The organism is Niallia circulans NBRC 13626 (assembly GCF_001591585.1).
Lineage (GTDB): Bacteria > Bacillota > Bacilli > Bacillales > Cytobacillaceae > Niallia > Niallia circulans.
Genome location: NZ_BCVE01000018.1, coordinates 1 through 57671, shown reverse-complemented (window position 1 = coordinate 57671; position 57671 = coordinate 1). Strand labels below are relative to the sequence as shown.

Here is a 57671-nt window from a genome sequence, read left to right as displayed (position 1 = left end):
TTGCTCATTCTATTATTTGCTTGTTAATCACAATTGGTATAAGCAAGTTTGTTAAAAGTCATCTTCTACGAATGATTATTAATACTCTTGTATTTACCTTTAATATGTTTATTATTGCCTATCAATTGCATCTTGCACTTGGGTTCCCTTTCTTAATCACTTGGGGAACAACAGCTATTGGTGAATTTGTTGTCATGGCAATCGGTATACCTATTATGCATTTCTTAAATAAACGTATTTCCTTTGGGAAGTTAATGGATTAAAAAATGGTATTAAAAAAAGGCTGAATTCTTTCAGCCTTTTTTTAATACCTACTGTCAACCGTATCTAACACTTGTTTTAAATTACCTTCTCTTTCCGTAATCTCTTGTTCTGCTTGATTACGTTTCTGTTTTCCTTCTTCTTGGATATGTAGTGTCTCTTCTAATGAGCTCATCAGTTTATGCTGTGTTTCTTTTAGCGAATCGATTTCGACCATTGCGGGACGGTTTTCCTGGGCAATTTGTGCCATCTCTTTTACGTTGGCATCCATTCTGCTTGTATTCAGTTTTGCTTGTGTTTCAATCGCATGACGCTGCCTTAAAAGCGTTAAAGCAATGGAAACTTGGTTTCTCCATAATGGGATTGATGTCATGATCGACGACTGGATTTTATCAATAACTGTACGGTTCGTATGTTGAATCAAACGGATTTGTGGAGCTGTTTGTATGGTAATTTCTCTACTGACTTTTAAATCATAAATACGTTTTTCTAGTAATTCCGCAAAATGAATTAAATCATTTACCTCTTGCAGTTTCATTCGATCACCGGACTCTTCTGCAAGTTTTTTTTGCTCCGGAATAAGCTTTTTCGTCATTTCTTCGTATTTCATTTCTGCTGCAGCAATATATACATTTAAATCTTCAAAATAAGTTTTATTATGTTCATAAAGCTGTTCTAATAAATGAATATCTGCAGTCAATACGTTTTTACTGCGTTCGAGACGCACACTCATCCGATCTATTTGGGCACTTGCCTTTTGATAATTTGATAGAACTTCATGGACACTTTTGGAAGGCTTGCTAAATAATCGGCGGAAAAAGCCCTTCTTTTCTACTCGTAATTCATCAGGATTGATTTCATTTAATTTTTCCATTAAATCACTAACGATATCCCCGACTTCCCCAACATCTTTGCGCTGCACATGCTCAATCATTGTATGGGAAAAAGAAAGTAATTTTTTCTGCGCTGCTGCCCCGTAAGCAATCATCGTACGGTGATTGGTTGGATCTAGTTTATTGGCTAGTTCATATGCTCGTTTTTGATTTTCTGGAGATAAAACATCAATAAGGCGAACAGTTTCAGCTGTTTCGCCTTTTTGCATGAACAAATTATTGCTTTCTCCTAAAGGATCGGAGAAATAATCATCTGTAATGTTTTTCATTTGTCGTTCATCTGTCATTTAGTCCGCCTGCTTTCATCTAACAAATCAGTGTCCTTCTCCTTATTAGAAATATGCTTTACTACATCTAATTCAAAATGCAGATCATCAATATCATCTGATAGGATGCCATGAAGATCGTCTTCCAGCGTTCTAGAAAGCTGCTCTAATGTTCTTCTTGTATCATTTAAAGTTGCCTGCAGTGCTCTGTTTTTCTTCGGCTGGGCAGATAAAAGGGCATACTTTTCTGCGATTTCCACTAATGAATCTAAATGCGAATAATAGAATTTCTCTGCTTTATAGAAACGGCGCGGCTCTTCCTTTGTTAATCGGTAGATTTTCTTTGTTACTCTCATTAAATCGATTCTTTGCTTAAAAGAAGGAAAGTGACGGATAGCAAAAACATGTCGATTTAATCGACTAATTTTCTCATTCGCTTCCTTTAGCTGTGTTTGAATAAATTTATATTCTTTTCTTGATAAACCTTGCCTTACCATTAATTGATGTTTAATTACTCCATCTGTGATGAAATAAGAAACTCCCGTTGCCGCAGCTCCATATAGAACAGATAGGATAAAATATTGGTCAAATGCCACATAACTGATTAGCCATGTTAAAGCACCTACAGGAAAAGAAATGCCTGTTCGTACTAAAAACATTAAAAATGAGTTCACTATAATCGACTCCTGCCTTCGTATTCCTTTATTTTTTATACGTTTCATTTCAGCTTTTGTTTCAAAAATCGATGATTTATTTACTTCTATTTTAACGTAACCAAGTTCTTTCTTGCTATAGACCTTAAATGGAATCTTTTCTACGACTAAAGACGTATTTTGTTATGTGTCCTTACATTATGTGTATGTGGAAAAGCATAAAAAAATGATTTGATGCTTTTATTCTATCAAATCTAGGCTTATGTTTCATGTATTCTCTTTTATTGGATAGATGTGGAAACAACTATTTTACAGCAAAAAACCCGTAAATGGAATTTACCATTTACGGGGTCCTTTTCTTGCTATCTTATCCAAGGCGATTTGCAAGTCTAGGCTGCGGCTGTTTTGGTTCTTTTGGCTGCAGCTTCATATGTGGCGGCTTTATGATTAAAGTAATGATAAAGGAAACGACACATAAAACAGATATGACTGTAAAGGTCGCATGGAATCCTCCGAGTACTGCTGCAATCATAGATCCAGCCAAAGCTCCAAATCCAAAGCCTTGATAGATTACACCATAGTTTTTACTTTGATTTTTCAGTCCAAAGAAATCAGCGATAATAGCCGGATATACGGTGATAACGCCTCCGAAACAAAATGCAATTGCGGCTACACAAGTAAAGAATAATGGATAGCTTAATGGAACTACATTTAATACAGTGACCGCTGCCGCTGTTACGACTAATGTTCCAGATACTACTTTTATACGACCTACTTTGTCAGACAATGCTCCAAGAATAATACGACCGATTGTATTGAATATCGCTACTAAAGCAACGGCATTGGCAGCTGTCGCCACATCTAGATTCGCTAGACTGACACCAATATCTTTTACAATACCGATTAAGTATAATCCACTCATACATGCGGTAAAGAAAATAACAAAGAGTAAATATGCTTGCTTTGTTTTTAGCATTTCTTTCACTGTATAATTCTTTTGCTCTGGTGCTAAAGAAGTTGTAGTTGTTTCTACTTCCTGTGCTTCTTTTAAAAGGAATGATCCGCCGACAACCATTGCTAAAGCAATAATTCCCCAAATTAAGAAGGCTGTTGAAACACCATAAGCTGCGATTAAGCTTGTATTAATATATTTAAAAACTAAGCTGCCGGTTCCATATGCTCCTACAGAGATACCAGAAATTAATCCTTTTTTCTCAGGGAACCATTTAATTAAATTAGATAAAGACGTGATGTACGCAGTTCCGTCTGCAAAACCTACAAAAACACCTGCTACAAGATAAAGCATCCATAAAGAAGATACTTGTGAAGTAACCATTAATCCTCCACCTAGCATGATTCCAGCACAGGCAATTAAGCGGCGGAGTCCCCATTTATCTTGAATTTTCCCGGCAAAAAGGGTTGCGAAGGCAAGCGCAAAACTAGTAATGGAAAAAGTGATAGCCGTTGCGCTCAAATCCCATCCAAATTTATCAACAAGAGGTTGATTGAACAAGCTCCATGTGTATATTGTTCCTAATCCCATTTGCACAATAATGGTACCAATAACTATCAGCAAGCGATTGCCATTTCGTTCTTTCATTCCGATCTCCTCTTTCTACTCGGTTTATAAACAGTATTTTTTACTATAAAAGGTTGTTTATGCTTTCTTTTGATAGTTAAATTATACCGCCTGAAACATTTTTGAAACCGGTATCAGAATGAAATGCCCTTTATTCGGAATGAATGGTATTTATAGATGCATAATTTGTCGAAATGCTTTGGCTTTGCTTCTGCTAACAGGAATTTCCGCCTTAATATCCTTTAATCTCACCAGATACGTATGGTTAAACCATGGGACAATTTCATGGATTTTTGAAAGATTCACGGTGTAGGAGCGATGACAGCGGAAAAAGGTATCCTGCGGCAATTTATCATGAAAATCAGAGATACTCATTGGCATCATATATTCATCTGTCTTCGTATAAACTAATGTTACTTTTTCGCTCGCTTCTGCATAATAAATATCATTGACATCTGTCACAATGATATTTTCATTTTTACGCAAGTTTATCCGACGATTTATTTCTGTCGTAATTTCTTCTTCTCCACCGCTTGCTTTTTGGAAAGCTGCTTCTAATTTTGCCAGCATTGCGGCAATCCGCTTTTCTTCATACGGCTTAAGAATATAATCAAATGCCTCTAATTCAAATGCTTGTGCTGCATGCTCTTTATAAGCAGTTGTAAAAATGATATAAGGCTTTTTCGCAAATTTACTAATATTGCTTGCCAAAAGCATCCCATCTAAAGAAGGTATATTAATATCCAGGAAAATGGCATCCACTTCTTCTGCTTGCAAAAATTTAAGCACATCTAAGCCATCTTCAAAAGTGGCGACAATATCAATTTTGCTATGGGTTTGAATTAAATATTCTAACTCTTCTTTTGCTGGAATTTCATCCTCTACTATTATTGCCTTCATGCTATCTCCTTCGTTATGTCAAAATAAACTTCCGTACCTGGCTCTAATCTACGAATGTTTAAACCGGTTCCATACATTAATTTTACTCGTTGATGGACATTTGTTAAACCGATTTGTTTGGAGGATACCTCTTCTTTCGCTAAACGATCAATTACCTCCTGAGCAATCCCTTCTCCAGTATCTCGCACACTAACCCTTACTGTCTCTCCTAAATCTTTGACTGATATCGTTACAACTCCAGGACCTTTTCGCTTTAAAATTCCATGTACAACCGCATTTTCGACCAATGGCTGGATGAGAAGACTCGGAAGTTTAATATGTATATCATCTATCTCATAGTTCACTTGCAGGCGGTTCCCGAAACGAGCCTTTTCAATTTGAATATAGTCTCTTACTTGCTTAAGTGCGAGCTGGATATCAATAAGTTCTTCTCCAACCTCTAAGTTATAGCGCATATACCCCGATAAATTAATAATTAATTCTCGTGCTTTTTCAGGATCGCGACGGGTTGTGGATGCAATTGCGTTTAGCGCATTAAATAAGAAATGGGGATTAATTTTTGTTTGTAGTGCTTTCAGTTCGGCCTTATTTGCTTCCTCTTTCATTTGCTCCACTCGCGATACTTCCATAAGGGTTGAGATAATTTGCGCCAATCCAATTGCCATTGTTTGCAATGTATTGGTAATTGTATAAGCTTTTCGGTAGTAAATTTTTAGAGTACCGGTTACAATCCCTCTTTCCTCTAACGGAATAATTAATAAACAATGAATTTGCGGAGTATGATGATCGGCAATATTATTCCGAATCGTAATCTTGCCACTTCGAATGGTCTCTTTCGTTAAATCACTGATAATCTCTTGGCCGATCTTATATTTTTCCTCCCCAAACCCTACATATGCAAGAACATCTTTAGTATCCGTAATAGCTACTGCGTCTGCTTGAATATCTTCTTTTATAATGGTACAAATAGTTCGCAAAGAATTCCCATTAATAGAACGAAAATAAGGCAAGGTCTTATTCGCAATATTAAGGGCCAGCTGTGCCTGCTGTGCCGCGATTCTTTCCTTTTCTCCTTCTACGCTGGCAATCATCAAGACAATTAGCCCAATGCTCCCTTGTCCTAAAATCATCGGTAAAGCAATAATCGAAACAATATCTATTCCTAAGTCGAAAGGATCTGCCATAAATAATATCAAAATCATTGTTAGCATTTCACATAGCATTCCAGCAACTATTCCATAAATCCAGCGACTACTCTTTTTCACACGAAGGTGAATATAACCAGATACAATCCCTGCTAAAATACTTGTAATTAAACAAGGAATAGAGGTTACGCCACCAATGTCAATTAAATAACGATGTACGCCGGAAACAATTCCGGTCACAATTCCAACCCATGGGCCAAACAAGATACCACCTGACATAATGGCAATTGTGCGGATGTTGACAATCGAACCTTCTACTTGAATTCCCGAATAGGTTCCAAATAGAGCGAAGGCACAAAATATTAGTGTAATTAACGTCAGCTCTGTTGGCGAGTGATGATCCTTTTGCAAGGTCTCTTTAAACTTCGGTACTCTTGTCATAAAAAATAAAGTAATGAGTAAAAGGGCAGCTCGTTCAAATAATTGAATGAGCATTTGCAATTCTAGGGAAGAGTTCATTTTTCTTCCTCCTTGTGTTCAGCAGTCTTTGGTGTATTTTAATACTAGTAATGTACCATTAATTTAAGAAAAAGAATCCTCGAGATTACTGATTTCTCCACTTTCGACATCGACGCAGTAGTTACAGTCCAACTTCCCGCATAGCACCCATTTCTTATCAGCGGGATCAAACACATAATAAGGGGTTAAGGTGAAATATGGCTTCAGCTTTTTGTAAGCTTCGTCTTTAGTAATTTTTATCTCCTTCTCTTTCTTAATTACTTCCTTTTCCTTTGCATCGAGAATTTCATCCCAAAGTTCTTTTTTATCCATATAATTCACTATCTTTCCCTCTTGATCATGAAAAGTAAGGATTCTTCCTGCAAATATACTTTTAGGGACATTTTCCTCAATCCGTGCAAGCAAATTAAAATTTTCTCTATATAAATATTTAAGCATCCATTTACCTGAATCATTCGGATACTTCATGCGCAAAAAATTGGTTACTTCTTGGATACATTTTTCTGTGTCTTCATCCGTGATTGGCAGCGAATCTGGATGTGGAATCTTTAAATATGCATCTTCCACACTTACTTCATTCGCCCAATCTAAGGGCTTCCTATCAAAATCATCCTCTTTTCCTTCCTGCCATTTTATCTCTTTGTTAATGTTTTTTCGAAAACCAAACTTCTCCTCCATAAATGGAAGGCTTCCTTTCCGATCATTTCTTATATACGTTTCTTCCACTCCATATACGATTAACTTGCCGTCCTCATTAGGAAATTCAGCTAAAACTACTTGATCTCTCGCTATATCCTCGATATCTGCTAGCGATAAAGTATATTTTTCTTCTAACTCTTTCTTATTCGTTAACACACTTATATGTTTCGAATAAAATGTTAGCTCTCCGTCTTCGTTAAACTCTACAGTTATTGAAGAGGATGGAGATAATCGAATACCATTCCACTGTTCCTCAAAGTAATACTCTCTTTTGTCTCTTTGCTTGCAAATAAAATCCTTCTCTATATTTAAGCCTGTGAATTCGGCAAGCCATTTTTTTACCTCTTTTACATCTTTATGTGGAAATACTACCCCATTTTTCGCATAGGTTACTCCTTGGACAAAAATAACAGATTCGAATTCCTCCGTATGTATATTTATATCAATCGAAGCAGTCCCTTCCGGATTCTCCTCCTCATCTGTCCAATCGGCGTATTTATTCGGAAACCATTCCATATTTAAGAAATACACTGTCTCGCCATCCAATGTAAGCTGTCTAAATAAATGATGTCTACCTAAATAATAATCTTCTAACCCCCATTGTCTCCTTGTTAAATTAATTAATTTTTCCATTCTTGTATCCATTCTTAACTCCTCCTTTATATCACTTTCTAATCTATCACATCCCATATATCATCTTCCAGCAATATCCATCCAGCCCTTTTTGGCTATTGCAGTATCACCTGCCAATCCATGAATATAGCCCCTTAGGTGAACATCTTCTTCCTTTAACCCTTGGGCATCCTATGTTCGCTAAATCACATCTTTTCATTTCTTCGCTATTCAGTAAATATTCCACTTCTCTTCACACTCTCTAAAAATTTCTTCTATGATACCAACAGCTTGATATTTTTTGTTACATACTCCTTCTATTCTTTTGACTTTTTCCTGCTCGAAAAAAAGTATCCTCATTTGAAGGATACTTTTCGGAACACTTTATTGTCTTTTTTTCGTCTTTTTATTATTTAATTTCTCCGCTGCTGTTAATGGTTCATTGGCAAATTCATGATCATATTGACGAGCTGTATCATTTTGTACTGCTTGCTTCGCATTTTTATTTTTATTTTTTGTCATGATTATCACCTCCACCCATTATTCTCTCTTGCTCCTTTTTGAAATATGTAAGAACTTAGGTGTATTTTATAATAAAACAGAGACCCCCATTTGGCATTGGAAGTCTCTTAAAATTTATTTCCCATGTGTAACTATTTTAACTTTTTGTTTCATGGTTGGACTAAATATATTCCCTTTTTTATAAGCAATCCCTGTAGCTACAATCAGCAGAATACCTGTTACAATAAACACAGACTGAGCAGGGAGAACTCCTCCAAGGAAACCACCAATCATCGGTCCAAACATTCCTCCTAGTTGATTGGCTGTTTGATTTAAACTAAAGGCTCTGCCACGGAAATCCTCTGCTGTTGATTTCACAACTAACCCATTTAATGCTGGGAATACTGCACAGAAGAAGAGTCCAAAAATGAAACGAGTAATTGAAAAGCCCCAAATATTACTGAAAATGATTTGGGCAAAAGTACCAAGCCCGCCGCCCAGTAATCCGATAAATAAGACGCGGTTAAATCCAACCTTATCCGCCCACTTACCCCAATATGGTGCCATTATGACACTAGCAATACCAGGGAGTGAGAAGATTATACCTGCTAATAAGGAGGCTTTGTCCATGGAACCTCCGACCTCTAATATATAGAGAGGCAATATTGGCTCAATCGTCATGATCGAGCATGAGGTAACAATTGTTAACAAGAGTACAAGCATCAACGGTTTATTGGAAAAAGCAATCCGCAAGTCATTTCTGACAGATCCTTTTTCTTTACTTGGCGAAAAATTATCCTCTTTTACCCAGAAAATAATTAAAAACGTTGCAATAAAAACAAGGAGCCCAGCACTCGCAAAGGAAAGTCGGTTTCCAACTAATTGGGAGATTACGCCTCCAATCAACGGACCCATAATCCCACCCGATGCGGATGCCGTAGAAATCATTGATAATGCATAACCAGTTTTATCTGAAGGAGTATTCGTCCCAATTAAAGCTATCGCCCCAGGAATAAATCCAGACAACAATCCTTGCAGAATACGAAGTACTAATAGCTGATAGGGATTGGTAACAAATGCAGCTAACGTATAAACAACAAATAGCACAAACCCCGCGCGAATAATCATCGGTTTTCTTCCATATTTATCGGCAAGCCTTCCCCAAAACGGTGAAGCAAACGCACCGGCAAAAAACGCTGCACTAAATAGTACTCCAGCCCAAATCTCTGTGTTTTCATGAACATTTAATTCAATAAGAAAAATTGGTAAAAAGGGAATTACCATGTTAAAGGATGCAGAGGTAAAGAAAACCCCTATCCATAAAACAAGCAAATTCCGCTTCCAAATTTCCATTTAGTATCGCTCTCCTAAAACATCAGCAATCAACAACTAAGCCAATGAGATTTATTTCCTCCATCATAGCATACAACCATTTATTTTTATACCCGAAATTTCCATTTCCCGAATAATTTAGGCTGCGGGCGATTACCACAAACCTTCTTTCTTAAAATAAATAAAAAACCCAAACAATTATACGAATTTTTTTAGTGTGTACGTATAATTGTTCGGGATTAAATTTAATTGGAATACTTATGTCCCAACCTTTTTAATGCTTAATTGATTTTAAATTCTTTTACTAATCCATTTAACTCTACTGCTAAGTTAGATAATTCATGTGAGCTATCTGAGAGCTCTTGCATAGAGCTGCTTGTTTGTTGAACGGAAGCGGATGTTTGTTCAATCCCTGCAGCTGCTTCTTCGGAAATTGCAGCGATATCTTCAATCGAACGATTCATCTCTTTACTTGTTTCTAAGATAGATGCTAGATTTTCGGAAACAACTTCAATGCTATTTACCATATCATTAACAGCATCTTTAATACCTTCGAATGTTTCCCCAGTCATCTTAATCTGTTCCGCCCCCTTCATTACTTCTTCATAACCACCTTGCAAGGATTCTGTTACCACGCTTGATTCTTTTTGAATGCTTCCGACAATATCGGTAATATCTGTGACGGAGAATGCAACTTGTTCAGCCAGCTTCCTTACTTCATCTGCAACTACCGCAAATCCTTTTCCATGCTCTCCAGCACGTGCTGCTTCAATAGCTGCATTTAAAGCAAGTAAGTTTGTTTGATCTGCAATCCCCTTAATAACAGAAACTAACTTAGAAATTTCGTGCGATTGGGTATCCAAGCCACGCACTTTATCCACAGCTTCCTTCATAATTTGATTAATTACATTCATTTGTTCAATAGAAGATCCCATTAAGCGACTGCCATCATTTGTCATGCCTAATACCTTATTTGATGATTGATAAATTAGTTCCCCTTGATTATAGGCATCACCGATTGTGCCAGAAAAAGATTCCATTGATGATGCTAAATCAGTAGCTGTATTTGCTTGACTTTCTGCTCCTGACGATAGCTCTTGCATGGTCGTTGCAACTTGCTGACTTCCAGCAGTTACTTCATTAGTAGATTGGGATAGGTTCTCACTCTGCTTGTTTACTGTAATCGATACTTCTGATATTTTTTGAATGACCATTCGTAAATTATTGCTCATTTTATTCATGGACTGAGCTAATTGGCCAATTTCATCTTTACCTTTGTAGTTAACCTCTTCTACCGTTAAATCTCCTTGTGCAATCGTATCACTAACCTCTACTACTTTCTTTAAGTTACGTGTAATTCTGCTGCTGATAATAATAATTAGCACCGTACCAATTAGCAATGCTGTAATCATAGAGATAATTAAAGTCTTGGTTGCAACACTTCCACTAGCGATTGCGTCTACCGCTGCCTCTGTCCGACTAACTTGTACCTGTTCTTGCATTTTATTTAAAGCAGTAATTGTTCTATTGCGAATAGTTGTATTGGTTAAACTTAAGGAATTAACCGCCGATCGATCGTTTGCTTCAATCGCAGGAATAATCTGCTCTAAGAATAAGTCATTCATTTGTTTATTGCGATCTACCACTTCATCGAATAACGCTTTTTCATCTTTATTTCGAAGATCTTTTTTTATTTGTTCTTCATATTCATTAAATTTAGTATTAATCACCTGAAATTCATCCACATATGTAGGGTTTTGATAGTCCAGATAATTTAAAATACTAAGACTTTTCTCTCGGGTAAGTGATCCCATTTCCGTAATAATAAGTGCTTTTTCATCTGTTTTATTTAATTGCTCAATACTATTATTAATATGGATTAAACGCGTCGTTACTAATACTGTAGTAATGGTTAAAAGAGCAAAAACAAATAATAATGTTATTCCATATTTCCAGCCAATTGTAATATTATTAAATTTAGTGAACCGGCTATTAACTCCTCTTAAAGTTCTATTCCCTGATATCTTTCTGATATTTAGTTTGCTAAAAATAGATTTCTGCGATTTTTTTTCTTTCTTTAAACTGGTTATTTTTTGTTTTTTAAATTTCATTTTCGCCATCACAAGTTCTCCCCTTTGATGATTTCAAACCTCCACTACTAAAGAGATTTTTCTCTTCTATTCCAAAATAGCAATTTTTGTTTTTTTGTTTATTCCTCCTTCTCATTAAATATCGATCTTTCTGCTTATCTGCCTCTATTTTTATTGTGGCTATGTATGATTGTAATTAGTAAAATAGAATCAGACCCTTTATAAAGCAAGGTACTTTATTACTTTGTATGTATAATACTAATGTAATTTACAGAATAATTCAATTTTATTTACAAATAATTTATCGGACTTTTTACCCTTTTGTTTATATTTAAATAATTTTTTATTATATTATTTCCCTTTATTTTCAACTCTTTAATTAGTGATTCTGTCCAAAATAAAAACAGTGATAGCTTTATCTCATAAAGCTATCACTGTTTTACATTTTTTATAAATAGAGAACCATTAACTCTTCGTCATAATATTTTCCGTTTATTTTTATCGCCTTTCGATCGATTCCATACGTTTCAAATCCAAATGCTCGATATACTTTTTTTGCAGCTGTATTTTCTGCAACAACTGCTAAGTATACTTGTTCTATTCCCTGTAAATCACGTGATTTTTCTATTGTGGCTTTGAGCAATTGCTTCGCCACACCTTTCCCTCTACGTTTAGGGGTCACATAGACAGCGTAAATATTCGCACGATGGCTCATTTTTATCTTGGTTTCTCTCATTAATGTTACAACGCCTACTAAATCCTTTTCCACAAATGCCCCATATACATAAGACGATGGATCACTTAGCCTGCTTTGTGTTCGACTTAGCGGATAATCCTTTTCTTCCTCATAGCTAGAACCAAATGCTTCGGGATTAATTTGCAATGCTTCTAATCTGAGGGCGAAATAAGCCTCTGCATCATCGGGGCGTAATTGCCTGATTTCCATTTGGATCTCTCCCTATCTGATTTGATTAAAGCTGGATTTTGAAATCGGATAAGTTTCTAATTTGCTAGCATTCGCTTTTTTCTCACCTCGAAGTTTTGGAAGTTTATATGTTACTCCCACTTTAACCTGCTGCATTTCTTTTACTCCTTGAATAATTAGTTGCATCGCAAAAATCGATAACATAAAAGCAACTAAAATATAGAAATACCAAAAGCGTCCTGAGGATATTGTACTTCTTCCTACTTGTCCAATTAATCCAGACCACTCATAGGTACTAGACATTGGCGGATCAGGAAACAATGGATCAAAAGATACTTTAGTACCGCCAAAGAAGTAATTAAAAAGACCTAGATGCATAAATATTAGCAACACTTGAATAAACTGCTGCCCAAATAGAATCGTCAAACGAGCGCTTATATGTGGTAAAACATGTCTTGTAAAAAGCTTAAGCTTATTTCCGCCTAATACTTTTGCACTGATTATAAATTCATTTTCCAAGACATGGTTCATTTCTTTTCCGATAAGAACTGTAGTTAGCGGGAGCACCAGTATTGTTAATATCAGTGTTTCTAATAAAATACGCTCTGTAAAAGTGTTTGTGTATCCTTCTATAGTTGGTACAAGTATAGGCCTTAATAGTATATAAGCAACAAGACTCAACGGCATAAAGTGTATAGAATCAGATAATTTTGCGAAAATACTTTGCAAGCCCTTAGTAAAATAGAAGGAATAAAATATAGCCAATATTAATCCTCCTATCACGCGTAAAAAAGCAATCAAGAGAGCAAAAAACAATGTATACTTTGCACCCACCACAAGTTGATCAAATAAGCTGTATCCTAATTTATCCGATCCAAAAAAGAAAGGTTCAGTTGGTGCATGCGGCATAGCAGAAATTAGCGTAGATCCATCATCCGCATAATACAATCTGATTTGGTCAATATGATTATCTGTTATAAGAGAATACGCTACACTATAGCCGATTACACCAATAAAAAATAAACTACCTAAAGCAAACTTCCAATTTTTCATGTATGAACCAAATACTTGAAGAAACTTTATAAAGGGCCTACCCACGGAAAATGTATGCCATTTTATAAGGCTTATTGAATCCCTAATATTTTTAAAATAAATTTTCACTGATGCAACCAGATTATTTATTCTCCAATGATACTTCCAAGCGTTTTTCTTCACATCTTTCACTGTTTCTTTTTCTTCCCTTACAACCTCCTCCATTAATTGAAAGAATACAAAGAAAGGAGTAAAGATTAATAAGAGCGAAACAGCGATGGTGATAGGAGTAAAATTCTCTACAAGAAAATAGGTAATTCCATGAACATTAAACAAACGTTCCATTATAAATTGACTAGAAAGCATCCCCCAGATAATAATCTTTAAATGGTGATAGGAAATCGGAATAATATTACGCAGTATATGCTTAAGTAAAATGGCAATATTGGCAATCCCTTTGCTTCTGGCAAAAGTAACGTAGACCTTTAAATATTCTTCTTCCATCATTAAAAGCAATATTTTAAATAGCGAAACAGCAGGTATAATAGCTAACGTAATAATTGGGGCTAAGTAGGCTTCATTGGAGTAGCTTGCCACCGCAAATATCTCTACACCCGTTTTCATATAGATAACAACTACTATTGTTTGCAAAAGTGTAGCAATAATAATATCTGGAATTGATTCTATTAAATCCAGAAATCTTTTTAATGGCTGTAACAGAAACTTCGGCAGAAAAAAGAATGATAAGGATAAAATAAAAGCAACGAAGCATCCGAGGAGAATAGCGCAAAGCAAAATTTCCATCGAATAAATAAAAGCTGGCCAGAGTACATCTAATATTGGTTTTTGATCTACACCATTTAATGTGTATACCCAGCCTTCTTTTTGAAAAAATTCCTTCGACAAAAAGGAGAATAGAGTGGAGAAATATCCCTCTCCCTCAGGAAAATCTCTCATTTGAAAGTATTTTGGAAAAACACTTAATGCTAGTATCGCAATAGTTCCTAGTAAATAATAGATAATAATTTTCGCGAATTTTCTCATTGATCCCCTTTTCTCCTATCTAAATATTTATACTATTCAAATTATATGGATATATTAATCAATTATCAACCTATTTTTTCCAAACCATAGGATAAAAAAATGGGGCTTCTAATTTAATTAATAGAAGTGAAGTCTATATATTTATTTGGATAACCGAGGGAATTTCAATCCTATCTTTGCTCTTTTCAGCCAAACAGATCTTCTACTTCTTCTCATCAACCAGCCTTTTCTGCAAGAAATATTGTTTAACACCTTCCGAAAAGTTATCTAATGTCCCAAATACTTCATAGCCATGCTTCTCATAAAAGGCCGGAGCTTGAAAGCTGAACGTATCAAGGTAAATAAATGTACATCCTTTTTCTAATGCAGCTTGTTCCATTTTTGCCAGCAGTTCGCTTCCATATCCTTTTTTTCTGACACTCGTGTCCACCCATAAGAAATCAATATGCATATGCTGCCAAAACATATGACCAGTAATACCTGCCTTGATTATGCCCTCATCATCTTTTACAACAAAACTAATATTTTCATAGGGGCTTTTTAATTTTTCTGGTAGTTGCTCCATATTATAAGCAACCAGTTTTCTTCGAATATAATCACTATCTTCCTGAACCCATTGCTGGATAATTTCCATTATGTCATCCTCTTCTCTTCTTTATTTTTTCAGCAAATAAACTAAACATTTCCCTGACAGCCTCTTTCGGAACTTCTTGATAAGCATCCCCTAAGCTGATTTCAAAGGATGAGTTTTTCTCGTCAATCTCCTTCACATAGCCGCTTATTCCAATTCCTGCTATCTCATGAACAACAGTTAAAATTTGTTCTACTTCTTCTTTTCCCAACTCAAAATGAACGTGGAACATATTAGACACTGGTACAACCGGAAGAGTGCGAACTCCTTCACACCCATTAAATAGTGCGGCCAGCTCTTTAGCAGATTCATAGTATTCAGCCATTTTCGAAGCGCGTTTTTCATAATAATAGTCAGCAGACAAAATATACGGATACAAACTGATTAAATCACCGCCATATCTTCGCTTCCAAACCTTGGATTGACTAGTAAAATCAGCATTCCCCGCAAGTATGGCCCCAGCAATTCCCCCAATTCCTTTATAAAAAGACAGATAGACACTATCAAACAATGCACATACTTCTGCAGCAGTTTTTTGATAGTAAGGGAGCACCTCTAATAATCTTGCACTATCAAGATGGAGTTTAATGCCTTGTTCTTTACAATAGAATGAAATTTGTTCTAATGTTTCAAAGCTTGGTAGTTGTCCCCCAATTTCTCGCTGCGGCAATTCTAACAGCACACAGGCAACTCCGCGCTCCATCTCTTTAATATCATCTAACCCTATGACTCTAGTCTCATCGGCCAAAAGAATCGTTTCTATTTTATGAAGCTTCTTTAATCCATCTTGTTCATGTATTTCTAAATGACTTAATGGGTGATAAGCGACTTTTCCTAAATCTTTTTCATCACACCATATACGGAGTGCGATTTGCTGTGCCATTGTCCCACTGGGAAAAAATACAGCCGTTTCTTTTCCTAATAGATCAGCCATTTTTTGCTGAAAGTCTTCTATTATTTTTCCTTGTCCGTAAATATCACTTTCTGCATTTTCATCTATTTCTTGTAACGCTTCTTTTAATACTTGGACATTTCTTTTGCCATGATTGCCTAGTTTATAGGTTGTTTTGTTATAGGATTCCCTTAATATATTTGTCATTCTTTCCCCTACTCCCACTCAGAATATTTCGACTATAGAATAACTATAGCACTTTTATATTCTGCGATGTATTTTTTATCCGTTTATTCTTTTGTTTCCCTACAAAAAGCGACCGAGCCCACTACTATTTCATAAATGAGTATTTCGACATTTCTCTGTTCCCTTTTCTCCTCCTCCAACCACAAAAAGAACAGTAATCTCTCTCATAAGAAATTACTGTTCCTTGCCTTTAATTATAGCAACTGTGCATTTGTATGATTGACGGTTGCTTCTCCTATATCTGTTTCCCGCTTGAATAAGCGCGTGTATACTCCATTATTATTCTGTAACAGTTCTGTATGGGTGCCTTCTTCGACAATTACTCCATTATCTAATACGATAATACGATCTGCGGCTAATACTGTTGATAAACGGTGAGAAATAATGAATATCGTTTGTTTCTTCGTTGTTTTCAAAACCGCTTCATTAATTTTCGCCTCTGTAATTGGATCTAGTGCCGAACTTGCTTCATCCAAAACAAGAATCGGCGCATCCTTTAGAATGGCCCTTGCTAAGGACAGACGCTGTTTTTGACCGCCAGAGAGAAGGCTTCCTCTTTCGCCAACTTTTGTATTTAGTCCATCTGGAAGGGAGTCTACTAATTCACCTAAACCGCTCGCACGGAGAACCTCATCCAATTCTTCCTCTGTTGCCTCTTTTTTGCCGATTCGTAAATTATCTGCTAATGTCCCACTTCGCATTAATACATCTTGGGTGACAATGGCCATTTGGGAGCGAAGCCAATCTGTATCCCATTCTTTGATTTCTCGACCATCTACTTCAATCGAACCTTCTGTCGTATCATATAATCGAAACAGCAAGTCAATAATCGTTGATTTCCCTGAACCACTTGGTCCAACTAACGCTATCTTTTCTCCCGCCTTAATGGTAAATGAAACACCCTTTAAGACATTCTCCTCTTTATCAGGGTAAACAAAGGAAACATCTTTCAAACGAACGTCACCCTTTGCTCTTGTTCCCTTCAACCCTTGCTTCGTTTCTGCTTCCGATACCGGTTGTGACAGCAAAATATCCGAGCGATCCAACGCTGGTCCTGTTCTTCTGACCGAAAGCCAATTCCGAAGAAGTCGCTGCATTTCATTTGCTGCAATAGTTACTAAGCCACCTGCCGTAAGCATTTGACCACTTGTTAAATCGTTATTCCAAATAAGTAATGTACTAATAAAATATACTAGACCTAATGCAAAACCATTATAACTTGCAATCACTACAACCGATTGCATTCTTGCTTTTAATTCTTTTAGAGAATGTTTCACAAAAGAATCCCTAATGGAAATAACACTTTCCACTTCACTATCGGAAACACCCATTACTCGGGAAAGATGAATACCTGTTACAGATTCTCTTAATCTCTCTAAATATCTAGAGGCTTCTGCCCGAGCGTCCGCTGATGCTGCTCTCGTTCTTGCGCCAACATAGTTCGATGCCCAATAAAAAAGGATTCCAAGCACAACACTTGTAATCATTAAATACGGGTGAATGAAAAGTAGAACGATACTATAAATCACTACCCCTTGTGCACTCGCCATAAAAGTTGACCCTTCCCATGCTAAAAAATTATGAAGGGTATCTGGATCATCCGAAGTTCGTGCTAGCAATTCTCCAGATGAATTGTTTTGATAAAACGAAAAAGGCAGTACTTGCAGATGTCCAAATAATCGTAGTTTTTGCCTATTTGTAACAGACTTTGCTGTAATATGGCAAAAATACTCATCAATTATCATCATTCCTAAATCTAATACAGCAGATAATACCAATAACCACATTAATCCCCATAACCATGTATGATTCTCACTTGGCAGGATGGTATCAATGAGCCAGCTCAATGCTAAAGTTGGTATTAATGCAGAAAAAACTTGGCTAATCGCAATAACGATAGAATCGCCAATTACCCATTTCTTATAAGGCATTAAAAATCGAATAACACGTTTGCCGTCGCCCATTTGCTTTTGGTTGGAGATTTTCTGCTTACTCATCCAATCATCTCCTTTTCTAGCTCGCTATATTGTGCTCGATATAATTGGTAATACTGCCCTTTTAACGCTAGCAGCTCTTCATGAGTTCCTTGTTCGGCAACCATTCCTTGATCAAGCAAGAGGATAGCATCTGCCTTTCTAACGGTTATCAAGCGATGGGCAATCGTAATGGTTGTTCTCCCTGGAATTAACTGTTCCAGCGATTCTTGAACCTTCTCTTCTGTTTCCCCATCTAGGGATGACGTCGCTTCGTCAAAAATCAATACTGGCGGCTGGCGCAATATCGCTCGTGCAAGGGCAACCCTCTGTCTTTGACCTCCAGATAGTTTTAAACCGCGTTCTCCGACAATCGTTTCATATTTATCCTCTAAAGAATCAATCAGCTCTTTTAACCCTGCCGCTTCCACAGCCTGTTCCAGCTCTTCCATCATTGCATCTGGTTTACCATATAAAAGATTGTTGCGAAGCGTACTATTTAATAGGAAGGTTTCTTGTGAGACCACACCTACCTGTCTGCGAAAACTATTGCGATTATAAGCAAAGAGATCTTTTCCATCGATGGTGACAGAACCTTTCTCCGGTTCATATAATCCCAGCAGTATTTGAATAAGTGTACTCTTTCCGCCCCCACTCGTTCCAACAATACCGATATGCTTTCCTTTCTCTACCGATACCGACACACCTTTTAATACTTGCTTCTCACTTCCTGGATAGGAGAACCAAATATTATGTAAATCAATTTCCCCTTGGACTGAACCAAAATTCGGAAGATTTTGTTCATGCTCTTCTGGCAGATCAAAATATTCGTAGATTCGTTGTAAAGCAGGAATCGCCTGCTGAATCGTTAAAGCATTTTCCGCTAAGGAACGAACTGGCTGAAACATAATCGGAATAAAATTCAAGCAGGAAATAAGGGTTCCAACCGTAATATTCCCTTGCCAAATTGCCAATCCGCCAATAAGCATCACCACACCAGGTGTAGCGATATTAAATAAATTTCCAAGACGCCAATTGACTTTTCCGATTAAAGCTGCCCGGATAGAATAATTTTTCCAATTTGTTAGTTTCTGCTCTTGAGTTGCTATTTCGTCTTTTTGTGTTTGATAGGTTCTTACTAGTCGAACACTCTCAATGCTTTCCTGGAGATGCTGATACATATCTGCACTCATGTCTCTTTGTACGGCACTCATCTTCCGCATGGTCTTCCCTAATTTAAAGGATGGAAAAATATAAATAGCAAATACTGCGAACATCACAATCGCTGCTGGCCAATATATTGCAAACACGGTGATAAAAGCCGCTACCGCACTAATCACTTGCTGAAGAATCCGAGGTACCACGGTATTGTTCAAATTCTGAATAGATTCTACATCATGGGTCAGGCGATATAACATGTCTCCACGAGGTGTATTCGAGAAAAAGGACATCGGTGTTCGATGAAGCCTTTTAAAGGCACGAATCTGCATATCTGTAATAACATCAAAGCCAATCTTCACCTGTACAAATTCTTGTAAGGATTCAAATAGCGCTTTTCCTAAAAATGCTGCTAATATTCCGAAAACAATCCATAATATAAAGGCTATCGCTTTATCACCGATTACTTCGTCTACCAATTTCCCGACAAGGATTGGAGGTAGAATCGTAAACGCACCGCCAACTAATGAGAAAAATAAGGCAATCAGTAACTTGCGCCAATATGGTTTAAAATGCTGTAAAGTAGTTCTTAATAAGTTCATTCTTTCTCCTCCCCACAAAGAGTTATTGTATTACAAATAATGAAAATATTCACCATGATTTCTAAAAATTTTTCGGATTATGAAATTTCTTTCTTTTTAAAATAAAAAAGCTACCTTAATAGTAGCTTTTTTCAGCTTATGGTTTTGGATTGATTGTCCAGGCTAAGCCAAACATCATAATGAAGAAAACGAAAATAAAAACACTAAGAGAAATACCTATAACCGCAAACGCCCTTGACCTATTTCTTGTAAATAAACCAATTATCCCTAAAAGCAAACTAATGAATGGGATTTTTGTAAAGACTAATTCAGGAAAAATATCCACCTCAAAAATAAGCCCTAAGTTTATTCCTGTTAATGCAACTAAGCTTAATAAAAATGAAACAAGTCCAGTCCATGTATTTTTTGTTGATCTTATTCTTTGTTTTTTCAATACCAATTCCATAACCTCACTTCCCCTAGCTTCATTCCTTTAACCATATCGTTGTCCTGCAGCTTAACAAGCGATTCTTTTGGACCTGTTACAACAGCTCCATAAATGTGAATACCATTTTTCTGCAGATAGGCGATTCTCTCAGGCAAAGCCAGGGGTCTTTCCGCAATCGTTTCTGCCGTTTCTTGATTTTTGCTTAGAAACGTAAGTATTTCCATGAATTGCTTACTGTTTATTTCATCGCTATTAAAAGGAGACCAATTATCAGGATCTTCTTGTGCCGGATATCCAATAGGGGAAATATAATCGCCATCTGCACTTAAATTTTTCTCTTCTAAACCTGTATCAACTGCGAACCAAATTAAATCTATATCCTTTGGAAATTCACTAAAAAGCTCTTTTTCTGTATATAATTGGTCAAATGAAACAAAAGCCTCTGCAACAGTTCCATCCGGCAATCCTTTTAATACCGTTTCGTCTTGTTTAACTGTATAAGGAATGGCTCTATGGGGGTGAAATAATACTTCCTTATCCTCATCGCGGTATTCAGTAAATGGTTTTTCTGTAATAAAACTTGTATCTGGAAAAGAAGGCGTACTAAAGGTGAAGTGAGCCTTTGAATCTCCAATTCGAACATCCTTTTTTCCTACCCTTTTATATAGATCATAGGATAAATCCATATTGAAGAAGCCTATCTTGCTGTCAATCTCCATTTCTTCTAAGCTTACATTCGGTTTGGTAATATAAATCGTTTTGTCCATGATATCAATTAAATCATTCGCCTTATTTCCTATTCCGTAGTAAAGATAGCTCCCTAGCGTTGCAGCCGGGATGATAAGGAGGAGAATGGTAAGACTATATAAAATGTTGGTAAGTCTTGCCTCCACTTTCCCTCTTCTTACAATCAATTGCTGATCCTTATCTGTAAATGGGGTCTCTGCTTCAAATTCATCTATTGCCTCTTGGATTTTATTTAGATAATCTTTCTCTTCTTCTTCTTTAAATCCATCTTTTTTCATAAGTTACCTGCCTTTCTTTCCCATGCTATTTTCCTCTGCCTTTTGAACCATCCTGTTCAATTTTTTTCTTCCGCGGAAGACATGGCTCTTCACCGTATTTTCTTTTAGATTTAGCACTGCAGCTGCTTCTTTATAAGGAAACTGATGGAAATCACACAAAATAATCGCATTTGCTTCTTTCTCTGAAAGCTGGGATATATAGTATAAGAGCTGGTTAAAGCTTTCTTTATGCACGATTTTACTTTCTGGTGTGGAATTGTTTATTTCCTCCTGAAAGGATTCCTTTAGAACAATTCGTTTTCTTTTTCGGGTGTAATCGATAAATGCATGATAAGCTACTTTGAATAACCATGGCTTGATTTCCAGAATGTCATAAGTATCTAATTGTTTATATGCTCGGTAGAAGGCATCTTGTACCAAGTCCTCTGCAGTATGATGGTCCTTTGAAAGGGAATATAGATAACGATATAATTCATTTACATACATGCGATATGCATCATCTAGCTCCAAACTTTTTCCCCCTTTCACCTAGACCACGTTTCATTCATACATAAAGTTGCACTTTTTGTAAAAAAATTCATTTTACGTTTATCCCAGTGTACCGAACCGTCAAATATAGGCGCAACCTTATGAGAAGAAGGCAAAAAAATCCCCTCCGCAAGCAGAGGGGATTTCGAGGTAGTTATCGAGCACTAGCACTCACCTAAACTATTCTTTTTAATAGCTTGCCTTACTTCCAATCAAAAACAAAATCATCATCTGATATAGGTTCTACTTTTGTCGCTTTGACATAACCATTTCCTTTTACAGAAAAGAAGTCATGGTTCTTTGTATCTGTCTTCATGCCATTTTCAACAATCGGGTTGATTGGTTCGGAAGGATAGACAGGTTCATAGCCAAGATTCATACAAGCTTTATTGGCATTGTAACGGATAAATTTATTTACTTCCTCGACTAATCCGATATGCTGATATAAATCCTGTGTATATTCCAATTCATTCTCATATAGAGAGTCTAGTAATGCTAATCTTTCGCGAGTAGCTTGTTCTTGTTCCTCTGGTGTCAATTGTGCATATAATTCTTGAGCGAGAAGCCCAACATAGACCCCATGAATGCTCTCATCCCGAATGATTAAGTTAATGATCTCACCTGAAGCAGTTAGCTTTCCTTGTCCAGCTAAAAATAGAGGATAAAAGAAACCGGAATAGAAAAGGAATGATTCCAAATAAACGGAAGCAACCATTGCCATATATAGATCATATTTGTTTATTTTCGGGCTAAACAGCTTCTGGTAATATTCAGAGATACGTTTTCCCTTTGCTTGTAGCTGTGGGTGATTATGCACCCAATTAAATACTTCGTCAATTTCTTCCTCAGACGCTAATGTAGTAAAAATAGTGGAATACGATTTAGCATGGATTTGCTCCATCATCCCCATAAAAGAAAGAACGCCCTTACGCTGCAATCCTTCAATGTGCATGCCAATTAGCGGCATTCCCTCGCCACCTTGCTCTGTATCCAGCAGCGTAAGACCACCAAGTACTTTTTTGTAAGTATCTTGCTCCTCTTTCGACAATTCCACCCAAGTATTTTTATCAGAAGAAAGGCTGATTTCTTCTGGCAGCCAAAACTGTCTAGTATTCTGTGTATAGAACATTTGTGTGAAATCATCTTCATGCTGATTCCAGTTAACAGCATACTTTGTCATTTTATTACCCCCAGTAATTCCAGAAAACAGGAGGAGTTTCCTCCTCCTACTTCTTCATTCTTCTCTTAAACGGCACATGCAATGCACTCATCAATAGCTAGATTGCGAGTTCTTGTATAGTAAAGTGATTTTAATCCAATTTCATTTGCATAAATATAATAACGAGCTAATTCTTTCGTAGAAACATCTGAGTTTACGTAAAGAATTGTTGATATCCCTTGGTCAACATGCTCTTGAGCTGCAGCGATTAAGTCCATTACCTTGAATTGGTTCATATCAAACGCTGATTTATAATACCAGAAGTTCGTTTCATCCATATATGGCATCGGATAATAAGTCGTAGAGTTAGCATAAGTGCGAGACTCAATTTGGTTAACAACCGGCATTACCGATGCTGTCGCATTTTGGATATACCCTATTGACTGGGTTGGTGCAACAGCCAAGCGATACGCATTATACATCCCATGTTTTTGCACTTGTGCAGCTAATTCTGCCCAGTCTTCACAAGTTGGAATATAAATACCTGCAAATAATTCTTTTACTTTGTCTGTTTTCGGAGCAAAGCTTACTTGTTTATATTTTTCAAAATAAGTTCCTTTAGCATACTCCGATTTTTCGAACTCTTTAAATGTTTCTTCTCTTTCTTTAGCTATTAACATGCTCTTCTCAATAGAATAGAAGTTCATCATCATAAAGAAAGTAGCAGTAAAATCTTTTGCTTCTTCTGACTCATAGCTAATCTTGTTTTTCGCTAAATAGCCATGAAGGTTCATCGCCCCTAAACCGACTGCATGAAGTTCTTCATTAGCTTTTTTAACAGATGGAGCATTTTGAATGTCTGAAATATTTGATACAGTAGTTAATGCTTCAATACCAACATGAACAGAATCTCTGAATACTTCGCCTGGCTTCATCACATTTGGAATGTTTAAAGAGCCTAAGTTACAGTTAATATCACGGCGAATAATATCTTCTTGTCCATAATCCGTAATTTCTGATGTCTCTTGAAGCTGGAAAATCTCTGTACATAAATTACTCATTTTAATTTGTCCAATATCTTTAAGAGCATGTCCTTTATTGGCATTTGATTTATTCATAAAATATGGATAACCAGACTCCAATTGGATTTGTGCGATTTTTGTCAGCATTTCACGTGCAGACATAATGACACGTTTTTTCACGTTCGGATTAGCTACAAGCTCCTCATACATTTCATCCATTCTCATGTCATCCATATGAATGCCATATTCCTTGTACACACTGAATGGTGCGAATACGTATAGGTCTTTGTTTTCTTTCGCTAATTGGAAGAATTTATTTTCCACAATTAGGCCGATTGAAAGTGTTTGGATCCGCGACTTCTCGTCGGCATTGATTTTCTTTGTATCTAAGTATTCCACAATGTCCCAATGGAAAATATTTAAGTAGACAGCACCTGCGCCTTTTCGCTGCCCCAATTGGTTTGCATAAGAAAAAGTATCTTCTAGAAGCTTCATGACAGGCACTACACCTGATGCAGCATTATCAATTCCTTTTATTTGCTCATTGCGGGCACGAAGCTTCGAAAGGTTAAGGGCTACGCCTCCTCCTATTTTCGATAGCTGTCCAGATGTATTAATATTATGGAAAATCGAATTTAAAGAGTCGTCCATTTCTAATAAGAAGCAAGAAACCATCTCACCACGGCGACTTCTACCTGCATTCAAGAAAGTAGGTGTAGCAGGCTGGTAACGCTGTTCAATCATTGCGATTGCATTTTTCTTTGCTTTTTCGAAATCACCTTGTCCCAAGAATAAAGCAACAATAATAATTCGGTCCTCATATGTTTCAAGGTATTGCTTCTTGTCATTTGTTTTTAAGGCATAATCTTTATAAAATTTGGATATGGCCATATAGGATTGAAACTCAAATTCATATGCATATACAAGCTTTGTAATTTCCTCAATTTCCGAAATCTTGTATTGTTCTAAAACCTGTGGATAATAGAAGTCCTCTTCCACCATATATTTAAATCTTTGTTCAATAGAGTCAAAACGAATCAATTTTGGATTGATTTCAGATTCTAGAAATTCAGCAACAGCTTCTTTATCTTTTTCGAGGCGGAAAAACCCCTTTTCATTAAGCTGTGTCACTTCGTTGTTTAGTTCTATATGTCTCATAGCTAATACTTTGCACCCTTTCTCTAACTATCTCTACATCTTCAGGCATACCACTCATTTCAAATTTATGTAAGATTGGTACTCCGTACATGGTTGATATTTTATTAGCACTTAAAGCAAAATTCTGGCCCCAGTTTTTATTTCCACTGGCAACTACAGCATGAAGGTTTGGATGATTTATTTTAAGGAAGTCTAAAGTTGTTTGAGGAACTTGTCCCATCCCGGTTGTGTAAGTTAATAGTATATATGGTTCATGAACTTTTAACCCAGCGCTTATCTCGATTCCTTTATTTGCTGGAAGTCCTAATTTATTAAAAAATCTTCGTACATTTCCCGTCTTACTGTCATAAACAATAAGCACTAATTCTCCCTCCTTGCAAAGACTTGAATAAAAAAAAGAAAAAAAGCTATATTTTAAGCAATACGCTCCATTTCTTACAAAGTCTACTAAATATAGATAGATGTCGATATTCCGTTTCAATATATTGTGTCTAAGACTATATAATCCTTTTTTGAGGTAAGAGTCAATAACGTACTTTTATATTTTTTTGTCAACAATTATCGCTTAAATTTGATAGATTTTTATATTTCCTTGTCGAATAATTTTGAATGAATTTAACTAACATTTGATACAGACTGTTTTCATTCGACTTTTCATTTAAAAAGAAGGCTCTTACTTTTTTATCACCCTAAAAAATATTTGTCTTTAGATAAACGCTAAAAAATTTTTATTACTTTTTTGCATAAGTTCATCTTATAAAAAAATTTTATTTTTCCATTTAAATTCAAAAGTTTATTATAAGGTTGCAGCCAATTTTTTTCCATACATTTTTTGCTTTTTTCTTTCCCTTCTCTTAAAAAGATTACACCTTTTTCTCTAAAAAATATTTGTTTGTACTTTTATTCATAAAGAAAGAAGGCAGCAATGTGCTGCCTCCCTTTATCTCACTCGATATTTCATTCTTATTAGTCCTACCACTTTTTATCAGGACAGCTTTTTTTGTCTAAGCTAGCACGGAAGCGAACAAAACATCCGCATTTTCCACATGTATGCTGATTTAGGTGTTCGCATTTGGCACATATGCTCAATCGCAGCTCTCTTATTTCCTCTCGCGCTAAATCTACTTCGAAAGAAAGCTGTTCTTGAACAAGTGTATCAACATCTAATTGACTAACTTGTTCCTTTAGCTCGCAGCCTACACAAGCCATCTTAGTTTTCCTTTGTTATGATGCTTGCAACACTCATAGGCGGTAAAGTAACCTTTAATGTTCCTTTCTCTACTATATAGCTAGTAAACTCTTTTTTTGCTACAGCCTCTGGTTCTTCAAATGTATTATGGGCATTCATTGTATCTGCCGTAATATATTCTGCTTCCACTATTTCAAACTCCCCTTTTTCTCTGGAAAGGGTAATTTCTCTCGTTTCCGTTAAATCATAGTTACATAGAGAAACGGTTAATTTTCCATCCTTCTTAGAAGCTGTATATGTTACATGATTACTTTCATCCCCATAAGAATCAACTAACTCTGCATCCTGATGATGTTTATACAAATCAAAAACATGATAAGTAGGGGTTTTGATCATTTTCTCCCCTTCTGTTAATAGCATTGCCTGCAAAACGTTCACCATCTGCGCAATATTCGCCATATGAACTCGGTCTGCATGCTTATGGAAAATATTTAATGTAATTGCAGCAAGCATAGCATCACGAATAGTATTTTGCTGATATAAGAAGCCAGGGTTTGTTCCAGGTTCTACGTTATACCAAGCTCCCCACTCGTCTACAATTAAACCAACACGTTTTTCGGGATCATATTTATCCATTATTGTACTGTGTTTTGTAATCAATTCGTCCATGTACTGAGCATGCTCTAATACAGAATACCACTGTTCTTCTGGAAAATTTACAGCATCGCCTTTATCCTGCCATACTCTGGTTGGAATGGAGTAATGGTGCAGGCTGATTCCATCCATAAATCTTGCTGCATTTTTCATTAATACTTCTGTCCAATTATAGTCATCTACATTTGCCCCACAGGCAATTTTGTAGATATTATGCTCTCCATATTTCCGAACATAGGTCTGATATCTCCGGTAAAGGTCCGCATAATATTCTGGACGCATATTTCCGCCACAGCCCCAAGATTCATTACCTACACCAAAAAATGCTACTTTCCAAGCTTCCTCCTGGCCATTTTGCCGGCGGAGGTTTGCCATTGGAGATTCGCCATTCATGGTCATATACTCCACCCATTCTTGCATTTCTTGGACTGTACCGCTTCCTACATTCCCATTAATATACGCTTCACAATCTAATTGGCGGATCAATTCAAAAAATTCATGTGTACCAAAGTGATTATTTTCGGTTACTCCGCCCCAATGTGTATTCACTATTGTACTTCTATTCTCTATTGGTCCAATCCCGTCTTTCCAATGATATTCATCAGCAAAACAACCACCTGGCCAACGAACTACAGGAATTTGAATCTCTTTTAATGCATTTACCACATCTTTACGAATTCCATTTTCATTTGGAATATCAGAGTCGGTACCAACCCAAACACCTTCATAAATGCACCGTCCTAGATGTTCTGCAAATTGTCCATAAATATATTTACTTATTGTTGGTCCTTGCTTATCAACTAATAAATTCACTTGCATGTTGTGATTCCTCCATTTTCAATTTTTGGAAAAACAATAACAGGATACTAAGTTGTTCACAATACTATGTACGATATCCTCCTTTCTACTATTGCTAGTTACATAGTTAAAAAGATAAACTCATGACTAAAATATAATACAATAAGAAAGCGTTGTCAATAACTAGTTAGTATACTATTATGATAAAAATATTAATATTGATTAACCTATTGGTTATATAAAATATTTGATTTTGCTATTCATTTATTCTTGTAGTAATATAATAGTAATAAAGGGGGTACCAAAGATGCAATTAGATATATCGGAAAATTCTATCCCTGTGTACGAGGTTCTATCCAGCCCTACACGAATAAACATTATTAAATTATTATCCAAGAAAAAAATGAATATTGGCGAACTCGCAAAGGAATTGAATATAAGCAGTGCAATAGTCAGTAGACATATTACAAAAATGAGTGATGCAGGTTTAGTAAAAACTGAAACGATCCCTGGCAAATCTGGTCTGCAAAAAATTGCTATCCTAAAAGTAGATCGAATCGAAATACAATTTCCTCAAAAGATTTACTCTGCTTTTGAAACCTATAAACAAGAAATTCCTGTAGGTCACTATTTTAATTTTAAAGTTTACCCTACCTGCGGCCTGGCGACTATCGCTAAAGCTATCGGCGAATACGATGATCCTAAATACTTTATGGATCCAGAAAAAAACCAAGCAGCTATCCTGTGGTTCACAAAAGGATTTATTGAATATCGTATTCCTTCCATTCTGAAAGAAAAAGATAAACTAGAGATGATTGATATTGTCTTGGAAGCTTCTTCTGAATTTCCTTATTCGAATAATGTCTGGCCTTCTGATATTACGTTTTCTTTAAACGGTAAAGAACTGTGTACATGGACCAGTCCAGGAGACTTCTCTGATACAAGAGGCCGTTTTACCCCCGGCTGGTGGCCAAATGATACCAACCAATACGGTATCTTACTTACTATCCGCATCACTAAGCATGGCGTTTATGCTGATGGCAAAAAATTATCCGATACTACCATTGATCAGTTTCGCGAAGAACAAAGTGGGATGTGGGATTTAAAAGTAGAAGTAAAAGAAGATGCAGAAAATCTTGGCGGCGTTACTTTATTTGGAAAAGGGTTTGGAAATTACGATCAAGATATAAATTTCATTACTTATTATAGTAATCCCGTGTAGTCAATCTGATAAAAGTCGTACAAATTAATAGAATAAAACTTTACGTCTAAAGAAAAGGTGTTTGAAGAAAAGCACCTTTTCTTTTTGTTTTAAATCTTCTTTTAATGAACACCATTTTTTTGTTTAGTCCTGAGATTGTTGGTGTTCATTTGCTTGATGAACACCTCTTTTCCCTCGGTCTTCCTGGATTGTGGTGTTCATTTGCTTGATGAACGCCTCTTTTCCCTCGGTCTTCCTGGATTGTGGCTTTCATCTGCTTGATGAACACCATTTTTTCCTCGGCCTTCTTGGATTGTGGTGTTCATTTGCTTGGTGAACACCATTTTTTTCTCGGTCTTCCTGAATTGTGGCTTTCATCCCCTTGATGAACACCATTTTTTCCTCGGTCTTCCTGCATTGTGGTGTTCATTTGCTTGATGAACACCACTTTTTCATCTTCCTTGAGAGCGTCTATAATTTTGTGTAAATGGTTATACTTACCAATTAAGGAGATGATCATTTATGCAAGATCTACGGAATATGACAATTAGAGAGTTGGCCAGTCAATGTGAAACAGTTGATGATATCCACATGATGTTAAAAGAACTTTTTAAGGAAACTCTTCAACAAGTATTTGAAGCTGAAATCGAGGAACACTTAGGTTACTCTAAACACAATGTTAGTGGTATTAACTCGGGAAATAGTCGCAATGGCTATAGTAAAAAAACCATTAAATCTAAGTTAGGTGAAACTAAATTAAATATCCCTAGGGATCGTAAAGGAGAATATGAGCCTCAGATTATTAAAAAGTATGAGACCTCCATCAATGGCTTAGAGGATCAAATTATCGCCCTTTATTCCAAGGGAATGTCTACTAGAGATATAGAAAGTCATATGAGAGACATATATGGGATTAGTGTTTCTCCGACTTTAGTTAGTAAGGTAACTGATAAGGTTTTACCACTTGTTTATGAGTGGCAATCCCGTCTACTAGAATCTGTATATCCAATCGTGTTTTTAGATGCTATTCATTTTAAGGTAAAGCATGAAAATAGGATTGTGAGTAAAGCTGCTTATACCGTTCTCGGTATTAATACAGATGGGATAAAAGACATTTTAGGTATTTGGATTGGCGAAGAAGAAAGTGCTAGTTTTTGGTTAAATGTATGTCAAGATTTAAAAAGTCGCGGGGTCGAAGACATCCTAATAGCCTGTAAAGATGGGCTTTCTGGTTTTACTGAAGCTATTAACGCTACTTTTCCTAAGGCTGATGTTCAATCTTGTATTATTCATCAACTACGGAATAATTCCAAGACTGTTCCCAATAAAAATCGTAAAGAATTTATGAACGATTTAAAGAATGTCTATAAGGCCTTTACCATTGAACAAGCGGAAATGGCCTTTGAAGAATTTAAAACAAAATGGGAAAAGAAGCATCCATCTGTTATTAAGTCATGGGAAAATAATTGGTTAGAGCTTACCACTTATTTCTCTTATCCAGTGGAAATTAGAAAATTAATTTATACAACGAATACTATTGAAGCCTTTCACCGACAACTAAGAAAAGTCACCAAAACGAAAACGGCTTATCCTACGGATAACGCTTTAAGAAAAATTGTTTATCTAGCGACTATCGGTGTAACGGATAAATGGACTATTCCTGTGCCTGGATGGTTAGAATGTAGACAACAGTTTGAAATAATGTTTGAGGGTCGATTTGGGAAATAATCATTTTTTATTATTTTCTTACGCTTTAGGGCTATGCCCTAAGGGTTTATCGCTTTGGTTCTCCCAAAAGAAAAAGAGAGGATAACGCCTCTCCACTTTTGTACAGAACCCTACTAGGTGCTCGGGGTGCTCCCCAGCATTGCCCTATCCCCCTAGTAGGTAAGAATCTTATAGTTATAGTATTAACCATATATAGTAATTCAATCATTTACACAAAATAATTTACATTCCCTCTTCCTTCCTGGATTGTGGCTTTCATCTGCTTGATGAACACCATTTTTTCCTCGGTCTCCCTGCATTGTGGTGTTCATTTGCTTGATGAACACCACTTTTTCCTCTTCCTTCCTGGATTGTGGTTTTCATCCCCTTGATGAACACCATTTTTTCCTCGGCCTTCTTGGATTGTGGTGTTCATTTGCTTGATGAACACCACTTTTTCCTCTTCCTTCCTGGATTGTGGTTTTCATCCGCTTGATGAACACCATTTTTTCCTCGGTCTCCAGTATTCGGTTTTCATCCTCTCCATGAACGCCACTTTCCCCTCAGTCTCCCAGGATTGTGGTTTTCATCCCCTCCATGAACACCACTTTTCCTTCTCTCTCACAAATTGTGACTTTCCCCCCCTCCAGCAGCGTCATCTCGCCCGCCCCTTCATCTATCAGCAAATACCATCCACCTTCCTCCCAAATAAAAAAGCTACATCGACTTATTCGATGTAGCCAAACTCCACGTAATTTTTATTTCAATATAAGTACATCAAATTGCTTTAATTCCACAGCTTCCTTCACCACTTCTCCAGTTAGTAGATTAACTTTGCCAACCAGATCTTTCGGTAATAGCTGCTTGTTTACCTGTTGGTTAATGACAAAATAAAACGAAGCTTCGTCTGTATCTCTTTTGGTAATTTCCAAGCCCTCTCCGTGCGAACAAATCGGCTTTGCCTCTGTTCCTTCTATCACTTGGTTCAATAAATGAGTAAGGCCGTCCTCTTCTACCTGTGTACCAACATACCATACAGTCCCTTTTCCATAAGTGTTTTTTGTAATAGCTGGTGTATTTCCGTAAAAATCTTCTTTATAAAAAGCAACGGTCTCTGCTCCTTCTAGATGAATAATGTCACATAGCAGCTGACAGACATAGACATTACCATCCACAAATTCAACCCCGTTCTTTTGTTCTGGGGCTAATGCGTCAATTTCCTCGACCCAGATTCCTGCTATTTCTCTTAATGGCCCTGGGTAACCGCCAAGATAGACATTATCTGATTCGTTAACTATTCCACTCATAAAAGTAGTAACCAAATGTCCGCCATTTTCCACAAATGCGGTGATTCGCTCTGCCAGCCCAGCTTTCATCATATAAAGAACTGGGACAACGACCACGTCATACTTAGAAAGGTCACTATCAACCGATATCATATCAACTGAAATATTCTTTGTATAAAAGTATTGATAGTATTGATGAATTTGATCAACATATTTTAAATCTTTATTTGGTCCACTCGTATACTCAAGTGCCCAATAGTTTTCCCAGTCAAAAATGATACCAACCTTACTATGAATGGTAGAGCCTAAAAATTCATCCCCTAATTTCTGTAATTCATTCCCAAGTTCCCTTACCTCGCGAAACACTCTTGTATTTTCATGGCCGACATGCTCAATAACAGCACCATGAAATTTCTCGCATGCTCCGACTGAACGACGCAGCTGGAAAAATTGAATCGTATCTGCTCCATGTGCTAACGTCTGGTAACTTTGTGCCCGCATTTTTCCAGGTCGCTTTAAGGAATTATAAGGCTGCCAGTTTTGCTGGCTAGGGGTTTGTTCCATTAACATGAACGGCTGCCCATCTTTAAGCCCGCGCATTAAATCATGACACATCGCTGTGTAGCTCAATGGTGTATTATAGCTTGGATAATTATCCCATGAAACGAGATCCATTTCTTTTGCCCATTTAAAGTAATCTAAATTTTTATAAGTGCCCATTAAATTTGTGGTGATGGGCGTATCGGCATCATATTTTCGTATAGCATCCCGTTCCATCTTGTAATTTTCCAGCATACTATCGGAATTAAAGCGGCGGTAATCGATAGATATTCCAGCAAATGCGGTTTTATCACTGCCAATTCCTTCACTTAGTGCATTCGGAAGAACGATTTCATCCCACGCATAGATAGTATGACCCCAAAATTCCAAATTCCATGCTTGGTTCAATGCTTCAATCGTTTGATATCGTTTTTTCAGCCACACTCGAAATGCCTTTTCACAGTTTTCACAGTAACACTCGCCGCCATATTCATTGTTAATATGCCAACAAGTAACATATGGATTATCTCCGTATCTTTCTGCTAATTTCCCCGCTAGTTTACTTGCATACTTTTGGTAAACGAGACTATTTGGGCAGGCATTATGTCTCTGTCCAAATTTATGGTGTCTGCCCTCATAATCTGTTCGAGCTACTTCAGGATATTTTTTTACCATCCATGCTGGTAACGAAGCTGTCGACGTAGCCAGGATGATGTCATATTTATCCTTGCTCAGCATTTCAACTATGTCATCTAGCTCCTCAAAGTAGTATTCATCTTCAGAAGGTTGAATTTTTGCCCATGAAAAAACATTAATCGTCGCTGAATTAATACCCGCCTTTTTAAATATCCGCATATCCTCTTCCCAAATATCTTTTGGCCATTGATTCGGATTATAATCTCCTCCATATAAAATACGGTTAAATACTTTTTTCGCCATCTTCATCCCTCCACCTTTTTTTATACATTCATTATAGATAGGCAAATAAAGAAAAAGTATAATAAGAGTAACTAGTTTATATAAAAATATGAAACTAATGTAAGGGGATACATAAATGGAAGTACATTTTAATTTATTAGATGGTTCTAACCCCTTTTCCATCGAAAGCATCGGCTATCAGTGGGAGCAAGAAATGATTATGCGAGCGGATGGCTATCCGTATTACCATTGGTTACAAACGGAAAAGGGGTTAGGGGAGGTCACTATTGAAAATGAAAAAATCCGCTTAAGACCTTCAGAAGGAATTCTGATTGCACCATTTGTTTCACATTACTATGAGGCTATTTCCGCCAATGGCTGGCAAACAAATTTTTTAACGATTAACGGTAGTTTTTCTCCAAATATAGCAGATATCCTTGGAGCTGCTCCCTACTATCTTGCCAACGATTGCCCAGATTTTTCTTACAGTGATTGGACGAGAAGAATGTTGTCCCGTATAAAAAACGAAAACCAAAATAGCCAGCAGCAGCAGCTTTCCATTGATGTGTATACCTTCTTATTAAATATACGAGACCATGGCTTACATAGAACCGTCCATACCAATGATTTATATCAGCAATATATTTGGCCAAGTATCCAATGGATTGAAACAAACTATGTAGAGAAATGTGATATTGCCGATATCGCAAAGAGACTCTATATCTCCCCACAATATTTGAATAAGCTTTTTCGACGCTTTGTCGGTGTTTCTGTCTATCAATATGTCCTTGCATACAGAATAAAAAAGGCAAAAGAAATCTTAGTTACCAATCGAGATATAAAAATCAAGGACATTACGTTCTTAATTGGCTTCAATGACACCAGTCATTTTGTTGCCACCTTTAAAAAGGAAACGGGGTTTACACCGAAAGAATTTCGTTCGTTTTATTAAAGAAGCTCCTCCCTATCATAGGGAGGAGCTGTACATTGTCAAAAGAACTTCTTTTTCCAAAAGACTAGAGCGGTTATTCCTGATAATAAGAAGGAAATCATAATTGCAATGGTGAAAGAATAGGACATATCCTGAAATGGAATATGCACATTCATTCCGTAAAAGCTCGCAACCATTGTTGGTAAGGATAAAATAATGGTGAAGGATGTGAGAAACTTCATGACCATATTAACATTATTGGAAATAACCGAAGCAAAGGCATCCATCATCCCACTTAAAATCGACATATGGGTTTCAGCCATCTCAATTGCTTGCTGATTCTCTATGATAACATCCTCTAGCAATTCTTGATCATCTTCATACATTTTCAAATAATTACTTTTGAGCATTTTTTGCATAACAATATTATTCGATTTTAAAGAAGTCGTAAAGTACACTAAACTTTTTTCGATGTTAAGCAAAGAGAAAAGCTCTTTATTTTTCATGGACTGCTGTAGTTCTTTTTCAATGCTATCTGTCTTCTTGCTGATTTGCTTTAAATATTTTAAATAAGCTGTCGCCATACTATACAGTATTTGCAAGGAAAAACGAGTTTTTTTGTACGTAAAAAAGCTCTTCATTCTCCCTTCAGAAAATTGTTGAAAAATAGGATTATCCTTTAAGCAGACAGTAATAAAGCAATTCTTGGAAATAATCATTCCTAATGGAATGGTGTCATAAATTTGTGTCTTTTTTTCATCAAACGAAACGAGCGGAAGATTGACAATGATCAATATATTCTCCCCATCTTTTTCAATTCTTGAACGCTCTTCTTCATCCAATGGATCTTTCATAAACGCTAATGGAATATCTAAACCTGTTGCAATTTCTGTTATCTCCTGCTCTGTTGGTGCTATTAAATTGATCCAGCAGCCATTGACTACTTTATCTGTTTCCTGCAACATTCCATCTTCATTTGAAATATAAATTTTTCTCATGCTTTTACCTCCTCTTGTTGTAGAGGAAGTCAACATTCTCTGCCAAATAAAGTTGAATCTTTATCAGTATTCAAACTTCTAAAGGAAGGGCTATATATGACTTCCTCTTTCATGGCCGTGGGTTCTGGTTCAGGTTCCATACACTTTCGAGTACTCATAAAAATTCAACTCCTTGCTTGTAATCTTTAAACCTCTTACATACTACTTTATAATTTATTGATTGTAAACCGAAAAAGACTAAATTTCTCTCGTTCCCCTTATAGCTTACATAAATAGACACTATCTCTGCAATATTGCTGAGACTAGAGGAATTAGTGTTTCTTCTCCTATTACAGCAATATTGCATTTTTGTTTTCCTAAGCAAGAATCCATTATTTTGGCGTATTATTCTCCTTGCAGCAACTCTTCCACAGAAGGACTATTTAATTTATTTCTTAATACATATAATATAGCTGCGGCTACTATGAATGTAATACTATCTGCTATAAACAGGGACCAAACGACACCATGAAAACCAAAAGTGAAATTAGCAAAAAACAAAATAGGAATTAACACCAATCCTTGCACAAAGGCCATAACAAAGGCAGCAGTACCCTGACCAGTCGCCTGAAACATGCCAATAATTAAGAATGTAAAACCAGATAAAAACATAGATAAGAACGTTACTTTTAAGATATAGCTTCCTACTGTAATTAATTCGATATCATTAGTAAATAAACCGATAAGGTTGCTGGATGTAAAAAAGATAATTAATCCAAAAAGAACGGCCATTCCTAGTATAAGCTTACTCGTAAACGCCAAAACTTTTTTCATCCGCTTTCTATCTGCTGTAAAGGAATAAGCTATTAACGGCACTACCCCCTCACAAACTCCCATGATGAAAAACTCAGGAAACTGTTGTAATCTTGAGGAAATTCCATAACCAGCAACTGCTTTATCTCCATATATCATCATAAAGTGATTAAAGAATAGGGCTGTAACTCCCATAAACACATTCATCAAAAATACGGGAACCCCAATCGTTAAAATATGCTTAAAGATAGTTTTTTCGAATGAAAATTCTCGAAAAGATAAGGTAAGGAATTTGCTCTTTTTTCCCATATAATAACTAAAATAAATACAAGCCATAATATTTGAGAGAATGGTTGCTGCTGCGACCCCCATAATTCCTAGCTTTAAAACAAAAATAAACAATAAATCAAGCACAATATTTATGGCAACACTAAGTATCATTCCAATCATAGAAACATTTGCCGCACCTTCTGATCGAACTAATTGTTCCATAGTAAAAAATAAAATGATAAACGGTGAACCAATAATTAACATCAATACGTATTGTTTTGTATAATCGAAGGAATGGAGGCTACTACCCAATAATGAAACAATCGAATCTATAAATGGAACTGTAATTATAATGATTAATAAACCTAATAATATAGAACTGTAAATAGAAATCGAAGATACTTGTTTTACTCTATAATATTTTTTTTCACCAAGAAGCCTTGATATATAGGTACCCCCTCCCATTCCTATTAAATTTCCAAAAGCCATGATTAGAGCAAAGACGGGAAGTGCTAGTGTAATAGCTGTAAGCATCGCAGTGTCCTGTAAAAAGCCAATAAAATAAGCATTTAAAATCGAATAAACTACTGTCATTGACATACCAAGCATCATTGGGATAGCAAAATGGGCAACCGCTTTAGCAATTGGTGCTTTTTCAAAATAATAAAGATTTTCTTTTTCCATATTCCCACTACTTTCTTTTTTATTTAGTTAGAAATCTAACTATTTATTTGTAATAAACAGACCTCATTCGTTGAACCGTACTTAATCTAAATGTATTGAAAAGGAAAAACAATTTAGTTTTTTATTTACTTAGAACTCTAACTATATACGGTGATATCCCCTGTAAGATATCACTTTGCTAAAGTTGTTTGTCTACATTTACATTCATTCGTTCTAAAAAATGAAATAGCTGTTTTTTCTCTTCTTCACTAAAACCCTCTACCAGCATATTCTCAGCATTTGCAAAAAAAGCTTCAAAATCACCTACGATTTTTTTCCCTTTCTCTGAAAGAGACAATAACTTTCTACGCTCATCCTTTGGATCAATTGTACGTTTTATAAAATCTTTTTTTTCCAAATTATGAATGATACTACTGATGGAGGAACCCTTTCGATTAAACCTTGATTCTAAATCCTTATGCGTAATCCCCTGTTCCTCATGCGCATCAATGAAACCCATAGTACGAGCCTGTTCTAATGTAATCCCATGCGCTTCCAACCTTTTATCACCACTTAGCTTAATTTTATGATTAATGGTGCGAATAAGATATTGAAAATTTACTTCAAACTCCCTCTCCTTCATGTTCATTCCTTCCTTTTCAATTACTTAGAATACTAACTAATTTACCTCACCTTCTATATAATGTCAATAAAATGCTTTTTGTGTTTGTAAAATAACAACCTATAAACCCAAAAACAAAACGGTTTCCCTCTATGGAAAACCGTTTTGCGTCTCTTTTATACTAATTTATGGCCACAATTGGAGCAGAAATTGCCTTCCCCTGTTTTCGTTCCACAATTCGGACAAAAATTGGGCCGTTTTTTCTCTTGATTCTGGGATGCTGCTTCTGGTGTTGGTTGTTGAGCCGGCGCTTGCTGCTGATTTTGCCCCTGGCTTTGATTTTGCTTATTCATTTTATCCATCATTTGATTAGCCATATTCATTCCCATCATCATGCCAGCCATATCAGACGCTGCACCCCCGCCTGACATTTTCCCATTAGCCATGCCATCAATCATCGAGATTTGCTGGTACTTATCTATATTGCCAACCATTCCGTGTGAGGCATTTTTATTAATCATTTCCTGTACTTCTTTCGGATAGCTGAAGCTCATAATCTGGAAGCCTGTTATCGCAAGCCCGCTTTCCATCATCTGGCTATTTAAATCTTCTTGAATGCCTTTGGCAATTTCAAAGGAGTTTGCTTGGAGATTGAACATATCCTTACCTGCTGTGACTATCCACTTCATTAATAATTGATCCAGCACAGAGATAATGCGAATTTTTACATCTTCTACTAAATATTGATTTTTAATCCCAGCAATTTTATCGATCAGCGCGATATAGTCCTTTACTTTAAATTGAAAGGTTCCGTTTGCTCTTATTGGCATTCCACCAGGAAGCCCAGCAGCTGGTATATTTATTGCATTTTTCGTGCCCCATTTAACTGTAAATTCCTTAGTATTGACGAATAGTACTTCAACTCGCATTCCACTATTGAATCCGAACTTAAAGCCTTTTAAAGTGGACAGAAATGGAACAATTTGCGATTCAATATCATACTCACCCTCCTCTTGAAAAGCTCCTTCTATATTGCCATTATTTAAGAAGATAGCATCCTGTCCTGGGCGAATAATTAATTTACTTCCCTTTTTAATTTCACGATTTTTCCATTTATAAAAAATCATATCTTCACGAAATTCTTCCCATTCCACTACATTGGCAAATTGATTACGAAAAAATGACATCCTTTTTTAACCCCTTTCAATAAGTAAATATTTGTTTAGAATTTTCCTCTGCTTCCACTATGGGAGTGACCACCGCCAGTGATCCCGCCACCGCCACCTGAGTTGTTTTGTGGCTTTCTTTGTTTTGTTACTGTTTTTCGAATAAAGCGATCATGTCTATTTATAATCTTCGAGTTATCCATATACGTATTGCCATTCACGGTTACTTTTCCTCCAGATTGGAAAACCATTATACTCACGATGATCCCTGCAATCACGAGCGAGGCAATTAGCTGAAAGCCCCAATGGAAGAAAAATGCTGGCATTCCACTTGCATTATTTTCCTCGTTATATTCATTTCGAGCCTCATCTATGCCGCTATAATCATAATCATCTTCTAAATTAGCCGGGTCATCCACTAAATAATAAGCCGATTCATGCATAAAAGTGGAGAAAGCTTCAAAATATTCACCATCTGATAAAGCTGGTGTTATCTCTTCACGGATATAATCAATTGTCGCGTTATCCAATGCATCTTCCGCTCTTTTAAAACCTGCTAAATAGATATCTCTTTCTTCCATATCAATGGCTAAGATGGCTGTATTTCCATGAGGCTGGTCATAGCCTGGTGCTTCTTCATCATAATAATCGTCTACATATTGTTCGATATCTTTTCCATCTGTACCATCTAGCGTAAGAATCAATAAGGCAGTTTCGGTTTCTTCGCCTAATTCCTCTGCTAAGCTTTCCAGTTCTGTTTTTTCAGAATCTGTTAAAAGCTGGGCATCATCAAAGATATATTCCGTTTGATTTTCTGAAGCTGCACTTACAGCACTGCCTGAAAACAGAGTAAATATTGCCAAGGCAATAAATAGTAAACTACTATAGTTCCTTAAAATTTTTCTCAAAAGAAACCACCACCCATTAAGAAGGAGATACCTTTTAATGCAAGGAATGTGCCGCAAGCAATTCCGCTAAACCATAGCGCTACCTTGCCTTTACTAATCGGCGGTTTCCCGACTACTTTTCCTGTCTGCCCATTCATCGCAAAAATATGCTCTTGGCTTTCGTAATCGTAACTGACCATCCATACAGGTAGCAAGACATAATCACTCCGGACCGCTTTTGTATCAATATTTCTATCCCGATAATTTATCGTATGATACCCTATAAAAGTAGAGTGTACAAAGGAATCAATGTAATCACTCACTTTATCTTTGGCTCGCGGCAATAATTCCGCATCCGTATAATTATATTTTTCAGAAATAAAGCCAGCTAGATAAGGTGTTTTAAAATCTTTTAACTGCTCATATGGAAAAGGTTCCAATTTATCCATTAATTCATCTTTCATTTTTTCAGAAGCATCAACTGGAATTTTCGTATAATCTAAATTTATCTTTCGATATGCTTCATAATACTTCGTTTCCGTATAGATATAATCACCGCTTGTATACGTCCGGACCTTTGTGCAAAGGGCAGTTACATCAACATCACTGTTTAAATCATAAAGCCAGAATGGTACATACATACCAGTAATACTTTTTATCCTGTCTGCATTCATAAATCCCTTTGGAGTCAATAGTCCCTTTCTGCACCATTTTTGAAAAGCCGCCATAGCTTCTTCTTTACTGATTGTAAAAGGGATCACTTTCTTAGGAGCAAGCGCTCCTGCCAAGCGGTCAGCAATAACAACGCCTGCACCGCAAAAGCTACAATTTGTTGCCGTTGTGTCTGCTTCTGTTAGTAATACTGCCCCGCAGTTGTCACAATGGTATTCCTTCACCTCATTCTCTTCAAAAGAAGCGGTCATTAAATTTTCTGGATAGCTCTCAATATTCTCTTCATTTCCACAGCTAGGGCAAGATAAACTGCCTGTATCTGCATTAAAGCTCATATCTCCCCCACAATTTGGGCATTTATAATGAAGGATCAAGTAAATCACCTCAATTTTTATCTCTTCTTATACTAATCATACCTTATTTATCCACTCGCTGCTCTGCTGCCGTGAAAAATTTCCGTTATATACATATACTGATTGAACGTTTAAAAAGTTTCATTTTCACACTTTGTTTATAGATGACAGAGATGTAAACATTTACTCGAAAATAATAAAAAAAGTTCCTCGTTTCTAAAAAGAAACAAGGAACCTTCGATTGTTATCTATGCCCTATTAAAATCATCATGTTCCGCAATACGTTTTATAAGCAGGGTTAATCTTCACTGGAGCTATGCCGTACTCCATTTGTGCTTGTGTATATGCATACGGGTTAGATAGCATTTGTAATAATTCCTCCATTACACTTAAATCTCCGCCTTCTGCAGCATCAAGTGCTGCTTCGACACGATGATTGCGAGGGATTACGACCGGATTATGTTTTTTCATTCGTTCACGAGCAGCCACTTCTCCCCCTTCTTGTCCTGCAATTCTTTCCTTCCAAGCTTTATGCCATTCGCTAAATGCTTGATTTTTATTTAGTTCTATTCGTTCTACTTCCCCTATCGTTAAAGCACGGAAAGTATCTGTATAGTCCGCCCGATTATTTTGCATAATGCCAAGGAGCTTCTCTATTAGCTTAGCATCTTTTTCTTCTTCCGCTGCCACTAATCCTAATTTTCCTCTCATTCCATCAAGCCAATGCTGCTGATATAAAGGATTAAATTGATCTAATTGTGCTTGCGCAAGTTCCACTGCTTTTTCCGTATCATCATGGAATAATGGCAACAGGCTTTCTGCAAACCTAGCCAGATTCCATCCCGCTATTTTCGGCTGATTTCCATAGGCATACCGACCTTGAACATCAATCGAGCTAAAAACAGTATCTAAATGGAAGCTATCCATAAACGCACATGGTCCATAGTCAATCGTCTCGCCACTAATCGTCATATTATCTGTGTTCATAACACCATGGATAAAACCAACTAATTGCCATTTAGCAATTAATGCAGCCTGCCGCTTCATTACTTCTCTAAACATTTCAACATACGGATTCCCATCTTTCTTAATTGTTGGGAAATGCCGTTCCATAGCATAATCCGCAAGTGCTTTAAGATCCTGCTTTGACTCAAGAGCAGCTGCATATTGAAATGTTCCTACGCGAAGATGGCTTGCTGCCACTCTTGTTAAAATCGCTCCTGGCAAACTCGTTTCCCGGACAATCTTCTCACCTGTATCAACAACCGCTAAGCTTCTAGTAGTCGGAATCCCTAGTCCATGCATCGCTTCACTAATGATATACTCCCTTAGCATCGGCTTAAGCGCTGCTCTTCCGTCGCCACCGCGCGAATAGGGAGTTCGGCCAGAGCCTTTTAATTGGATATCGAATCGTTCGCCTGATGGGGTAATCTGCTCTCCAATTAACATCGCCCTTCCATCGCCTAGCATGGTCGGGTGGCCAAATTGATGGCCTGCATATGCTTGCGCAAGAGGAAAGCCTCCTTCTGGAACCTCATTCCCGCTTAATACTTGTATTATCTCAGGGCGCTGCAATTGCTCCCCATTTAATCCAAGTGTCTTAGCCAAATCCTCATTAAGCTTCACTAAACTTGGGGAACTGACTGGATTTACTGTCATCTTAGAATAAAATGTTTCGGGAAGACGAGCATAACTATTATCAAAATTCCAGCCAACATCTGTTTTTGTCTCTTTATTACTCATATTAGCTCCCTTCCATTCCTTTTTGATATTTCTATTATACCCTTTTCACCGTGAAGAACATGCAATAACACTTTGCAAAAAACAATTCTATATAAAGAAAACAGCTTCCTTTAGTTGAAAGCTGTCTTCCCTGTGCTGCAAAACAAGTTATTCTGCCAATACTTTATTTTGATTTTTCTTTTTCTTCTGAACTTTATTTTGATACATATGATTATCTGCTTCTGTAAATAAGGCTGTCATTCTTCCAAGAGAGCTTTGACCAAATGCGTAGCCAATCGACATTCTCACCATGTTTTCTTCTACGCATTTTCCCTTATCGCTTAATCCCATCGTCATCCTCTTATATAACTCTTCTATTTCTTCTTGCTGCATTCCTTGAATTAACAAGACAAATTCATCCCCGCCGATTCTCGAGACCGTAATATAAGGAGAAGAAAAAGTATTTAATAATTTTCCAGCTGCTTTAATTAAATCATCGCCTTGTTTATGACCGTACTTATCATTAACTTGTTTTAGTTCATCTAAATCACATAGGATAATGGCAATTACTTCATCTATTTTCGTATCAAATTCTTCCATCTTTTGTTCAAAGTAAAAGCGATTATATACTTCTGTCAATGCATCATGGATCAGCTGATGCTCTAAATTCTCTCGTAGTCTTACTTTCTCGTCGATATTACGAATGATTCCATGAATCGCTACAAGCTCTCCATGCTCATAAATAGGCGTCGCATATTCCTCAAACCATTTATAAGAACCGTCTGAACATCTCATTCGTTGAACCAATGGCTGACTATAATCAATTGCACCATGAAGTTTTTTGTACATAATGTGATAATCATCGGGATAAATCATTTCTAAAGGGGCATACGGATTCCGATAAAATTCCTTGACCATGCCATCTCCTAATACAGCATCGGCGGAAGGACTAATATACGAATGTCTCATTTGCGGTTTCACTTCATATCGATAAACGATGTCCTTTGAGCTTTCCACTAGTCGAAACATAATGTCTTCTTTTTCTACTTTCGCTTTCCACTTATTATATTTACGCTTATCATTTTTTTTCCAAAAGAAAATACCTATCATTACTCCGCAGCAAAAATATAATATCCCCATTTTTCTCCTCACCTTACCATTAGTGAGACTATCATCGACATATTACAGCTATCCAAATAATAGAAAAAAGCTAATCTTCGACCGATTAGCCCTTCTTTATCAAGATAAATCGGTAACTGGCTGACTTAATCTCCACGATCTTAGTCCCTATAGCTTTGCGTCTTCACCTTTCGATGAATTTGCCTTTATCATTTTATTATATTTAAATAATGAAATACTCTATTTCCTTTTTTTAGTTTCTATTACAAATTTTATAGGAAAATAGACAGATACACAAGAGAAAGAAAGGACTTTTCTCACAATTTTTACCAAACTTCTGAAAAATGAAAAAGAAATCGATTAAATAAAAAAAATTCACAAAATCTCCATTTTTCTTTCATAATTTTTTGCTCTTTTTTGTTATCTTTATACATAAGCAGTCAAACTTGAAAGGGAGAATGCGATTAATATGAAAAAAACTAAACTTATCATTCCGATATTTATTACCATACTATTTGCTGTAACGATTCTTTTAATTATTACCCAAAATAACCGCTATGAAAAAATGGACGATAGCGATCTCAAACAACTTGTTCAAGATTTTAGTTCCGGGAAGAAGTCAACAGCTGCCGCTTCCATTACCTCTGATACATTAACAGTGAATACTCTCGACAACGAAGAGCATCTCTATCGCTTGCCCAAGGAGGAATTTTTTGTTTCTGTTGCTCCTTACTTAGTAGATACTCACCCTTGTGCTATCCATAATTTAACAGGGTGCCGCGGGGAATTGGCAAATAAGGAATTCGCGGTACTTATTGAAGATGACGTGGGGAATGTTTATGTAGATGAACTTATAACTTCTCAGCAAAACGGGTTTATCGATTTATGGCTTCCACGCAATAAAGATTTAAAATTAACCATCTCCTATAATGGCAAAACAGCCAAATCGGATCTCGCTACTTTTAAGGATGATAATACATGTATTACTGCTCTTCCTTTGATATAAGGATAGAAGGTATCTTAATGACTACATTTAGATACCTTCTGTCAAAAGAGTTATTTATATTCATAATAGTCCTGAGAATGATAGCTTCGAAATCCACAAGACTCATAAAGTTTAAGCGCTCGAGCATTTTTTGCTTCTACTTCTAAAAAGATAGAAAGGCCTTTTTCCTTTTCCATTTTTACCACTTTGGATAATGCCCTTCTGCCAATTCCTTTTCCGCGAAGCTCTGGAACAACAACGAACCCGTAAATCCATGCTTCTCCATCGGTTTCAGAAACTCTGATTTTCCCCGCTGTTTTTCCATCTACCTCAATAATCATGCGTTTATCACCAGCCTGCTCCGTTATGGTGTTAACGTAATCTCGAGCATCCTCCTCAGCTATACCAAAGCCTAAAACATCAAGCTCTATTTCTATTTCTTTATCCTGATCATAATCATATGGTCTTAAAGAAATCGCAGCATCCTCTATTAAATCTTCCTTATGCCATTTCATTTGATGTTCCGAAAAGGCATAGGAACATGGTAGCTTCTCTAGAAATACTTTTGCACTCTGCGATGCAGCAGGAGCATTCAATAATATACTCGTAGCTTCTCTCTGTCTTGCTGTTTCTAAGCCTTCTTCCAGCAAAGCTGTAAAAATCCCGTTCCGGCGAAAATGTGGATGAACCATACCACACAACTCAACTTTTTTGCCAAAATAGTAGCTCCCTAAAAAGCCAACTAGTTTGCCGTCTACATAATAAAAAAAGTCCTCTTTCTTTTCTCCATTTCGATTTTCGAGCATATCAAAGTTAAGCTTTAACTCAAAACCTTCTTCTTTCTCACAAATATCCTTAAGCTCTCTAATTTCAGCAATTTGTTCTTTTGACAGCATATTGATTTCTCCTCTATTTTAGGATGTCACTGCATTTTTATCTGTATTTCCTGAAAAATTTCTTATTAATGAAAGGGAATGATTTTCCTGAGATTGTTTTCCAAATTACCACATTCTCTATTTCCCTGCCATTCGCCCTCTATGACAACATACTGACAATTGCCGCTGTTTAAATAGTTGTAAATAATATAAGCTTCGTCTATTTCTGCTTTATCTAAAGTGCCAATAAACAGATTCTTTCTTGAAAGATATGTGCAAATCTGCCTCTTCACCACTTGCATATCAAAATGATTTGCTTCATATATTTGCCGGTATAAAATTTGATTTCGTCTAATCAGAAATAGCTTTATCCGGCCATTATCTAAGTACTCGACTGCTAGAAAAAGACGATTATCTACCATAATATTTATTACTGTTTCTGTTTGCAGAATCGTCTTTATTTTGGCAATGGTATCTCTTATTTCCGCTGCTTTCTCAAACTCAAAATTACTAGAAGCTTCATTCATTTCAGCGGACATCTCTTCTAGTATTCTAGTATCCTGTTTTTTAAATAAAGAGATAAGACGATGGATAATTTGTTGATACGTTTCTTCAGCTATTGGATTGAAGCAAATCCCTATACACTTTCCGATTGTATAATTGAGACAGGGACTAGTACTGTTTGTCGTATTGGAACAATCTATTTTATAAAATGATTTGATTCCTTTTATCGCATTTTCTACTGTTCTTTTACTAGTGAAAGGACCAAAATAATAATGAATATCTTCCTTCTCCAATTCATTTACAATCTCCATACGGTAGCTGCCCTTCTGGTATCGGAATATGATGTAGTTGTATGCCTTTGTCGCTTTCATCATCCGATTGTACATGGGCTGGATCTCTTTTATTAACTTACATTCCAGCATTAATGCCTCAAACTCCGTGTCTGTGACAATAAAGTCAAAATCCTTTATATGCTTCACTAATTTTTCTATTTTACCAATCCGATTTTTCGAATGCTGAAAATAAGAAGAAACTCTATTTTTTAATCTTTTGGATTTGCCAACGTAAATGATTTGTCCAGAGGAATCCTTCATCAAATATACCCCTGGAGATGCGGGCAGATTTTTTATCTTTTCTTTAAGCTCCAAGTCTATTCCTCCACTGAACCATTTAAAAAGTAGTCATTTTAATTCCATAGTTCTTTGTATCAATCTCTACTTCTCCCCCAATGGGAAAAGTAAAGAATGGTTGGATATGACCAAAATCCACATCATATAATACAGGGATTTGCTGCAAAAGAGGATGTTTATCTAAAATAAACAAAAGCTGCTCTTCTGTCATTTTCGAAGCTCGCTGAAATCTCCCAATTACTAATGCTTTAATTATTCCTGCTGTCTGCAACAAAGAGGTTAAATCTCTTGCGAATGTTTCTGGAATGGTTAATTCATCATCTTCTACAAATAGAATGCCATCTTTAAGATTAGGCATATATTCTGTTCCCTGCAGTAAATTTAAGGTACATAGATTACCACCAAACAATTGCCCTTTTGCACTTCCCTCTTGGTATACCCTCCAGCCTCCAGGTTCATATTGGCGATTTTCTTGATCCAAATACCACGCATCATCTGTCCACACATCAGAAGGCTCTATGATAAACGCACTAGTTTCCATCAAGCATTTCCGGAAATATTCTGTTTGGTATTCCTGTAGCTTTTCCATTTGGAAGCTAGAAAAGTGTGGACCAGAATAGGTAATAAAATCAGCCTTGGTTGTAATCGCAGTTGCTAAAGCGGTTATATCACTATACCCACAAAGCATCTTAGGGTTAGCTTTTATTAAATCAAAATCTAAATAAGGCAACAGCTCATTGCTGTTAAATCCGCCAATGACCGTTAATATTCCTTTTACATTTTGATCCCGAAAAGCATCATGAATATCCTCCACCCGATGCTCAATCGTGGAGGAGAATTGTAAGTCAGATTCAAAAATATGCTTCCCAAACGTCACAACAAAGCCAAGATTCTCTAATCTTTTCTTTGCTTGCTCTATTCCCTCTTCTGATAAAATTGCTGCACTTCGACTAGGGGCAATTACTCTAATTTCATCGCCCTTTTGTAGCTTAGCAGGTATTCTCATGTCTGTTCCTCCTCTTTCTTCTTATTAAAGCATAAATAATCTTATATTTCTGTAACTTTCAAGTTGGATCAAACGTATATTTTAAACAAGAAAATTACTTCTTGTTTAAAAAGGAGGAATATCTATGTTTGTGTTTTTTTTCATCATCGGTATCATCTCGATCTTCATCGCGGTGACAATGATCGGAGCGTGGCCAGATGGCAGGCAGCACAGAAACCACCATTTCACAGAAACAAAAGAAGATCGCGCATTAAACATAAAAATATCCATGATAGCCTTTCTAATTGGTGTAGTCTCATTAGCAATAGCTGGAATAATTAATTATTTTACAAATTAAAAGGGGAATAACCCCCTATAGCTCCTTCATTTGCTTCGTTAATTCCAGAAACTTTCTATCTAATTCCGCATATTCCTTATCCTTTGGTGTCATAAAGCTTAATTTTCCTAACACTTCTTGTCTTTCTGTCTCCAGCTTTAGCCGTAATTCTTCTTTATTATCTCTATCCCGTTTTGGAGACTCTGTCCATTGCCTTTGAACCGTTCCATTACCTATGATTAGCTTACTTGACGTTGTTTGCTCTAGGAAATAACGGTCATGGGAAACAATAATAAGTGTTCCATTATACTGGGATAGCGTTTTTTCTAATTGCTCTCGGGAAGGTAAATCAAGATGGTTGGTTGGTTCATCGAGTATGAGCACATCTTTTTCTTCTAAAATATAAGCCATTAATTTGCATTTTACCCGTTCTCCCATGCTCATACTTTTTATTGGTTCCTTCCATTGAGACGCCATAAACCCTAAATGTTTCATCAGTGTTTGTACTTTTCCTCTTTCTTTAAATGTTTCTTTAAAGAATAGCTGTTCTGGTGTTTCCTCTAAAGGAAGATCGAATACTTCCTGTGTTAGATAGCCGATAGTGGCTGTCGGTGAAATCCAGACTTCTCCATTGGCCTTTTCTTTTCCTAAAATAATGTTTAATAAGGTTGTTTTCCCACTTCCGTTAGGTCCCATAATCGCAACCTTTTCCCCATGCTGAATCGTTATATTCACCTTTTCAAACAACATTTTAGAGTCAAATGCTTTGGATAAATCTTTAATTTCCAAAAAGCGTTTCCCCTTCTTTTTATTCGCTTCAATCGAAAAAGCTACCGTATACTCTTCGTCTAAACGTTCCACTTTATTTTTTTCCAGCTCTTTTTCTAAACGTTTTTGCTTTGATTTGACTTGAGCATCCATTCGTTTGGCCTTTGTGCGATAATATTCTTTTGGGAATTCTTGTTTTGTTGATTGGGCATGTGCTTTCTGAGACCAAGAGGTGAGCTCCTTCATTTGTCCTTCCACTTGTTTAATCTTCTTCTGCTGTTTATCATACTCCCGCTGCTGGGTTAATCTCTTTTGCTCGCGTGCCTCCATATAGCTTGTATAATTCCCTTTATGTTCGATAAGCTGTTTATTTTCAAGCGACCAGATTTTCGTCGTAACTTTATCCAAGAAATAGCGGTCATGAGAAACGATAATAATGGTTCCTTTATATGCTGTTATTAGTTCATGAAGCAGTGCCATACTTTGTTCATCTAAGTGGTTGGTTGGTTCATCTAATAGCAATAAATCAGCATCATGGGCAAAGCCTTTACCAAGACGTGCTTTTAATTTTTCCCCGCCACTCATTACTCGGAAGTCCTTTGTCGGCACCTGCCATTTCTCTAATAGCTTCGATTCCAAAAAAGTTTCTTTCTCTAAGTCATAATTTTCGGTCTCCTGTTCAACCATTTTAACCGATAAGTCTTCCTTTACCCACTTAATATGTCCATCTGTAGGGACAATTTCTTTATTTATTAACTGCAGTAAAGTCGATTTGCCTGCACCATTTTTGCCAATAATCCCAATAACTTCTCCTTGCTGTACACTTGCATTTATATTTGTAAAAATAGTTGTATCGAGCACTTCATATCCGATATTGATTAACTTTAAGAGTTCTTTCATATTATCAATCCCTTTCAGAAGGGAGAAAAAAATCCTCCCAAATTTTCTCTGGAAGGATTAGCCGTACCTAATTATTTGCTCATTCACACCATACATAACCGATATACAAAAAGCGTGCATATCGACCAATCATTGTGCACATACCATTAGAGATATGCTTGAAAAAGCGATTTATGGAAATGGGCAGACTAATCCTATTTTTTGTTCCATTTGAAATGTATTTCATTCAAATTTTAGAAAAATAAGATTAGTTCTTCATCGTTCACCCATCATCCCTTTCGTTATAAGTAACTGTAGTATAACATACTTGCTATTATGTATTCCACCCTCTTAAAAATAATTGGTAAATTTTCTCTTTATATTCCTATCTGTACAAGATCAAAATTGTTTAGTATTATTTTAATTATGTTTTGTTAGGTAATCTAACATGTTATACCAGAACTTTATAACTTTAGAAAAACGAAAAGGAGTTGTACGAATGAAAGAAAAGAAAAGGATGTCTAAATTAGTTTTATTCTTCGTAGTTATCTTAACTATGCTGAATATTATTTCTCCTATATCAAAAGCAGAAGCAAAGGAGAAAGTATATCAGATTGCAACAGATATTACATTTGCGCCATTTGAATTTCAGGATGTAAATGGGGACTTCGTCGGAATCGATATGGATTTAATGGCTGCTATTGCGAAAGATCAAGGTTTCAAATATGAAATGAAGCCACTTGGATTTAACGCAGCTGTTCAAGCACTTGAATCAAAACAAGTGGATGCTGTTATTGCCGGGATGAGCATTACAGATGAACGACAAATGAAATTCGATTTCTCGGAACCCTATTTTGATTCTGGTATCATTATGGCCGTCGACAGCGATAATGATAAAGTCTCCTCCTATAAAGACTTAAAAGGTCAAAAGGTTGCTGTTAAAACAGGAACAGAGGGGGCAAGCTTTGCAGAAAGCATCAAAGACAAATATGGTTTTTCCATCGTAACATTTGATGATTCTGCTAATATGTACGAAGAAGTAAGAACTGGTAATTCCGTAGCTGTATTTGATGATTATCCAGTATTAGCATATGGAATCAAGCAAGGAAATGGCCTTAAAATTGTGACAGATAAAGAAGCAGGAGCCTCTTATGGATTCGCTGTTTCTAAAGGACAAAATACAGAGCTTCTTGAAATGTTTAACACTGGATTAGCCAATTTAAAGGCATCTGGAGAATATCAAGAAATATTAGATAAATACTTAGAAACTGGATCAGATGAAGAAGCTAAGAGTGGCTTTTTTGGTTTATTAAAAGAGAGCTTCCCTAGCTTATTATCTGGTTTAAAAATGACACTTATCTTAACAGTCGTTTCTCTATTAATTGCAACTGTACTAGGAATTATCTTTGGACTATTACGTATTGCCAAAAGTAAAATTTTACGAACAATTGCTGGTATATACATCGATATTTTCCGAGGAACACCATTAATCGTTCAAGCATTCTTTATTTACTTCGGAATTCCAGCAGCTCTTGACTTCCGAATTACAGCTGTGGCTGCCGGTCTTATTACATTAAGTTTAAATGCTGGTGCTTACATGGCTGAAATTGTTCGCGGAGGCATTCAATCGGTTGATAAAGGACAGATGGAGGCTGCCCGCAGTCTAGGACTTCCTTATGGAAAAGCAATGAGAAAGGTAGTGCTTCCACAGGCTATCCAATTAATGATTCCAGCATTTATTAACCAATTTGTTATTACACTAAAAGATACGTCTATTCTTTCCATTATCGGTATTAACGAATTGACACAAAGCGGAAAAATTATTATTGCAAGAAACTTAGAATCATTCCAAATGTGGCTGATCGTCGGTATTATGTACTTTATCGTTATTATGATTCTAACAAAAGTATCAAATCGATTAGAAAGAAGGATTAAAAATGGCCAAGCTTAAAGTGACGAATCTGAAAAAATCATATGGTAATCTTGAAGTTTTAAAATCAATTGATTTACAGGTAACAGAGGGCGAAGTTGTTTGTTTAATTGGTCCTTCTGGCTCCGGAAAAAGTACCCTTCTTCGCTGCTTAAATATGTTAGAAGAAGTTACAAGTGGCGAAGTTGTTGTAAATGACTTTAAATTAACAGATAAGAAAAATGATATTAACAAAATCAGAGAAAATATCGGAATGGTGTTTCAGCATTTCAATCTTTTCCCGCATCTAACGGTTCTGGAAAATATCACTCTTGCTCCAGTTGATTTGAAAAAAGCAACACCACAGCAAGCGAAAGAAAAAGCCTTACAACTATTAGACCGTGTCGGCTTAAAGGATAAAGCTAATGAAAATCCTTCTAAATTATCTGGCGGTCAAAAGCAAAGGGTTGCCATTGCCCGCGCCCTTGCGATGAACCCTGATATTATGCTGTTCGATGAGCCAACAAGTGCACTTGATCCTGAAATGGTCGGAGAAGTATTAAACGTTATTAAGCAATTAGCTCAAGAAGGAATGACGATGGTAATTGTTACACATGAGATGGGCTTTGCTAGAGAAGTAGCAGACCGCGTAATCTTCATGGATAATGGCTATATCGTGGAAGAGGGTACACCACAAGAGATTTTTGGAAACCCACAAAATGAGCGTACAAAAGATTTCTTGAATAAAGTATTGTAAAGCTAATGGGGACAATGATTTGTCCCCATTTTTATTCCTTAAAATGCTTTTTCCCCCACTCTCCCATTAAATCAAGAATAGGAATAAAGCTAACTCCCTTTTCTGTTAAGGAATATTCCACTTTGGGAGGCACTTCTTTATAAACTTCTCTGTGCACCATTTGATCTGCTTCTAATTCTCTTAACTGCCTTGTTAAAATCCCTTTTGATATTCCAGGCAATAGTCTTTGCAATTCATTAAACCGTTTTGTCCCCTGACTTAAATGCCATAAGATAATAATTTTCCATCTTCCCGCCGTTAAATTTTGTGTATAAGTTACAGGACAAAAACCCTCCTCATCGATCGAGACAGATTCATTTTGAACAAAAAAACGTGCCATTTTCTCTCTCCTTCCCATGGTACTATTTATGTGACTATGTTATAAAAAAATAACTACTTTCATTTTTTTAACTATAAATATACTATATACCTATATTGGATATCCAACAACACATCTTGTTAAAGTCGTTGGGGTATAATGAAAGAAAAACATTAATTGGAGGGAATTTCAAATGAAACTATTAGTAACAGGTGCCACTGGTAAACTTGGATCTAAAATCGTAAATGTTTTATTAGCAAAAGTACCTGCTGATCAGCTTGCTGTCAGTGTACGCAATCCAGAAAAAGCAGAGGATTTACGCGCAAAAGGCGTAGATGTTCGCCATGGAGATTTCGATCAGCCAGAAACTTTGGCAGCAGCCTTTAAAGGAATCGATCGCCTATTAATTATTTCAGCAGATGGAGATACGGAAACTAGAATTCGCCAACACAATACTGCTGTCGATGCTGCTAAAAATGCTGGTGTTTCCTTTATCGCATATACAAGTATTGCGAATGCACAGGAAAGCACCAATTTCCTTGCTGAAGTTCATAAAGCAACAGAAATCGCTATTCAAAAAACAGGTATCCCTTATTCCTTCTTACGTAATAACTGGTACCTAGAAAATGAGCTTTCTACTATTCAAGGAGTTCAAGCTGGAGCACCGTGGGTTACCTCTGCTGGCAGCGGAAAGGTCGGCTGGGCTTTACAGCAGGACTATGCAGAAGCTGCAGCAGAAGTGCTAGCCGGTGAAGGACACGAAAATACGATTTATGAACTTTCTGGCAAACCTTTATCACAAGAAGAAATCGCTGCCGCTGTTAGCCAGGTGATTGGAAAAGAAGTGCCTGTCCAACATGTAGATGACAGTAAATATGCAGAAATAATGACACAAGCTGGCATACCTGATTTTGTTGTTCCTATGCTTGTAGCAATTCAAAAGGATATTCGCAAAGGTACATTAGATATTGAAAGCAATGATTTTGAAAAACTACTTGGCCGTTCGGAAACACCTGTAGTGGATGGAGTTAGAAAGCTTATTTCTAATTCTTAATAAATAGAGAAGGGGACACAATAAACGACTGTGTCCCCTCTTTCATTTCATCAAATGCTGAATCTTCTCCTCTGTCCCTGTTCCATCAACAGGCGTATAAATGCTGCATCTTAAATCATTCGCGCCATGGACTTGTAAGGAGGTTAAATTATAAATCATTTTCCCCGCCTTCGAGTGGCGAAATTCAATTAACACCTCAGGAGCAGAACTTACTTCACTTTCATTCCACATTCTATTAAAGTCTGGATAGTTCTTTTTCATGTCTTCGATAAATTCTTGATACCACTCATCTGCCATATATTGTCCTAAATATGTTCGAAAGATGGAAATGAATCCTTTTACAAAGTCCTCCCAATTGACAGCTAATGCTCTTAGTTCTTTTCTGGAAAAAAGCAATTCAATGAGATTTCTCTTTTCCGATGGGATTTTTTCAAAGTCTAGGAATACTTGCTTGGCGGCTTCATTCCACCCAACGATAAAAGAACGGCGATCCGTTATAATAGTTGGACAGTAGCGAAGTTCCTTTAAAATTCTTTCTAAAGCTGGAGTCATCATCTCTTCTTCTGCCTCTTTAGGAAAAAAAGAATTTCCCTCCTCAAACGCTAAACCGTATACATATTTTCGTTCATCAGAATTTAATTGCAGCGCATCTGCTACTGCATCGAGAACAGAGATAGACACTTTAATATCTCTACCTTGCTCTAGCCAGGTATACCAGGTAGTGCTTACTCCCGCTAATTGTGCCACTTCCTCACGGCGGAGTCCTGCTGTTCTTCTTCTCGTTCCAGCTGGGAGTCCAACCATTTGCGGCTGTATCTTAGAGCGCTTTGTTTTCAAAAATTCCGAGAGGGCTTCTAGCCTTATATCTCTATTCATATCCATTCTCCTTTTTAAGCTAGTACTATTTATACTAGTATAAACTACAACTTGTAATAGGATAAGAAAAGGATACAATAAAGAAAAAAGGAATGGGGGAAAAATCGTGAAAAGAGTTGTTGTCACTGGAATGGGAATTATTTCACCGTTAGGAAATAACGTGGATGAATATTGGCAGAACCTCTTAAAAGGGGAATCAGGAATCCGTTCTATCGACCATTTAGATGTATCTAATTCCAAAACAAGAATAGCTGGAGTAGTAACTGACTTTCATCCAGATGAAAGATGGGGAGCAAAGGAAGCAAAAAAACTGGACCGATTTAGCCAGTTTGCTTTAGCTGCAGCAGAAGAAGCCTTAACAAATTCACAATTAGACTTAGATTTAATAGATAAAGAGCGAATGGGTGTTTATGTAGGATCAGGAATCGGCGGTTTGACCACCCTTATCGATAATGTAAATACATTAAATCAAAGAGGTCCTAATCGAGTCAGTCCTAACTTAGTACCGATGATGATTTCCAATGCAGCTGCAGCGCAAATTAGTATTAGATTCGGAGCTCAAGGTCCTTCCCTCTCTCCGGTAACAGCTTGTTCCATTGGAAATACATCGATTGGGGAAGCCTTTCATACCATTCGAAATGGTGATGCAGATGTGATGTTTGCAGGCGGATCGGAAGCTGCTATTACGAATCTTTCCTTAGCAAGCTTCGGGAATGCCAGAGCATTATCGACAAAAAATAACGAACCAGCTTCAGCAAGTAGACCTTTTGATAAAAATCGAGATGGATTCGTGATGAGTGAAGGGGCAGCTATTTTAATAGTGGAAGACTTGGAACATGCTATAAAGCGTAATGCTCCCATTTTAGCTGAAATCATTGGATATGGCGCAAGCTCAGATGCCTATCATATGGTGGCTACCCATCCAGATGGAAGAGGAGCATATCTTGCTATGAAGCGGGCATTAACTAAAGCAAATATTTCTCCTTCTGATGTAGATGTGATTAGCGCACATGCAACCAGTACACCTGTCGGCGATCTCTCGGAAACATTAGCAATTAAGAAATTATTTGAAGAAGACGCCTATAAAATCCCTGTGACAGCTAATAAGTCCATGCTTGGTCATATGCTTGGTGCTGCTGGTGGAGCGGAAGCAATTGCTTTAGTACAGAGCTTGAGAGAAGGGATTATCCCGCCAACTACTAATTTGGAAACTCCAGACCCAGACTGTGATTTAGACTATGTTCCAGAAGGAGCAAGAAAAGCCGGAATATCCATTGGTCTCTCTAATTCCTTTGGCTTTGGCGGTCATAACTCAGCAATTTTGTTAAAGAAATATTAATAGAAAAGACTAGGAAAAAGGAATGAATCCATTTCCTAGTCTTTCTTAATAGATTAAGCAGCCAGCTTGTTTTTATCGGTGCTTTCTTTATCCAAAAAGGCAAAGTAAGGAATCAATAGTCCCACTAAAGATACAGTAGTAATTATTGCTCCAATTAAAACGTATAAAGGCCGGATCCCCCATAATTCACTTAATGCTCCGCCTGCTATTACGCCTAGCGGCATCAGCGCTCGAATGATAAAGGATCGGACCGAAATAATTTTGCCCATTAAATGATTGGGAACGGTTTGCTGACAAATCGTAATATTATGTATGCTGAAAAATGCCATGGTGATGCCAGCAACGATTTCCGTTACGATGGCTGAAATGAGCGAACTTGTTATTCCTAAATTAATGTATGTCACTCCTCCTATTAATAGTGCCCCTAGCATCAAGCGTCTCCGTGATTGGATTTTGATTTTGCCAACAAGTAAGGTTCCAAACATATATCCTAAAGGAAAACCCGCCATAAAATAACCGTACATGGCATTATTTCCATTTAGCACTGTTTTAATATAGGGAATATTAATCACCATTGTGACCCCTACCCCAAATTGAACAAATGCTAAAAAAATCCCTAACCACACAATCGTTTTTTGTTGAAAAAAGTAGCGAACCCCCTCCATAAATTCCACTGCCCATGTTTTTCTTTCCACTTTCGCTTCTCTTACTTCCATAATCCCCAGCAAAAGACATCCACTAAGCATCAGCGCCGTACAAATAAACAATAAAGTACTGCCAATTCCGATATATTCAATGACAATCCCTGCCACAACTGGCGCTGCGAACGTCATTAATCTGGCCATCCCTTCTACATAGGCATTAGCACTACTTAATTGCTCTTTCGAAACAAGATTAGGCAGTATGGCTTGATTAGCAAGAGAATAAATCGGAGTTATTAATCCAATGATGACTTGAACAATATAAACATGCCACGGTACTAATGTGTCTGTTACAAACCCAATGAGAGGAAAAAGAAATATCATGCCTCTACTCCAGAGAGCAAAAATCATCATCCATTTTCTACTCCAACGATCAAGGTATGGCCCAATAAAAAGCTGAAGGATGAGAGAAGGCAGAAAATATAATAGCCACATACTGCCTAATGCCCAAGATGAACCAGTAATTTCATAGATTAATAACGAGTTGCAAAAGGTCCCAAAGGCTCCCGCTAACTCCGATATCCCATTTCCAATCCACATAAACGTGAATGATTTATTGCGAAAAATATTCAAATGAACACCACTTTCTTTGGTTTGGTGAGTTGATTGGTGATTTGGCTTCTCATCTTGGATGCTTTGGCTGATATTTTCCCAGTTTGACTGATTCTCTCCCCGCTTTGGCTGATATTTTCCCAGTTTGGCTGATTTCCCCCTCCCTTTGGCTGATATTTTCCCAGTTTGGCTGATTTCCCCTCGCTTTGGCTGATATTTTCCCAGTTTGGCTGATTCTCTCCTCCCTTTGGCTGATATTTCTCTAGTTTGGCTGATTCTCTTCCCGCTTTGGCTGATATTTCTCTAGTTTGGCTGATTTCCCCCTCCCTTTGGCTGATATTTTCCCAGTTTGGCTGATTCCCTCCTCCCTTTGGCTGATATTTTCCCAGTTTGGCTGATTTCC

General features: G+C 36.7%; 50 protein-coding genes and 1 riboswitch (1 of these 51 running past the window's edge). Of the genes, 10 read left to right on the top strand and 40 right to left on the bottom strand.

What is annotated here, in order from left to right; all coding sequences use genetic code 11:
- Positions 1 to 263: the 3' portion of a QueT transporter family protein gene (locus BCI01S_RS18545; protein ID WP_047944658.1), read on the top strand. Its footprint begins 226 nt before the window's first position; 263 of the gene's 489 nt are visible here — the last part of the coding sequence; its start codon lies off the left edge, out of view; the stop codon is at positions 261 to 263.
- Positions 264 to 304: 41 nt separating this feature from the next.
- Here the strand turns inward: BCI01S_RS18545 and BCI01S_RS18540 are convergent, their stop codons facing one another.
- The 23 genes from BCI01S_RS18540 to BCI01S_RS18430 all read right to left on the bottom strand — a co-directional run bounded on the left by BCI01S_RS18540 (position 305) and on the right by BCI01S_RS18430 (position 27934).
- On the bottom strand, positions 305 to 1441 hold the full coding sequence (locus BCI01S_RS18540) for a toxic anion resistance protein (protein ID WP_047944659.1): 1137 nt from the start codon (positions 1439 to 1441) through the stop codon (positions 305 to 307).
- Positions 1438 to 2094 carry a 5-bromo-4-chloroindolyl phosphate hydrolysis family protein gene (locus tag BCI01S_RS18535; protein ID WP_047944660.1) on the bottom strand — a complete coding sequence of 219 codons (657 nt, stop codon included), beginning with the start codon at positions 2092 to 2094 and terminating at the stop codon, positions 1438 to 1440. The genes BCI01S_RS18540 and BCI01S_RS18535 overlap by 4 nt, the downstream gene beginning before the upstream one ends.
- 346 nt (positions 2095 to 2440) lie before the next feature.
- Positions 2441 to 3673, bottom strand: coding sequence for an L-lactate MFS transporter (locus BCI01S_RS18530; RefSeq protein ID WP_047944661.1), 1233 nt, complete (start codon positions 3671 to 3673; stop codon positions 2441 to 2443).
- Between the two features lie 150 nt (positions 3674 to 3823).
- The gene (locus BCI01S_RS18525; RefSeq protein WP_047944662.1) at positions 3824 to 4552 is read right to left on the bottom strand and encodes a LytR/AlgR family response regulator transcription factor; all 729 of its coding nucleotides are present in this window, start codon (positions 4550 to 4552) and stop codon (positions 3824 to 3826) included.
- Complete coding sequence (locus tag BCI01S_RS18520) at positions 4549 to 6216, bottom strand: sensor histidine kinase (RefSeq protein ID WP_082138449.1); 1668 nt, start codon at positions 6214 to 6216, stop codon at positions 4549 to 4551. Before BCI01S_RS18520 ends, BCI01S_RS18525 begins: the two co-directional genes overlap by 4 nt.
- Positions 6217 to 6279: 63 nt before the next feature.
- Entirely contained in the window at positions 6280 to 7560 is a 1281-nt protein-coding gene (locus tag BCI01S_RS18515) for a hypothetical protein (protein ID WP_047944663.1), read from the bottom strand.
- A gap of 351 nt (positions 7561 to 7911) precedes the next feature.
- Positions 7912 to 8049 (bottom strand): small acid-soluble spore protein SspO, encoded by a 138-nt coding sequence (gene sspO / locus BCI01S_RS18510; RefSeq protein ID WP_047944664.1) that lies wholly within the window; start codon positions 8047 to 8049, stop codon positions 7912 to 7914.
- A 114-nt stretch (positions 8050 to 8163) separates the two neighbouring features.
- On the bottom strand, positions 8164 to 9381 hold the full coding sequence (locus BCI01S_RS18505) for an MFS transporter (RefSeq protein WP_047944665.1): 1218 nt from the start codon (positions 9379 to 9381) through the stop codon (positions 8164 to 8166).
- A 260-nt stretch (positions 9382 to 9641) separates the two neighbouring features.
- A complete protein-coding gene (locus tag BCI01S_RS18500; RefSeq protein WP_061800630.1) occupies positions 9642 to 11480 on the bottom strand; it encodes a methyl-accepting chemotaxis protein in 1839 nt (612 codons plus the stop codon).
- Positions 11481 to 11898: 418 nt separating this feature from the next.
- The gene (locus BCI01S_RS18495) at positions 11899 to 12396 is read right to left on the bottom strand and encodes a GNAT family N-acetyltransferase (protein ID WP_047944666.1); all 498 of its coding nucleotides are present in this window, start codon (positions 12394 to 12396) and stop codon (positions 11899 to 11901) included.
- Positions 12397 to 12408: 12 nt separating this feature from the next.
- Positions 12409 to 14451, bottom strand: coding sequence for an ABC transporter permease family protein (locus tag BCI01S_RS18490; protein WP_047944667.1), 2043 nt, complete (start codon positions 14449 to 14451; stop codon positions 12409 to 12411).
- 202 nt (positions 14452 to 14653) lie between these two features.
- Positions 14654 to 15085 carry a GNAT family N-acetyltransferase gene (locus BCI01S_RS18485; RefSeq protein WP_047944668.1) on the bottom strand — a complete coding sequence of 144 codons (432 nt, stop codon included), beginning with the start codon at positions 15083 to 15085 and terminating at the stop codon, positions 14654 to 14656.
- A 4-nt stretch (positions 15086 to 15089) separates the two neighbouring features.
- Entirely contained in the window at positions 15090 to 16181 is a 1092-nt protein-coding gene (locus BCI01S_RS18480; protein ID WP_061800628.1) for a threonine aldolase family protein, read from the bottom strand.
- 233 nt (positions 16182 to 16414) lie between these two features.
- On the bottom strand, positions 16415 to 18217 hold the full coding sequence (locus BCI01S_RS18475; protein ID WP_061800626.1) for an ABC transporter ATP-binding protein: 1803 nt from the start codon (positions 18215 to 18217) through the stop codon (positions 16415 to 16417).
- Positions 18214 to 19953, bottom strand: coding sequence for an ABC transporter ATP-binding protein (locus BCI01S_RS18470; RefSeq protein WP_061800624.1), 1740 nt, complete (start codon positions 19951 to 19953; stop codon positions 18214 to 18216). The genes BCI01S_RS18475 and BCI01S_RS18470 overlap by 4 nt, the downstream gene beginning before the upstream one ends.
- Before the next feature lie 136 nt (positions 19954 to 20089).
- On the bottom strand, positions 20090 to 20398 hold the full coding sequence (locus tag BCI01S_RS18465; RefSeq protein ID WP_061800621.1) for a hypothetical protein: 309 nt from the start codon (positions 20396 to 20398) through the stop codon (positions 20090 to 20092).
- Positions 20383 to 21405, bottom strand: a complete 1023-nt coding sequence (locus BCI01S_RS18460) for an anti-sigma factor (protein ID WP_047945024.1) — start codon at positions 21403 to 21405, stop codon at positions 20383 to 20385. Before BCI01S_RS18460 ends, BCI01S_RS18465 begins: the two co-directional genes overlap by 16 nt.
- A 3-nt stretch (positions 21406 to 21408) precedes the next feature.
- Positions 21409 to 21915 carry a sigma-70 family RNA polymerase sigma factor gene (locus tag BCI01S_RS18455; RefSeq protein WP_047945023.1) on the bottom strand — a complete coding sequence of 169 codons (507 nt, stop codon included), beginning with the start codon at positions 21913 to 21915 and terminating at the stop codon, positions 21409 to 21411.
- Positions 21916 to 22135: 220 nt separating this feature from the next.
- Positions 22136 to 23113, bottom strand: coding sequence for a class 1b ribonucleoside-diphosphate reductase subunit beta (nrdF, locus tag BCI01S_RS18450; RefSeq protein WP_061800619.1), 978 nt, complete (start codon positions 23111 to 23113; stop codon positions 22136 to 22138).
- Between the two features lie 65 nt (positions 23114 to 23178).
- The gene (nrdE, locus tag BCI01S_RS18445; protein ID WP_047945021.1) at positions 23179 to 25272 is read right to left on the bottom strand and encodes a class 1b ribonucleoside-diphosphate reductase subunit alpha; all 2094 of its coding nucleotides are present in this window, start codon (positions 25270 to 25272) and stop codon (positions 23179 to 23181) included.
- Positions 25232 to 25633 (bottom strand): class Ib ribonucleoside-diphosphate reductase assembly flavoprotein NrdI, encoded by a 402-nt coding sequence (gene nrdI, locus BCI01S_RS18440; protein WP_047945020.1) that lies wholly within the window; start codon positions 25631 to 25633, stop codon positions 25232 to 25234. The genes nrdE and nrdI overlap by 41 nt, the downstream gene beginning before the upstream one ends.
- Positions 25634 to 26244: 611 nt before the next feature.
- Positions 26245 to 26481: a DUF6171 family protein gene (locus BCI01S_RS18435; RefSeq protein ID WP_047945019.1), complete on the bottom strand. Its 237-nt coding sequence runs from the start codon at positions 26479 to 26481 to the stop codon at positions 26245 to 26247.
- A gap of 1 nt (position 26482) precedes the next feature.
- Positions 26483 to 27934 (bottom strand): alpha-N-arabinofuranosidase, encoded by a 1452-nt coding sequence (locus BCI01S_RS18430; RefSeq protein ID WP_061800617.1) that lies wholly within the window; start codon positions 27932 to 27934, stop codon positions 26483 to 26485.
- 286 nt (positions 27935 to 28220) lie between these two features.
- On the opposite strand from BCI01S_RS18430, the gene BCI01S_RS18425 reads away from it, so the two are divergent.
- Both BCI01S_RS18425 and BCI01S_RS18420 read left to right on the top strand, forming a co-directional pair.
- A complete protein-coding gene (locus tag BCI01S_RS18425; RefSeq protein WP_047945017.1) occupies positions 28221 to 29135 on the top strand; it encodes an ArsR/SmtB family transcription factor in 915 nt (304 codons plus the stop codon).
- 501 nt (positions 29136 to 29636) lie between these two features.
- Positions 29637 to 30842: an IS256 family transposase gene (locus BCI01S_RS18420; RefSeq protein ID WP_061800615.1), complete on the top strand. Its 1206-nt coding sequence runs from the start codon at positions 29637 to 29639 to the stop codon at positions 30840 to 30842.
- A gap of 737 nt (positions 30843 to 31579) precedes the next feature.
- Here the strand turns inward: BCI01S_RS18420 and BCI01S_RS18415 are convergent.
- Entirely contained in the window at positions 31580 to 33586 is a 2007-nt protein-coding gene (locus tag BCI01S_RS18415) for a beta-galactosidase (protein ID WP_061800613.1), read from the bottom strand.
- Between the two features lie 115 nt (positions 33587 to 33701).
- Between BCI01S_RS18415 and BCI01S_RS18410 the strand changes: the two genes are divergently transcribed.
- On the top strand, positions 33702 to 34517 hold the full coding sequence (locus BCI01S_RS18410; RefSeq protein ID WP_047941640.1) for an AraC family transcriptional regulator: 816 nt from the start codon (positions 33702 to 33704) through the stop codon (positions 34515 to 34517).
- A 38-nt stretch (positions 34518 to 34555) separates the two neighbouring features.
- On the opposite strand, the gene BCI01S_RS18405 is transcribed toward BCI01S_RS18410, so the two are convergent.
- From BCI01S_RS18405 to BCI01S_RS18370, 8 genes are all read right to left on the bottom strand, one after another.
- On the bottom strand, positions 34556 to 35494 hold the full coding sequence (locus BCI01S_RS18405) for a magnesium transporter CorA family protein (protein ID WP_061800611.1): 939 nt from the start codon (positions 35492 to 35494) through the stop codon (positions 34556 to 34558).
- A gap of 384 nt (positions 35495 to 35878) precedes the next feature.
- Positions 35879 to 37240, bottom strand: coding sequence for an MATE family efflux transporter (locus BCI01S_RS18400; RefSeq protein ID WP_061800610.1), 1362 nt, complete (start codon positions 37238 to 37240; stop codon positions 35879 to 35881).
- Positions 37241 to 37418: 178 nt separating this feature from the next.
- Complete coding sequence (locus tag BCI01S_RS18395) at positions 37419 to 37862, bottom strand: MarR family winged helix-turn-helix transcriptional regulator (protein WP_047941643.1); 444 nt, start codon at positions 37860 to 37862, stop codon at positions 37419 to 37421.
- A gap of 155 nt (positions 37863 to 38017) precedes the next feature.
- Positions 38018 to 39028, bottom strand: coding sequence for an SPFH domain-containing protein (locus BCI01S_RS18390; RefSeq protein WP_047941644.1), 1011 nt, complete (start codon positions 39026 to 39028; stop codon positions 38018 to 38020).
- 35 nt (positions 39029 to 39063) lie between these two features.
- Entirely contained in the window at positions 39064 to 39915 is an 852-nt protein-coding gene (locus tag BCI01S_RS18385) for a TPM domain-containing protein (protein WP_053215638.1), read from the bottom strand.
- Complete coding sequence (locus BCI01S_RS18380) at positions 39912 to 40940, bottom strand: TFIIB-type zinc ribbon-containing protein (RefSeq protein WP_047941645.1); 1029 nt, start codon at positions 40938 to 40940, stop codon at positions 39912 to 39914. The genes BCI01S_RS18385 and BCI01S_RS18380 overlap by 4 nt, the downstream gene beginning before the upstream one ends.
- Positions 40941 to 41186: 246 nt before the next feature.
- Positions 41187 to 42662, bottom strand: coding sequence for a protein adenylyltransferase SelO (locus tag BCI01S_RS18375; RefSeq protein ID WP_061800608.1), 1476 nt, complete (start codon positions 42660 to 42662; stop codon positions 41187 to 41189).
- 147 nt (positions 42663 to 42809) lie between these two features.
- Positions 42810 to 43781 (bottom strand): sensor domain-containing diguanylate cyclase, encoded by a 972-nt coding sequence (locus BCI01S_RS18370; protein WP_053215639.1) that lies wholly within the window; start codon positions 43779 to 43781, stop codon positions 42810 to 42812.
- Positions 43782 to 43889: 108 nt separating this feature from the next.
- Positions 43890 to 43975, bottom strand: a riboswitch (cyclic di-GMP riboswitch).
- Positions 43976 to 44229: 254 nt separating this feature from the next.
- Here BCI01S_RS18370 and BCI01S_RS18365 point away from each other — a divergent pair.
- A complete protein-coding gene (locus BCI01S_RS18365) occupies positions 44230 to 44766 on the top strand; it encodes a CueP family metal-binding protein (RefSeq protein ID WP_061800606.1) in 537 nt (178 codons plus the stop codon).
- Positions 44767 to 44816: 50 nt separating this feature from the next.
- Here the strand turns inward: BCI01S_RS18365 and BCI01S_RS18360 are convergent, their stop codons facing one another.
- The 3 genes from BCI01S_RS18360 to BCI01S_RS18350 all read right to left on the bottom strand — a co-directional run bounded on the left by BCI01S_RS18360 (position 44817) and on the right by BCI01S_RS18350 (position 47759).
- Positions 44817 to 45641: a GNAT family N-acetyltransferase gene (locus tag BCI01S_RS18360; RefSeq protein ID WP_061800605.1), complete on the bottom strand. Its 825-nt coding sequence runs from the start codon at positions 45639 to 45641 to the stop codon at positions 44817 to 44819.
- Between the two features lie 65 nt (positions 45642 to 45706).
- The gene (locus BCI01S_RS18355) at positions 45707 to 46771 is read right to left on the bottom strand and encodes a UvrB/UvrC motif-containing protein (protein WP_061800603.1); all 1065 of its coding nucleotides are present in this window, start codon (positions 46769 to 46771) and stop codon (positions 45707 to 45709) included.
- Between the two features lie 22 nt (positions 46772 to 46793).
- Positions 46794 to 47759, bottom strand: coding sequence for a S66 family peptidase (locus BCI01S_RS18350; RefSeq protein WP_061800600.1), 966 nt, complete (start codon positions 47757 to 47759; stop codon positions 46794 to 46796).
- 124 nt (positions 47760 to 47883) lie between these two features.
- Here BCI01S_RS18350 and BCI01S_RS18345 point away from each other — a divergent pair, with 124 nt between their 5' ends.
- Positions 47884 to 48096, top strand: a complete 213-nt coding sequence (locus BCI01S_RS18345; protein ID WP_061800598.1) for a DUF5316 family protein — start codon at positions 47884 to 47886, stop codon at positions 48094 to 48096.
- A 15-nt stretch (positions 48097 to 48111) separates the two neighbouring features.
- On the opposite strand, the gene abc-f is transcribed toward BCI01S_RS18345, so the two are convergent.
- On the bottom strand, positions 48112 to 49743 hold the full coding sequence (abc-f, locus tag BCI01S_RS18340) for a ribosomal protection-like ABC-F family protein (protein ID WP_061800594.1): 1632 nt from the start codon (positions 49741 to 49743) through the stop codon (positions 48112 to 48114).
- Between the two features lie 535 nt (positions 49744 to 50278).
- Here abc-f and BCI01S_RS18335 point away from each other — a divergent pair.
- Both BCI01S_RS18335 and BCI01S_RS18330 read left to right on the top strand, forming a co-directional pair.
- Entirely contained in the window at positions 50279 to 51673 is a 1395-nt protein-coding gene (locus BCI01S_RS18335; protein WP_082138302.1) for an amino acid ABC transporter substrate-binding protein/permease, read from the top strand.
- The gene (locus tag BCI01S_RS18330; RefSeq protein ID WP_047941654.1) at positions 51660 to 52388 is read left to right on the top strand and encodes an amino acid ABC transporter ATP-binding protein; all 729 of its coding nucleotides are present in this window, start codon (positions 51660 to 51662) and stop codon (positions 52386 to 52388) included. Before BCI01S_RS18335 ends, BCI01S_RS18330 begins: the two co-directional genes overlap by 14 nt.
- A 31-nt stretch (positions 52389 to 52419) precedes the next feature.
- On the opposite strand, the gene BCI01S_RS18325 is transcribed toward BCI01S_RS18330, so the two are convergent.
- The gene (locus BCI01S_RS18325) at positions 52420 to 52767 is read right to left on the bottom strand and encodes a winged helix-turn-helix transcriptional regulator (protein WP_047941655.1); all 348 of its coding nucleotides are present in this window, start codon (positions 52765 to 52767) and stop codon (positions 52420 to 52422) included.
- A gap of 172 nt (positions 52768 to 52939) precedes the next feature.
- On the opposite strand from BCI01S_RS18325, the gene BCI01S_RS18320 reads away from it, so the two are divergent.
- Complete coding sequence (locus BCI01S_RS18320) at positions 52940 to 53800, top strand: SDR family oxidoreductase (RefSeq protein ID WP_061800588.1); 861 nt, start codon at positions 52940 to 52942, stop codon at positions 53798 to 53800.
- A 42-nt stretch (positions 53801 to 53842) separates the two neighbouring features.
- Here BCI01S_RS18320 and BCI01S_RS18315 read toward each other — a convergent pair whose 3' ends face one another.
- A complete protein-coding gene (locus BCI01S_RS18315; protein WP_047941657.1) occupies positions 53843 to 54676 on the bottom strand; it encodes a helix-turn-helix transcriptional regulator in 834 nt (277 codons plus the stop codon).
- A gap of 106 nt (positions 54677 to 54782) precedes the next feature.
- Between BCI01S_RS18315 and fabF the strand changes: the two genes are divergently transcribed.
- Positions 54783 to 56015 (top strand): beta-ketoacyl-ACP synthase II, encoded by a 1233-nt coding sequence (gene fabF, locus BCI01S_RS18310; RefSeq protein ID WP_061800582.1) that lies wholly within the window; start codon positions 54783 to 54785, stop codon positions 56013 to 56015.
- A gap of 53 nt (positions 56016 to 56068) precedes the next feature.
- Here fabF and BCI01S_RS18305 read toward each other — a convergent pair whose 3' ends face one another.
- Complete coding sequence (locus BCI01S_RS18305; RefSeq protein WP_082810095.1) at positions 56069 to 57289, bottom strand: MFS transporter; 1221 nt, start codon at positions 57287 to 57289, stop codon at positions 56069 to 56071.
- Positions 57286 to 57671, bottom strand: a 386-nt coding sequence (locus BCI01S_RS25650) for a hypothetical protein (protein WP_218009480.1), incomplete at its 5' end; no start/stop codon positions are given. The genes BCI01S_RS25650 and BCI01S_RS18305, both read right to left, overlap by 4 nt.

What these genes read in the sequence shown, in the direction of transcription:
- BCI01S_RS18315 (WP_047941657.1), bottom strand. Translation starts at nt 54,676, where the DNA reads ATGAATAGAGATATAAGGCTAGAAGCCCTCTCGGAATTTTTGAAAACA.
- BCI01S_RS18420 (WP_061800615.1), top strand. Translation starts at nt 29,637, where the DNA reads ATGCAAGATCTACGGAATATGACAATTAGAGAGTTGGCCAGTCAATGT.
- BCI01S_RS18320 (WP_061800588.1), top strand. Translation starts at nt 52,940, where the DNA reads ATGAAACTATTAGTAACAGGTGCCACTGGTAAACTTGGATCTAAAATC.
- BCI01S_RS18400 (WP_061800610.1), bottom strand. Translation starts at nt 37,240, where the DNA reads ATGGAAAAAGAAAATCTTTATTATTTTGAAAAAGCACCAATTGCTAAA.
- BCI01S_RS18470 (WP_061800624.1), bottom strand. Translation starts at nt 19,953, where the DNA reads ATGAACTTATTAAGAACTACTTTACAGCATTTTAAACCATATTGGCGC.
- BCI01S_RS18345 (WP_061800598.1), top strand. Translation starts at nt 47,884, where the DNA reads ATGTTTGTGTTTTTTTTCATCATCGGTATCATCTCGATCTTCATCGCG.
- BCI01S_RS18505 (WP_047944665.1), bottom strand. Translation starts at nt 9,381, where the DNA reads ATGGAAATTTGGAAGCGGAATTTGCTTGTTTTATGGATAGGGGTTTTC.
- BCI01S_RS18475 (WP_061800626.1), bottom strand. Translation starts at nt 18,217, where the DNA reads ATGAGTAAGCAGAAAATCTCCAACCAAAAGCAAATGGGCGACGGCAAA.
- BCI01S_RS18390 (WP_047941644.1), bottom strand. Translation starts at nt 39,028, where the DNA reads ATGTCATTTTTTCGTAATCAATTTGCCAATGTAGTGGAATGGGAAGAA.
- BCI01S_RS18515 (WP_047944663.1), bottom strand. Translation starts at nt 7,560, where the DNA reads ATGGATACAAGAATGGAAAAATTAATTAATTTAACAAGGAGACAATGG.
- BCI01S_RS18330 (WP_047941654.1), top strand. Translation starts at nt 51,660, where the DNA reads ATGGCCAAGCTTAAAGTGACGAATCTGAAAAAATCATATGGTAATCTT.
- BCI01S_RS18335 (WP_082138302.1), top strand. Translation starts at nt 50,279, where the DNA reads ATGCTGAATATTATTTCTCCTATATCAAAAGCAGAAGCAAAGGAGAAA.
- BCI01S_RS18395 (WP_047941643.1), bottom strand. Translation starts at nt 37,862, where the DNA reads ATGAAGGAGAGGGAGTTTGAAGTAAATTTTCAATATCTTATTCGCACC.
- BCI01S_RS18540 (WP_047944659.1), bottom strand. Translation starts at nt 1,441, where the DNA reads ATGACAGATGAACGACAAATGAAAAACATTACAGATGATTATTTCTCC.
- BCI01S_RS18350 (WP_061800600.1), bottom strand. Translation starts at nt 47,759, where the DNA reads ATGAGAATACCTGCTAAGCTACAAAAGGGCGATGAAATTAGAGTAATT.
- sspO (WP_047944664.1), bottom strand. Translation starts at nt 8,049, where the DNA reads ATGACAAAAAATAAAAATAAAAATGCGAAGCAAGCAGTACAAAATGAT.
- BCI01S_RS18435 (WP_047945019.1), bottom strand. Translation starts at nt 26,481, where the DNA reads ATGGCTTGTGTAGGCTGCGAGCTAAAGGAACAAGTTAGTCAATTAGAT.
- BCI01S_RS18485 (WP_047944668.1), bottom strand. Translation starts at nt 15,085, where the DNA reads ATGGAAATTATCCAGCAATGGGTTCAGGAAGATAGTGATTATATTCGA.
- nrdE (WP_047945021.1), bottom strand. Translation starts at nt 25,272, where the DNA reads ATGAGACATATAGAACTAAACAACGAAGTGACACAGCTTAATGAAAAG.
- BCI01S_RS18520 (WP_082138449.1), bottom strand. Translation starts at nt 6,216, where the DNA reads ATGAACTCTTCCCTAGAATTGCAAATGCTCATTCAATTATTTGAACGA.
- BCI01S_RS18460 (WP_047945024.1), bottom strand. Translation starts at nt 21,405, where the DNA reads ATGAAAAAAGATGGATTTAAAGAAGAAGAAGAGAAAGATTATCTAAAT.
- BCI01S_RS18365 (WP_061800606.1), top strand. Translation starts at nt 44,230, where the DNA reads ATGAAAAAAACTAAACTTATCATTCCGATATTTATTACCATACTATTT.
- BCI01S_RS18480 (WP_061800628.1), bottom strand. Translation starts at nt 16,181, where the DNA reads ATGACAAATATATTAAGGGAATCCTATAACAAAACAACCTATAAACTA.
- BCI01S_RS18360 (WP_061800605.1), bottom strand. Translation starts at nt 45,641, where the DNA reads ATGCTGTCAAAAGAACAAATTGCTGAAATTAGAGAGCTTAAGGATATT.
- BCI01S_RS18410 (WP_047941640.1), top strand. Translation starts at nt 33,702, where the DNA reads ATGGAAGTACATTTTAATTTATTAGATGGTTCTAACCCCTTTTCCATC.
- BCI01S_RS18495 (WP_047944666.1), bottom strand. Translation starts at nt 12,396, where the DNA reads ATGGAAATCAGGCAATTACGCCCCGATGATGCAGAGGCTTATTTCGCC.
- BCI01S_RS18325 (WP_047941655.1), bottom strand. Translation starts at nt 52,767, where the DNA reads ATGGCACGTTTTTTTGTTCAAAATGAATCTGTCTCGATCGATGAGGAG.
- nrdF (WP_061800619.1), bottom strand. Translation starts at nt 23,113, where the DNA reads ATGACAAAGTATGCTGTTAACTGGAATCAGCATGAAGATGATTTCACA.
- BCI01S_RS18405 (WP_061800611.1), bottom strand. Translation starts at nt 35,494, where the DNA reads ATGAGAAAAATTTATATTTCAAATGAAGATGGAATGTTGCAGGAAACA.
- abc-f (WP_061800594.1), bottom strand. Translation starts at nt 49,743, where the DNA reads ATGAAAGAACTCTTAAAGTTAATCAATATCGGATATGAAGTGCTCGAT.
- BCI01S_RS18530 (WP_047944661.1), bottom strand. Translation starts at nt 3,673, where the DNA reads ATGAAAGAACGAAATGGCAATCGCTTGCTGATAGTTATTGGTACCATT.
- BCI01S_RS18425 (WP_047945017.1), top strand. Translation starts at nt 28,221, where the DNA reads ATGCAATTAGATATATCGGAAAATTCTATCCCTGTGTACGAGGTTCTA.
- BCI01S_RS18430 (WP_061800617.1), bottom strand. Translation starts at nt 27,934, where the DNA reads ATGCAAGTGAATTTATTAGTTGATAAGCAAGGACCAACAATAAGTAAA.
- BCI01S_RS18500 (WP_061800630.1), bottom strand. Translation starts at nt 11,480, where the DNA reads ATGGCGAAAATGAAATTTAAAAAACAAAAAATAACCAGTTTAAAGAAA.
- BCI01S_RS18415 (WP_061800613.1), bottom strand. Translation starts at nt 33,586, where the DNA reads ATGGCGAAAAAAGTATTTAACCGTATTTTATATGGAGGAGATTATAAT.
- BCI01S_RS18465 (WP_061800621.1), bottom strand. Translation starts at nt 20,398, where the DNA reads ATGGAATTGGTATTGAAAAAACAAAGAATAAGATCAACAAAAAATACA.
- BCI01S_RS18375 (WP_061800608.1), bottom strand. Translation starts at nt 42,662, where the DNA reads ATGAGTAATAAAGAGACAAAAACAGATGTTGGCTGGAATTTTGATAAT.
- BCI01S_RS18370 (WP_053215639.1), bottom strand. Translation starts at nt 43,781, where the DNA reads ATGGGGATATTATATTTTTGCTGCGGAGTAATGATAGGTATTTTCTTT.
- BCI01S_RS18490 (WP_047944667.1), bottom strand. Translation starts at nt 14,451, where the DNA reads ATGAGAAAATTCGCGAAAATTATTATCTATTATTTACTAGGAACTATT.
- BCI01S_RS18525 (WP_047944662.1), bottom strand. Translation starts at nt 4,552, where the DNA reads ATGAAGGCAATAATAGTAGAGGATGAAATTCCAGCAAAAGAAGAGTTA.